Origin of the sequence: Streptomyces sp. NPDC047117 (genome assembly GCF_040643545.1) — a bacterium.
In the GTDB taxonomy this organism is placed as follows: Bacteria; Actinomycetota; Actinomycetes; order Streptomycetales; family Streptomycetaceae; genus Streptomyces.
Genome location: NZ_JBEYUN010000013.1, coordinates 1 through 57,508, shown reverse-complemented (window position 1 = coordinate 57,508; position 57,508 = coordinate 1). Strand labels below are relative to the sequence as shown.

At 71.4% G+C, this 57,508-nt stretch carries 51 protein-coding genes (1 of these 51 cut by a window edge); 5 read left to right on the top strand and 46 right to left on the bottom strand.

Translation table 11 applies throughout. The features are described 5' to 3' along the window. The 14 genes from ABZ840_RS24360 to pyrR all read right to left on the bottom strand — a co-directional run. Window positions 1-1,197, bottom strand: partial view of a primosomal protein N' gene (locus tag ABZ840_RS24360; RefSeq protein ID WP_361562233.1) — the 5' portion only. The gene continues 948 nt to the left of window position 1, outside the view; the window shows 1,197 of its 2,145 coding nt (coding positions 1-1,197); the start codon lies at window positions 1,195-1,197; its stop codon lies beyond the left edge, outside the window. Between the two features lie 162 nt (window positions 1,198-1,359). Further along, the gene (metK, locus tag ABZ840_RS24355) at window positions 1,360-2,568 is read right to left on the bottom strand and encodes a methionine adenosyltransferase (RefSeq protein ID WP_361562232.1); all 1,209 of its coding nucleotides are present in this window, start codon (window positions 2,566-2,568) and stop codon (window positions 1,360-1,362) included. 240 nt (window positions 2,569-2,808) lie between these two features. Beyond that, window positions 2,809-4,017: a bifunctional phosphopantothenoylcysteine decarboxylase/phosphopantothenate--cysteine ligase CoaBC gene (coaBC, locus tag ABZ840_RS24350; RefSeq protein ID WP_361562231.1), complete on the bottom strand. Its 1,209-nt coding sequence runs from the start codon at window positions 4,015-4,017 to the stop codon at window positions 2,809-2,811. Window positions 4,018-4,161: 144 nt separating this feature from the next. Next, window positions 4,162-4,434 carry a DNA-directed RNA polymerase subunit omega gene (gene rpoZ, locus ABZ840_RS24345; protein WP_030610454.1) on the bottom strand — a complete coding sequence of 91 codons (273 nt, stop codon included), beginning with the start codon at window positions 4,432-4,434 and terminating at the stop codon, window positions 4,162-4,164. A gap of 69 nt (window positions 4,435-4,503) precedes the next feature. Beyond that, window positions 4,504-5,109 carry a guanylate kinase gene (gene gmk, locus ABZ840_RS24340; protein WP_361562230.1) on the bottom strand — a complete coding sequence of 202 codons (606 nt, stop codon included), beginning with the start codon at window positions 5,107-5,109 and terminating at the stop codon, window positions 4,504-4,506. 37 nt (window positions 5,110-5,146) lie between these two features. Next, window positions 5,147-5,473, bottom strand: a complete 327-nt coding sequence (locus ABZ840_RS24335) for an integration host factor (RefSeq protein ID WP_052868108.1) — start codon at window positions 5,471-5,473, stop codon at window positions 5,147-5,149. A 225-nt stretch (window positions 5,474-5,698) separates the two neighbouring features. Continuing rightward, window positions 5,699-6,556: an orotidine-5'-phosphate decarboxylase gene (gene pyrF, locus ABZ840_RS24330; protein WP_361562229.1), complete on the bottom strand. Its 858-nt coding sequence runs from the start codon at window positions 6,554-6,556 to the stop codon at window positions 5,699-5,701. Further along, complete coding sequence (locus ABZ840_RS24325; protein WP_361562228.1) at window positions 6,553-7,677, bottom strand: quinone-dependent dihydroorotate dehydrogenase; 1,125 nt, start codon at window positions 7,675-7,677, stop codon at window positions 6,553-6,555. The genes pyrF and ABZ840_RS24325 overlap by 4 nt, the downstream gene beginning before the upstream one ends. Window positions 7,678-7,766: 89 nt before the next feature. Then, window positions 7,767-11,075 (bottom strand): carbamoyl-phosphate synthase large subunit, encoded by a 3,309-nt coding sequence (gene carB / locus ABZ840_RS24320; protein ID WP_361562227.1) that lies wholly within the window; start codon window positions 11,073-11,075, stop codon window positions 7,767-7,769. Further along, entirely contained in the window at window positions 11,068-12,210 is a 1,143-nt protein-coding gene (gene carA, locus ABZ840_RS24315; RefSeq protein WP_361562226.1) for a glutamine-hydrolyzing carbamoyl-phosphate synthase small subunit, read from the bottom strand. Before carA ends, carB begins: the two co-directional genes overlap by 8 nt. Continuing rightward, complete coding sequence (locus ABZ840_RS24310) at window positions 12,207-12,806, bottom strand: hypothetical protein (protein ID WP_361562225.1); 600 nt, start codon at window positions 12,804-12,806, stop codon at window positions 12,207-12,209. Before ABZ840_RS24310 ends, carA begins: the two co-directional genes overlap by 4 nt. Next, on the bottom strand, window positions 12,803-14,089 hold the full coding sequence (locus ABZ840_RS24305) for a dihydroorotase (protein WP_361562224.1): 1,287 nt from the start codon (window positions 14,087-14,089) through the stop codon (window positions 12,803-12,805). The genes ABZ840_RS24310 and ABZ840_RS24305 overlap by 4 nt, the downstream gene beginning before the upstream one ends. Window positions 14,090-14,091: 2 nt before the next feature. Then, entirely contained in the window at window positions 14,092-15,063 is a 972-nt protein-coding gene (locus ABZ840_RS24300) for an aspartate carbamoyltransferase catalytic subunit (RefSeq protein WP_361562223.1), read from the bottom strand. A gap of 93 nt (window positions 15,064-15,156) precedes the next feature. Further along, window positions 15,157-15,747, bottom strand: a complete 591-nt coding sequence (gene pyrR / locus ABZ840_RS24295; RefSeq protein WP_361562222.1) for a bifunctional pyr operon transcriptional regulator/uracil phosphoribosyltransferase PyrR — start codon at window positions 15,745-15,747, stop codon at window positions 15,157-15,159. A gap of 222 nt (window positions 15,748-15,969) precedes the next feature. Between pyrR and bldD the strand changes: the two genes are divergently transcribed. Continuing rightward, window positions 15,970-16,470: a transcriptional regulator BldD gene (bldD, locus tag ABZ840_RS24290; RefSeq protein WP_030610427.1), complete on the top strand. Its 501-nt coding sequence runs from the start codon at window positions 15,970-15,972 to the stop codon at window positions 16,468-16,470. Between the two features lie 85 nt (window positions 16,471-16,555). Here bldD and ABZ840_RS24285 read toward each other — a convergent pair whose 3' ends face one another. The 14 genes from ABZ840_RS24285 to ABZ840_RS24220 all read right to left on the bottom strand — a co-directional run bounded on the left by ABZ840_RS24285 (window position 16,556) and on the right by ABZ840_RS24220 (window position 31,080). Beyond that, window positions 16,556-18,031: an aminotransferase class V-fold PLP-dependent enzyme gene (locus ABZ840_RS24285; protein ID WP_361562221.1), complete on the bottom strand. Its 1,476-nt coding sequence runs from the start codon at window positions 18,029-18,031 to the stop codon at window positions 16,556-16,558. 106 nt (window positions 18,032-18,137) lie between these two features. Beyond that, complete coding sequence (nusB, locus tag ABZ840_RS24280) at window positions 18,138-18,566, bottom strand: transcription antitermination factor NusB (protein WP_361562220.1); 429 nt, start codon at window positions 18,564-18,566, stop codon at window positions 18,138-18,140. A gap of 2 nt (window positions 18,567-18,568) precedes the next feature. Then, the gene (gene efp, locus ABZ840_RS24275) at window positions 18,569-19,135 is read right to left on the bottom strand and encodes an elongation factor P (protein WP_361562219.1); all 567 of its coding nucleotides are present in this window, start codon (window positions 19,133-19,135) and stop codon (window positions 18,569-18,571) included. A 73-nt stretch (window positions 19,136-19,208) separates the two neighbouring features. After that, entirely contained in the window at window positions 19,209-20,336 is a 1,128-nt protein-coding gene (locus ABZ840_RS24270) for an aminopeptidase P family protein (protein WP_361562218.1), read from the bottom strand. A gap of 87 nt (window positions 20,337-20,423) precedes the next feature. Next, a complete protein-coding gene (locus tag ABZ840_RS24265; protein ID WP_361562217.1) occupies window positions 20,424-21,353 on the bottom strand; it encodes an AAA family ATPase in 930 nt (309 codons plus the stop codon). 123 nt (window positions 21,354-21,476) lie between these two features. Beyond that, window positions 21,477-22,568, bottom strand: coding sequence for a 3-dehydroquinate synthase (gene aroB / locus ABZ840_RS24260; protein WP_361562216.1), 1,092 nt, complete (start codon window positions 22,566-22,568; stop codon window positions 21,477-21,479). Continuing rightward, window positions 22,565-23,080: a shikimate kinase gene (locus tag ABZ840_RS24255; protein ID WP_361562517.1), complete on the bottom strand. Its 516-nt coding sequence runs from the start codon at window positions 23,078-23,080 to the stop codon at window positions 22,565-22,567. The genes aroB and ABZ840_RS24255 overlap by 4 nt, the downstream gene beginning before the upstream one ends. An 8-nt stretch (window positions 23,081-23,088) precedes the next feature. Beyond that, window positions 23,089-24,273 carry a chorismate synthase gene (aroC, locus tag ABZ840_RS24250; protein ID WP_361562215.1) on the bottom strand — a complete coding sequence of 395 codons (1,185 nt, stop codon included), beginning with the start codon at window positions 24,271-24,273 and terminating at the stop codon, window positions 23,089-23,091. A gap of 145 nt (window positions 24,274-24,418) precedes the next feature. Further along, window positions 24,419-25,252 (bottom strand): shikimate dehydrogenase, encoded by an 834-nt coding sequence (locus ABZ840_RS24245; RefSeq protein ID WP_361562214.1) that lies wholly within the window; start codon window positions 25,250-25,252, stop codon window positions 24,419-24,421. Window positions 25,253-25,309: 57 nt separating this feature from the next. Continuing rightward, window positions 25,310-27,025, bottom strand: coding sequence for an endolytic transglycosylase MltG (gene mltG / locus ABZ840_RS24240; protein ID WP_361562213.1), 1,716 nt, complete (start codon window positions 27,023-27,025; stop codon window positions 25,310-25,312). A gap of 125 nt (window positions 27,026-27,150) precedes the next feature. Next, on the bottom strand, window positions 27,151-27,615 hold the full coding sequence (gene ruvX, locus ABZ840_RS24235; RefSeq protein WP_361562515.1) for a Holliday junction resolvase RuvX: 465 nt from the start codon (window positions 27,613-27,615) through the stop codon (window positions 27,151-27,153). A 14-nt stretch (window positions 27,616-27,629) separates the two neighbouring features. After that, entirely contained in the window at window positions 27,630-30,299 is a 2,670-nt protein-coding gene (alaS, locus tag ABZ840_RS24230) for an alanine--tRNA ligase (protein WP_361562212.1), read from the bottom strand. Next, window positions 30,299-30,637, bottom strand: a complete 339-nt coding sequence (locus ABZ840_RS24225; RefSeq protein WP_361562211.1) for a DUF6167 family protein — start codon at window positions 30,635-30,637, stop codon at window positions 30,299-30,301. Before ABZ840_RS24225 ends, alaS begins: the two co-directional genes overlap by 1 nt. A gap of 8 nt (window positions 30,638-30,645) precedes the next feature. Next, entirely contained in the window at window positions 30,646-31,080 is a 435-nt protein-coding gene (locus ABZ840_RS24220; protein WP_361562210.1) for a DUF948 domain-containing protein, read from the bottom strand. 211 nt (window positions 31,081-31,291) lie between these two features. On the opposite strand from ABZ840_RS24220, the gene ABZ840_RS24215 reads away from it, so the two are divergent. Further along, on the top strand, window positions 31,292-33,514 hold the full coding sequence (locus tag ABZ840_RS24215; protein WP_361562209.1) for an AAA family ATPase: 2,223 nt from the start codon (window positions 31,292-31,294) through the stop codon (window positions 33,512-33,514). 80 nt (window positions 33,515-33,594) lie between these two features. Here ABZ840_RS24215 and rpsD read toward each other — a convergent pair whose 3' ends face one another. Further along, complete coding sequence (gene rpsD, locus ABZ840_RS24210) at window positions 33,595-34,206, bottom strand: 30S ribosomal protein S4 (protein ID WP_052868130.1); 612 nt, start codon at window positions 34,204-34,206, stop codon at window positions 33,595-33,597. Window positions 34,207-34,394: 188 nt separating this feature from the next. Here rpsD and ABZ840_RS24205 point away from each other — a divergent pair, with 188 nt between their 5' ends. Then, window positions 34,395-35,147: a DUF2470 domain-containing protein gene (locus ABZ840_RS24205; RefSeq protein WP_361562208.1), complete on the top strand. Its 753-nt coding sequence runs from the start codon at window positions 34,395-34,397 to the stop codon at window positions 35,145-35,147. A 132-nt stretch (window positions 35,148-35,279) separates the two neighbouring features. On the opposite strand, the gene ABZ840_RS24200 is transcribed toward ABZ840_RS24205, so the two are convergent. From ABZ840_RS24200 to ABZ840_RS24180, 5 genes are all read right to left on the bottom strand, one after another. Continuing rightward, window positions 35,280-37,502 carry an NADP-dependent isocitrate dehydrogenase gene (locus tag ABZ840_RS24200; RefSeq protein ID WP_361562207.1) on the bottom strand — a complete coding sequence of 741 codons (2,223 nt, stop codon included), beginning with the start codon at window positions 37,500-37,502 and terminating at the stop codon, window positions 35,280-35,282. Between the two features lie 114 nt (window positions 37,503-37,616). Next, on the bottom strand, window positions 37,617-38,984 hold the full coding sequence (locus ABZ840_RS24195; RefSeq protein WP_361562206.1) for a replication-associated recombination protein A: 1,368 nt from the start codon (window positions 38,982-38,984) through the stop codon (window positions 37,617-37,619). A 65-nt stretch (window positions 38,985-39,049) separates the two neighbouring features. Then, the gene (locus ABZ840_RS24190) at window positions 39,050-39,697 is read right to left on the bottom strand and encodes a vitamin K epoxide reductase family protein (protein ID WP_361562205.1); all 648 of its coding nucleotides are present in this window, start codon (window positions 39,695-39,697) and stop codon (window positions 39,050-39,052) included. 181 nt (window positions 39,698-39,878) lie between these two features. After that, window positions 39,879-41,144, bottom strand: a complete 1,266-nt coding sequence (gene hisS, locus ABZ840_RS24185) for a histidine--tRNA ligase (RefSeq protein WP_361562204.1) — start codon at window positions 41,142-41,144, stop codon at window positions 39,879-39,881. Window positions 41,145-41,155: 11 nt separating this feature from the next. Continuing rightward, window positions 41,156-41,872 (bottom strand): MBL fold metallo-hydrolase, encoded by a 717-nt coding sequence (locus ABZ840_RS24180; protein ID WP_361562203.1) that lies wholly within the window; start codon window positions 41,870-41,872, stop codon window positions 41,156-41,158. A gap of 181 nt (window positions 41,873-42,053) precedes the next feature. Here ABZ840_RS24180 and ABZ840_RS24175 point away from each other — a divergent pair, with 181 nt between their 5' ends. Continuing rightward, entirely contained in the window at window positions 42,054-42,875 is an 822-nt protein-coding gene (locus ABZ840_RS24175; protein ID WP_361562202.1) for a peptidylprolyl isomerase, read from the top strand. Window positions 42,876-43,106: 231 nt separating this feature from the next. Further along, window positions 43,107-44,336: a DUF349 domain-containing protein gene (locus ABZ840_RS24170; RefSeq protein WP_361562201.1), complete on the top strand. Its 1,230-nt coding sequence runs from the start codon at window positions 43,107-43,109 to the stop codon at window positions 44,334-44,336. Window positions 44,337-44,406: 70 nt separating this feature from the next. On the opposite strand, the gene ABZ840_RS24165 is transcribed toward ABZ840_RS24170, so the two are convergent. The 12 genes from ABZ840_RS24165 to ABZ840_RS24110 all read right to left on the bottom strand — a co-directional run bounded on the left by ABZ840_RS24165 (window position 44,407) and on the right by ABZ840_RS24110 (window position 57,277). Continuing rightward, window positions 44,407-46,938, bottom strand: a complete 2,532-nt coding sequence (locus tag ABZ840_RS24165; RefSeq protein WP_361562200.1) for a bifunctional (p)ppGpp synthetase/guanosine-3',5'-bis(diphosphate) 3'-pyrophosphohydrolase — start codon at window positions 46,936-46,938, stop codon at window positions 44,407-44,409. A gap of 257 nt (window positions 46,939-47,195) precedes the next feature. Next, window positions 47,196-47,744, bottom strand: a complete 549-nt coding sequence (locus ABZ840_RS24160) for an adenine phosphoribosyltransferase (protein ID WP_361562199.1) — start codon at window positions 47,742-47,744, stop codon at window positions 47,196-47,198. Then, window positions 47,741-48,874: a protein translocase subunit SecF gene (gene secF, locus ABZ840_RS24155; protein ID WP_361562198.1), complete on the bottom strand. Its 1,134-nt coding sequence runs from the start codon at window positions 48,872-48,874 to the stop codon at window positions 47,741-47,743. Before secF ends, ABZ840_RS24160 begins: the two co-directional genes overlap by 4 nt. Window position 48,875: 1 nt before the next feature. Further along, complete coding sequence (secD, locus tag ABZ840_RS24150) at window positions 48,876-50,633, bottom strand: protein translocase subunit SecD (protein ID WP_361562197.1); 1,758 nt, start codon at window positions 50,631-50,633, stop codon at window positions 48,876-48,878. 151 nt (window positions 50,634-50,784) lie between these two features. After that, complete coding sequence (gene yajC / locus ABZ840_RS24145) at window positions 50,785-51,321, bottom strand: preprotein translocase subunit YajC (RefSeq protein ID WP_361562196.1); 537 nt, start codon at window positions 51,319-51,321, stop codon at window positions 50,785-50,787. Between the two features lie 162 nt (window positions 51,322-51,483). Next, on the bottom strand, window positions 51,484-52,536 hold the full coding sequence (gene ruvB / locus ABZ840_RS24140) for a Holliday junction branch migration DNA helicase RuvB (protein ID WP_361562514.1): 1,053 nt from the start codon (window positions 52,534-52,536) through the stop codon (window positions 51,484-51,486). A 115-nt stretch (window positions 52,537-52,651) separates the two neighbouring features. Further along, on the bottom strand, window positions 52,652-53,272 hold the full coding sequence (ruvA, locus tag ABZ840_RS24135; protein ID WP_361562195.1) for a Holliday junction branch migration protein RuvA: 621 nt from the start codon (window positions 53,270-53,272) through the stop codon (window positions 52,652-52,654). After that, a complete protein-coding gene (gene ruvC, locus ABZ840_RS24130) occupies window positions 53,269-53,979 on the bottom strand; it encodes a crossover junction endodeoxyribonuclease RuvC (RefSeq protein ID WP_361562194.1) in 711 nt (236 codons plus the stop codon). Before ruvC ends, ruvA begins: the two co-directional genes overlap by 4 nt. Window positions 53,980-54,210: 231 nt before the next feature. After that, a complete protein-coding gene (locus tag ABZ840_RS24125) occupies window positions 54,211-54,969 on the bottom strand; it encodes a YebC/PmpR family DNA-binding transcriptional regulator (RefSeq protein WP_361562193.1) in 759 nt (252 codons plus the stop codon). 64 nt (window positions 54,970-55,033) lie between these two features. Next, window positions 55,034-55,630, bottom strand: coding sequence for a pyridoxal 5'-phosphate synthase glutaminase subunit PdxT (pdxT, locus tag ABZ840_RS24120; protein ID WP_361562192.1), 597 nt, complete (start codon window positions 55,628-55,630; stop codon window positions 55,034-55,036). A 49-nt stretch (window positions 55,631-55,679) separates the two neighbouring features. Further along, complete coding sequence (pdxS, locus tag ABZ840_RS24115; RefSeq protein WP_361562191.1) at window positions 55,680-56,591, bottom strand: pyridoxal 5'-phosphate synthase lyase subunit PdxS; 912 nt, start codon at window positions 56,589-56,591, stop codon at window positions 55,680-55,682. A 143-nt stretch (window positions 56,592-56,734) separates the two neighbouring features. After that, window positions 56,735-57,277: a hypothetical protein gene (locus tag ABZ840_RS24110; protein WP_361562190.1), complete on the bottom strand. Its 543-nt coding sequence runs from the start codon at window positions 57,275-57,277 to the stop codon at window positions 56,735-56,737. Window positions 57,278-57,508: the final 231 nt, after the last annotated feature.

Genomic DNA, 57,508 nt, shown 5'->3' with positions numbered 1-57,508 from the left:
CAGCCGGGCGGCGCGCGCCGCCTCGTCGCGGGCGGTCTCCGCGTCACCGATCGTGCGGACCAGCGGCGCCGCGGCGCGCACCTGCTCGCGCCCGGCCTCCAGGGACCGCGCCCAGCCGTTCTCCACGAGCTGCGCGGCCTCGACCGTGCGCCCCAGATCGCCGATGAGGCACGCCGCCTTCTCGTGCACGGCGCGCAGCAGCAGCACGTCCCGGGCGTGCGGGTACGGCGCACGGTCGTCGCTGTGGGCGGTGTGCCCGTCGTCCCAGAGCGCGACGAGCCCGAGGTCCGCCACCGGCGCGTACATCGCCGCGCGCGTACCCACGACGGCCCGTACGGCACCGCGGCGTATCGCCAGCCAGCGGCGGTACCGCTCCTCCGGCCCGGAGTCCGCCACCAGGAGGGTGTGCATCCCCCGGCCCACCAGCTCGGTCAGCGCGGCGTCCACCCGGGCCGCCGACCGCCCGTCGGGCAGCACGATCAGCGCGCCGCGCCCCGAGGCCAGCGTCGCCGCCGCCGCGGCGGCCAGCTCCCACGGCCAGTGCGGCCCCGGGAGCGCGGTCCATACGGCCCGGGGCGCCCCACCGCCCGCCAGCGCCTCGATGAACCCGGGCCCGTCGGGGTAGCGCTCCCAGCTGGCCAGTGCGGGCACCGGGGGCGGGGGCGGCGGCGCCGCGAAGCGCTCCGCCTCGGGCTTGGCGTGCCGCGGCGGGATGGCGAGCTGCAGTACGTCGGCGAGCGAGCCGGCGTACCGGTCGGCCACCGCGCGGCACATTGCCAGCAGCTCCGGCGTCAGCACCGGCTCGGGCGAGACGACCTGGGCGAGGGCCGCCAGCGGGCCCCGGTAGTCGGACTCGGCGATGCGCTCGACGATGTACCCGTCGAGGAGGCCGCCGCCCTCCCGCCGGCCCTCGCGCACCCTGCCCGTGCCCGCGCCGAACCGGACCCGGACCCGGACGCCGGGCTGCGCCTCCTCGTCCATGGCGGCGGGCACGGCGTAGTCCCAGAGCTTGTCGAGGTGGACCGGGCCCTTGTCCACCAGGACCCGCGCCACCGGCCGCTCCTTGGCCAGCTCGGCGCCCCGCCAGGTCCGCGGCCTGGCCTTGGGCGCCTTCTTCTTGGCCTCCCGGACGGTCTCCCGGATCAGCGCCAGCTGCTCGCCCTGCTCGCCGGCCCCCGCCCCGTTCTCGCTGCTCACACCCCCAGTCTTAGCAGACCCCACCGACAGTGCCCGCGCGGCGCCGGGTCCGCCGGACGCCCGCACGCGTGCCGCCGTACCCGCCGGGAGCGCGAAACGCCTCCGGGCCCGTACCGCAGGTGCGGTACGGGCCCGGAGGCAGGAAGCTGCGGAGGCGGTGCCTTACAGGCCCGCCGCCTTGCGCAGGGCGTCGACGCGGTCCGTGCGCTCCCAGGTGAAGGCGTCCAGCTCGCGGCCGAAGTGACCGTACGCGGCGGTCTCGGCGTAGATCGGACGGAGCAGGTTCAGGTCGCGGATGATCGCGGCCGGGCGGAGGTCGAAGACCTCGCTGATGGCCTGCTCGATCTTCTCGACGTCGACGGTGGCGGTGCCAAAGGTCTCCACGAAGAGACCGACCGGCTCGGCCTTGCCGATCGCGTAGGCGACCTGGACCTCGCAGCGCTGGGCCAGGCCCGCGGCCACGACGTTCTTCGCGACGTACCGCATGGCGTACGCGGCGGAGCGGTCGACCTTGGACGGGTCCTTGCCGGAGAAGGCGCCGCCGCCGTGCCGGGACATGCCGCCGTAGGTGTCGATGATGATCTTGCGGCCGGTGAGGCCCGCGTCACCCATCGGACCACCGATCTCGAAGCGGCCGGTCGGGTTGACCAGGAGGCGGTAGCCCTCGGTGTCGAGCTTGATGCCGTCCTCGATCAGCTCGTTCAGCACGTGCTCGACGACGAACTCGCGGATGTCGGGAGCGAGCAGCGAGTCCAGGTCGATGTCCGAGGCGTGCTGCGAGGAGACGACCACGGTGTCCAGGCGGACCGCCTTGTGACCGTCGTACTCGATGGTGACCTGGGTCTTGCCGTCGGGGCGGAGGTAGGGGATGGTGCCGTTCTTCCGCACCTCGGACAGCCGCTTGGAGAGGCGGTGCGCGAGGTTGATCGGGAGCGGCATCAGCTCCGGGGTCTCGTCGCAGGCGTACCCGAACATCAGGCCCTGGTCGCCGGCGCCCTGCTTGTCCAGCTCGTCCTCGTCGCCCTCGACCCGCTTCTCGTAGGCGGTGTCGACACCCTGGGCGATGTCCGGGGACTGCGCGCCGATCGATACGGAGACACCGCAGGAAGCGCCGTCGAAGCCCTTCTTGGAGGAGTCGTAACCGATCTCCAGGATCTTGTTCCGCACGAGGGTGGGGATGTCGGCGTAGGCCTTCGTGGTCACCTCGCCGGCGACGTGCACCAGGCCGGTGGTGATCAGCGTCTCGACGGCGACCCGGGAGGAGGGGTCCTCCTTCAGGAGCGCGTCGAGGATGGTGTCGCTGATCTGGTCAGCGATCTTGTCGGGGTGGCCCTCGGTGACGGACTCCGAGGTGAAGAGGCGGCGGGACACATCGCTCCCTGGGGTTGCAGCGGCTGCTGTCTGATCATTGACGGACCGGCCGAGAGCTGCGCTCGGCGCGATCCACGGCCAGTTTATCGGTCGACGGTCCCGTTCGGGCACGCAGTCTCGTTCTGTGGATGCGCCGTGACCAGGGACACCCTGTCCGCCGGCCGCGGGACGCCACCCAACGGCAGGCCACGACAAGGGGTTTTGCCGTGGCGCATGGGCCGGAATGGACTCATCGAGTGATCAGGAAATTCGTTCGGCGACCAGGTCCCAGACCGTGTCGGCCAGCGCTTCCTTGGGCCCGTGGGGCACCGGGGTCTCCGTACCGTCGGCGGCCAGCACCACCGCCTCGTTCTCGGCGGAACCGAAGGTCCTGTGCTCCCCGACCTCGTTGACGACCAGCAGGTCACAGCCCTTGCGGACGAGTTTCCTGCGGCCGTTCTCCAGGACGTCGTCGGTCTCGGCGGCGAAGCCGACGACGATCTGTCCGGGACGCGCCCGGTCGGCGGAGATCTCCGCGAGAATGTCCGGATTGCGGACCAGGTCGAGCGGCGGCTGCTCCACGTCGTCCTGCTTCTTGATCTTGCCGGGGGCGTACTGGGCCGGGCGGAAGTCGGCCACGGCCGCCGCCATGACCACCGCGTCCGCGTCCGCCGCCGCCTTCAGGACCGCCTCGCGCAGCTGCACGGCCGTCCCGATGCGGACGACGTCCACGCCCGCCGGGTCCGGCAGGCCGGTCTCCGCGGCGACCAGCGTGACTCGGGCGCCGCGCGCCACGGCCGTACGGGCGAGCGCGTAGCCCTGCTTCCCCGAGGAACGGTTGCCCAGGTAGCGGACGGGGTCCAGCGGCTCACGGGTGCCGCCCGCGCTGATCACGACATGCCGGCCGGCGAGATCCGCGGTGACCGCCTCGGGGCCGCGGGCCAGCACCCGGCGGCAGACCTCGAAGATCTCGGCCGGGTCGGGGAAACGGCCCTTGCCGGTGTCGACGCCGGTCAGGCGGCCCACGGCGGGCTCGATCACGATCGCGCCGCGGCGGCGCAGCGTCGCGACGTTCTCCTGCGTGGCCGGGTGCTCCCACATCTCGGTGTGCATGGCGGGCGCGAAGACCACCGGGCAGCGGGCGGTGAGCAGCGTGTTCGTCAGGAGGTCGTCGGCGAGGCCGTGCGCGGCCTTGGCCAGCATGTCGGCCGTACAGGGCGCCACCACGACCAGGTCGGCGCCCTGCCCGATGCGGACGTGCGGCACCTCGTGGACCGACTCCCAGACCTCGGTGGAGGCCGGGTTCCCGGAGAGCGCTGCCCAGGTGGCCTCGCCCACGAAGTGCAGCGCGGATTCCGTCGGCACCACGCGGACGTCGTGCCCGGACTCGCTCAGCCGCCGCAGCAGCTCGCAGGCCTTGTACGCGGCGATCCCGCCGCTGACTCCCAGGACGACCTTGGGCTTGTCCATCGTCTTCGCTGCTCCCCGAGCCAGGGCGCCCATGCGCCGAACACTTTCCCGTACACGGCGGTGTACGTACCCATGACACACCAAGGGCCCGGCAGCGCGGCTGCCGGACCCTTGGTCCATGAAACTTTTCGCCGGAGCGGGCCCTTACTGGGCCGGGCCCTCCACGGCCTCGGAGGTCAGCAGACCCGCGTTGATCTCGCGCAGCGCGATGGAGAGCGGCTTCTCGTGGACGTGGGTGTCCACCAGGGGGCCGACGTACTCGAGCAGGCCCTCGCCGAGCTGCGAGTAGTACGCGTTGATCTGGCGCGCACGCTTCGCGGCGTAGATCACGAGGCTGTACTTCGAGTCGGTGGCCTCGAGAAGCTCATCAATCGGCGGGTTGATGATGCCCTCGGGCGTGGTGATGGAAGAGGACACTCTCTGCCTTCCGAAGGTGTGATCAGGGAATTTCCGGAAAACCCGCGGCATCTGAAAAGAGCGCGAAGATCATTCTCCGGAGTTATTCAGCATCAAGGCTAGCAGCTCACGCGAGACGTCCTCGACGGAGGTGTTGACGAGCGTCTCGTCGAACTCCTTCTCCGCCGCCAGCTCGACACGCGCGGCCGCCAGCCGGCGCTCGATCACCTCGGGCGACTCCGTGCCACGGCCGGTGAGCCGGCGGACCAGCTCCTCCCAGCTCGGCGGGGCCAGGAAGACCAGCCGCGCCTCGGGCATGGACTCGCGGACCAGCCGGGCGCCCTGGAGATCGATCTCCAGCAGGACCGGCTCACCCGCCGCCAGGTGGTCCAGGACCGCCTGGCGGGGGGTGCCGTAGCGATTGCCCGCGAATTCGGCCCACTCCAGCAGCTCGCCATTGGCGATCAGCTTGTCGAACTCCTCGTCCTCGACGAAGAAGTACTGGACTCCGTGGCGCTCTCCCGGTCGCGGCTTACGCGTGGTGGCCGAGACCGAGAGCCACACCTCGGGGTGGACCTTGCGCATATGGGCGACGACCGTGCTCTTGCCGACCCCGGAGGGGCCGGAGAGCACGGTCAGCCGCGGTTGTCTGTCCGGGGTTGCCGGGGTCGCCCCCCGGGAGACTGCAGAACTCATGCAGCAATTATTCCAGCTTCCGGGCAGTGCCCCGGCACTAGCTCGCTGCGCTGCTGCCGAACTCACGCTCGAGTGCCGCGATCTGGTTGGAGCCGAGACCGCGCACACGCCGGCTCTCGGAGATGCCCAGCTTCTCCATGAGCTGCTTGGCGCGGACCTTGCCGACGCCGGGCAGGGACTCGAGCAGTGCGGAGACCTTCATCTTGCCGATGACGTCGTTCTCCTGGCCCTGCTTGATGACCTCGTGGAGGGAGGCACCGGAGTGCTTGAGTCGATTCTTGACCTCGGCGCGCTCCCGGCGAGCCGCGGCGGCCTTCTCGAGCGCAGCTGCGCGCTGTTCAGGGGTAAGGGGCGGAAGAGCCACGCCTACGTCACCTCGGATGTAGAACTGTCGGATACGGACCGGTGTGGAACCTAGTCGCCCCGCACCTGCGGAGCAACGAACAACGCGCTTACGTGCGGTGCTCTCGTCGGAGACTAGCGGGCGAGGGCGCCAGAGTCAGCGAGAACAGACGAAAAGTCCTGGTCAGCCTCTGCCGACCAGGACATTTCGGGACCAAAGTACCGGCTGAAGTGCCGGTCGCTGCCATTAACCGACCGCTGCGGCCACATCCTCGGCGATCCGAGCAGCCGCATCGCGCAGACCTGCGACGTCCGGACCGTGACGGAGAACACCCCGGCTGACGCTCGGCACCACATTGCGCACGGCGTCCCCGAACACCTTCGGCAGGTCGGCGGGGGTCGCTCCCTGGGCCCCGATGCCGGGTGCCAGGAGCGGCCCGTTCACGGCGAGGTCGTACGCGGACAGATCGCCCAGCGTCGCGCCCACGACAGCGCCGAAGGAGCCCAGCGGCCCGGCGCCGGCGTTCTCGGCCTTGAGGTGGGCGAGCATGGTGGCCGCCACGGTCGAGCCGTCGGCCCGTACCGCGTGCTGCACCTCCTGGCCCTCGGGGTTGGAGGTGAGCGCCAGCACGAAGAGGCCACAGCCGTTCTCGTCGGCCAGCTCCACGGCGGGTTTCAGGGAGCCGTACCCCAGGTACGGGCTGACGGTGAGCGCGTCGGAGAAGAGCGGGCTGTCCTTGCCGAGGAAGGTCTCGGCGTACGCGGCCATCGTGGAGCCGATGTCGCCGCGCTTGGCGTCCATCAGGACCAGCGCGCCCCGCTCCCGGGCCTCGGCGACGGCCGTCTCCAGGACGGCCAGGCCGCGGGACCCGAAGCGCTCGAAGAACGCGGCCTGCGGCTTGAAGACCGCCACGGTCTCGCCGAGCGCCTCGACGACGGTACGGGTGAACCGGGCCAGGCCCGCCACGTCGTCGTTCAGGCCCCAGTCGGCGAGCAGCGAGGCGTGCGGGTCGATCCCGACGCAGAGCGGCCCGCGCTCGTCCATGGCGCGGCGCAGACGGGCGCCGAAGGGCTCAGCGAGCCCCTGAGTCTGCCGGGAAGTCATGAGGTCACCTTCTTGTGCTCGGCGCCGACGGCCTCGGCGAGCGTGGCGTACGGGCTGTTGCGCAGGCGTGCGGCCAGGCCCTTGTGGATGGTGCGGCACCAGAACGGGCCCTCGTAGATGAAGGCGCTGTAGCCCTGCACGAGGGTGGCACCGGCCAGGATGCGCTGCCAGGCGTCCTCGGCGTTCTCGATGCCGCCCACGCCGATGAGGGTGATGCGGTCGCCGACGCGGGCGTACAGGCGGCGCAGCACCTCCAGGGAGCGCTCCTTCACCGGGCGGCCGGAGAGCCCGCCGGTCTCCTGGACGAGCGCGGGGTCGGACTTCAGGCCCAGGCCGTCGCGCGCGATGGTGGTGTTGGTGGCGATGATGCCGTCCAGGCCCAGCTCCACGGCGAGGTCGGCGACCGCGTCGACGTCCTCGTCGGCCAGGTCGGGGGCGATCTTCACCAGCAGGGGCACGCGGCGCCCGGTGACGGTGCGGTCGGCGGCCTCGCGTACGGCGGAGAGCAGCGGGCGCAGGTGGTCGACGGCCTGGAGGTTGCGCAGGCCGGGGGTGTTCGGCGAGGAGACGTTGACCACGAGGTAGTCGGCGTGGCCGGCCAGCCGCTCGGTGGAGGTGACGTAGTCGCCGACCGCCTCGGCCTCCGGCACGACCTTGGTCTTGCCGATGTTGACGCCCAGCGTCGTCCTGCTGTGCTTGTTACCGAGACCGGCCTTGCGGGCCGCCAGACGGGCCGCCACGGCCGCGGAGCCCTCGTTGTTGAACCCCATGCGGTTGATCAGCGCGCGGTCCTTCACGAGGCGGAAGAGGCGCTTCTTGGGGTTGCCGGGCTGCGGCTGCGCGGTGACGGTGCCGATCTCGACGTGGTCGAAGCCGAGCATGGTCATGCCGTCGATCGCGACGGCGTTCTTGTCGAAGCCTGCGGCGAGTCCGAAGGGGCCGTGCATGCGCCGCCCGAGGGCCTCGACGCGCAGCTCCTTGTGGCGCGGCGCGAGGGCGGCGGCCACGAAGGTCCGCAGCACCGGAATGCGCGCGGCCAGCCGGATCCAGCCGAAGGCCAGGTGGTGCGCCTGCTCGGGGTCCATCCGCTTGAAGACGAGCTGGAAGAAGAACTTGTACATGGTGATGTCCTCGGAAGGGCCTGGTGGGCCGCTTGAGCTCATGAAGAGGGGGACACCGGTCGCGGTGTCCCCCTCGTTCGGCCGGCTGCTTAGTCGCGGGCTGCCGTCAGGTGCTCGGCGTGCTCCTGGAGGGAGCGCACGCCGACCTCGCCGCGGGACACCGCCTCGATGCCCTGCACGGCGGCCGCGAGGGCCTGGACCGTGGTCAGGCAGGGCACGGAGCGGGCCACCGCCGCCGTACGGATGTCGTAGCCGTCCAGGCGGCCACCGGTGCCGTACGGGGTGTTGACGATCAGGTCGACCTGGCCGTCGTGGATGAGCTGGACGATGGTCTTCTCGCCGTTCGGGCCCTCGCCCTCGGACTGCTTGCGCACGACGGTGGCGTTGATGCCGTTACGGCGCAGCACCTCGGCGGTGCCGGAGGTGGCGAGCAGCTCGAAGCCGTGCTGGACCAGCTCACGGGCCGGGAAGATCATCGCGCGCTTGTCGCGGTTGGCGACGGAGACGAACGCACGGCCCTTCGTGGGCAGCGCGCCGTACGCGCCGGCCTGCGACTTGGCGTACGCCGTGCCGAAGACCGAGTCGATGCCCATGACCTCGCCGGTGGAGCGCATCTCCGGGCCGAGGACGGTGTCCACGCCGCGGCCCTGCATGTCGCGGAAGCGCGACCAGGGCATCACGGCCTCCTTGACGGAGATCGGCGCGTCCATGGGGAGCGTGCCGCCGTCGCCGGTCTTCGGGAGCATGCCCTCGGCGCGCAGCTCGGCGACGGTCGCGCCGAGCGAGATGCGCGCGGCGGCCTTGGCGAGCGGTACCGCGGTGGCCTTCGAGGTGAAGGGCACCGTACGGGAGGCGCGCGGGTTGGCCTCCAGGACGTAGAGGATGTCGCCGGCCATGGCGAACTGGATGTTGATCAGTCCGCGGACGCCGACGCCCTTGGCGATGGCCTCGGTGGAGGCGCGCAGCCGCTTGATGTCGAAGCCGCCGAGGGTGATCGGGGGCAGCGCGCAGGCGGAGTCGCCGGAGTGGATGCCGGCCTCCTCGATGTGCTCCATGACGCCGCCGAGGTAGAGCTCCTGGCCGTCGTAGAGCGCGTCGACGTCGATCTCGATGGCGTCGTCGAGGAAGCGGTCGATCAGCACGGGGTGCTGATCGATGAGGCCCGCGTGCCGCTCCAGGTACTCGCCGAGCGACGGCTCGTCGTAGACGATCTCCATGCCGCGGCCGCCGAGGACGTAGGACGGGCGCACCATGACCGGGTAGCCGATCTCGGCGGCGATCTTCTTGGCGTCGTCGTACGAGAAGGCGGTGCCGTACTTCGGCGCGGGCAGCCCGGCCTCGGTGAGCACGCGGCCGAAGGCGCCGCGCTCCTCGGCGAGGTCGATGGCCTCGGGCGAGGTGCCGACGATCGGCACGCCGTTGTCCTTCAGCGCCTGCGCGAGGCCCAGCGGGGTCTGGCCGCCGAGCTGCACGATGACGCCCGCGACCGGCCCGGCCGCCTGCTCGGCGTGCACGATCTCCAGCACGTCTTCGAGCGTCAGCGGCTCGAAGTACAGCCGGTCGGAGGTGTCGTAGTCCGTGGAGACGGTCTCCGGGTTGCAGTTGACCATCACGGTCTCGTAGCCCGCTTCGCTGAGCGCGAAGGAGGCGTGGACGCAGGAGTAGTCGAACTCGATGCCCTGGCCGATGCGGTTCGGGCCGGAGCCCAGGATGATCACCGCGGGCTTCTCGCGGGACGCGACCTCGGTCTCCTCGTCGTAGGAGGAGTAGAAGTACGGCGTCTTCGCGGCGAACTCGGCGGCGCAGGTGTCGACCGTCTTGTAGACCGGGCGGACGCCGAGCGCGTGCCGGACCTCGCGGACGACGTCCTCGCGCAGCTCCCGGATCCCGGCGATCTGGGCGTCGGAGAAGCCGTGCCGCTTCGCCTCGGCGAGGATCTCGGGGCCGAGCTTGTCGGCGGCCGCGATCTCGTCGGCGATCTCCTTGACCAGGAAGAGCTGGTCGACGAACCACGGGTCGATCTTCGTGGCGTCGAAGACCTCCTGCGGGGTGGCCCCGGCGCGGATCGCCTGCATGACGGTGTTGATCCGGCCGTCGGTCGGCGTCTGCGCCGTGGCCAGCAGCTCGGCCTTGTCGCCGGGCTCGCCGGTGAAGGCGAAGGAGCTGCCCTTCTTCTCCGTCGAGCGCAGCGCCTTCTGGAGCGCCTCGGTGAAGTTACGGCCGATGGCCATGGCCTCGCCCACCGACTTCATGGTGGTGGTGAGGGTGGCGTCGGCGGCCGGGAACTTCTCGAAGGCGAAGCGGGGCACCTTGACCACGACGTAGTCGAGCGTGGGCTCGAAGGACGCCGGGGTCTTCTCGGTGATGTCGTTCGGGATCTCGTCCAGCGTGTAGCCGACGGCGAGCCGGGCGGCGATCTTGGCGATCGGGAAGCCGGTGGCCTTCGAGGCGAGCGCGGAGGAGCGGGAGACACGCGGGTTCATCTCGATGACGATGACCCGGCCGTCCTCGGGGTTGACCGCGAACTGGATGTTGCAGCCGCCGGTGTCGACGCCGACCTCGCGGATGATCGCGATGCCCACGTCCCGGAGGATCTGGTACTCGCGGTCGGTCAGCGTCATCGCCGGGGCGACGGTGATCGAGTCGCCGGTGTGCACGCCCATCGGGTCGAAGTTCTCGATGGAGCAGACGACCACGACGTTGTCGTTCTTGTCGCGCATCAGCTCCAGCTCGTACTCCTTCCAGCCGAGGATGGACTCCTCCAGGAGCACCTCGGTGGTCGGGGAGAGTGTGAGGCCCTGGCCGGCGATGCGGCGCAGCTCCTCCTCGTCGTGCGCGAAGCCGGAACCGGCACCGCCCATGGTGAAGGAGGGGCGGACGACGACGGGGTAGCCGCCCAGCTCCTCGACGCCCTTCATGACGTCGTCCATGGAGTGGCAGATGTAGGAGCGCGCGGACTCGCCGTGGCCGATCTTCTTGCGGACCTCCTCCACGACCTCCTTGAAGAGATCGCGGTCCTCGCCCTTGTTGATCGCCTCGACGTTGGCGCCGATCAGCTCGACGCCGTACTTCTCCAGGACGCCCTGGTCGTGCATGGAGATCGCGGTGTTCAGCGCGGTCTGGCCGCCCAGCGTGGGCAGCAGCGCGTCGGGGCGCTCCTTGGCGATGATCTTCTCGACGAACTCGGGGGTGATCGGCTCGACGTAGGTGGCGTCGGCGATCTCCGGGTCGGTCATGATCGTCGCCGGGTTGGAGTTCACCAGGATGACGCGCAGGCCCTCGGCCTTGAGCACGCGGCAGGCCTGGGTGCCGGAGTAGTCGAACTCGGCGGCCTGGCCGATGACGATCGGGCCGGAGCCGATGACCAGGACGGACTGGATATCGGTGCGCTTAGGCACGCTGGCCCTCCATCAGGGATACGAAGCGGTCGAACAGGTACGCGGCGTCGTGGGGACCGGCCGCCGCTTCGGGGTGGTACTGGACGCTGAAGGCCGGCTGGTCGAGCAGCTGGAGGCCCTCCACCACGTTGTCGTTCAGACAGACGTGGGAGACCTCGGCACGGCCGTAGGGGGTGTCGGAGACCTTGTCGAGCGGCGCGTCCACGGCGAAGCCGTGGTTGTGCGCGGTGACCTCCACCTTGCCGGTGGAACGGTCCTGCACGGGCTGGTTGATGCCGCGGTGGCCGTACTTCAGCTTGAAGGTGCCGAAGCCGAGCGCGCGGCCCAGGATCTGGTTGCCGAAGCAGATGCCGAACAGCGGGGTCTTCCGCTCCAGCACGGCCTGCATCAGGGCGACCGGGTGCTCGGCGGTGGCCGGGTCACCGGGGCCGTTCGAGAAGAACACGCCGTCCGGGTTCACCGCGTAGACGTCCTCGGCGGTGGCGGTCGCGGGCAGGACGTGCACCTCGATGCCGCGCTCGGCCATCCGGTGCGGGGTCATGCCCTTGATGCCCAGGTCGATGGCGGCGACGGTGAACTTCTTCGTGCCGATCGCCGGGACGACGTACGTCTCCTGGGTGGCGACCTCGGCGGAGAGGTTCGCGCCCTTCATCTCGGGGGCCTGCCGGACCTTCTCCAGCAGCGTGCCCTCGTCGGGCAGCGCGTCGCCGGAGAAGATGCCGACGCGCATCGCGCCGCGCTCGCGCAGGTGGCGGGTGAGCGCGCGGGTGTCGACGCCGCTGATGCCGACGATGCCCTGGGCGGTCAGCTCGTCGTCCAGGGTGCGGACGGAGCGCCAGTTCGAGGGGGTACGGGCGGGGTCACGGACGACGTAACCGGAGACCCAGATCTGCTTCGACTCGGGGTCCTCGTCGTTGACGCCCGTGTTACCGATGTGCGGGGCGGTCATGACGACCACCTGGCGGTGGTAAGAGGGGTCGGTCAGGGTCTCCTGGTAGCCGGTCATGCCGGTGGAGAACACCGCCTCGCCGAAGGTCTCCCCCACGGCCCCGTAGGCGCGGCCGCGGAAGCTGCGGCCGTCCTCCAGGACGAGTACGGCGGGAACCTTCGCGGCTCCCCGGGTGGAGGTCGTCATCGTGCGCCTTCCGTTTCGGTGGTCGTGCTGACCAGCGCGTCGTTGCGCTGGATGGTCTCGTCGAGGGCGGTCACCCACGCGGAGTGCTCGGCGGCCCGGTCGGAGCGGAAACCGGAGTCGATCTCCTTCTCGCCCAGCCGCCAGGTGAGCACCAGCAGGCCGCCCTCGGGCAGGACCTTGCCGGCGATGCCCTTGTCCAGGCGGGCGCCGAGCAGGTCGGCGGCGGGGATGAAGAAGTCCTGCGCCCCGGGCCGGACGACGTCCACGCCCTGCTCCGTGAGGGTGACCTCGGCGCGGCTGCGGGTGCCGAGCCCGCGGGCCACGATCCGGTCGAGCCACTGCCCGGCGGTGGTGGAGCCGTGGTACCGGCCGCTCATCGTGAGCCGCGGCTCGCCGGGCTCCTCCGGAGTGACAGGCAGCTCGGGCAGGTCGCCCTGGAGCGTGCCGCGCCACTTCCAGCCCTCACGCATCAGCCAGTACAGCAGCGCGATGAAGAGCAGCAGGCCGACGACCCAGCCGATCCGCGCGGGCCAGTTGGTGACCTCGGCCGACTTCTGCGCGGCGGCCAGAGGAATCAAGATCGAATGAGGTGTCACGCCAGCTTCCCGTCCACGACCGTTGCCCGGCCCCGCAGGAACGTGTGGGTGACACGGCCCGGCAGCTCGCGGCCCTCGTACGGGGTGTTGCGGCTGCGGGAGGCGAACCCTGCGGGGTCCACAGCTCCACGGTAAGCGGAATCGACCAGGGTGAGGTTGGCGGGCTCGCCTGCCGAGACAGGACGGCCGTGGCCCTCCAGACGACCGATGACCGCGGGGCGGACGGACATCCGGTCGGCGACCTGCGCCCAGGTCAGCAGTCCGGTGTCGACCATCGTGTGCTGGACCACGGACAGCGCGGTCTCCAGGCCGACCATGCCCATGGCCGCCGCGCCCCACTCGCAGTCCTTGTCCTCGTGCGGGTGCGGGGCGTGGTCGGTGGCGACGATGTCGATCGTGCCGTCGGCCAGCGCCTCGCGCAGCGCCATGACGTCGCGCTCGGTGCGCAGCGGCGGGTTGACCTTGTAGACCGGGTTGTACGTGCGCACCAGCTCGTCGGTGAGGAGCAGGTGGTGCGGGGTGACCTCGGCGGTCACGTCGATGCCGCGGGACTTGGCCCAGCGGATGATCTCGACGGAGCCGGCGGTGGAGAGGTGGCAGATGTGCACGCGGGAGCCGACGTGGTCGGCGAGGAGGACGTCGCGGGCGATGATCGACTCCTCGGCGACGGCCGGCCAGCCGCCCAGCCCCAGCTCGGCGGAGACGATGCCCTCGTTCATCTGGGCGCCCTCGGTGAGGCGGGGCTCCTGGGCGTGCTGGGCCACCACGCCGTCGAAGGCCTTCACGTACTCCAGGGCGCGCCGCATGATCACCGCGTCGTCGACGCACTTGCCGTCGTCGGAGAAGACCCGGACGTTGGCGGCGGAGTCGTGCATGGCGCCCAGCTCGGCGAGCTTCTTGCCCTCCAGGCCGACCGTGACGGCGCCGACCGGCTGCACGTCGCAGTAGCCGGACTCCTTGCCCAGTCGCCAGACCTGCTCGACGACGCCGGCGGTGTCGGCGACCGGGAAGGTGTTGGCCATGGCGTACACGGAGGTGTACCCGCCGACCGCGGCGGCCTTCGTGCCGGTCAGGACCGTCTCGGAGTCCTCGCGGCCCGGCTCGCGCAGGTGGGTGTGGAGGTCGACCAGGCCCGGCAGCAGGATCTTGCCGTCCGCCTCGACGATCTCGGCGCCCTCGGCGCTCAGCCCGGCGCCCACCTCGGCGATGGTCTCGCCGTCGATCAGGACGTCCTGCGCGTCGCCACCGAGGACCTTCGCGCCGCGGATAAGGATCTTGCCCATGGTTACTTGCTCTCCTCGGTGCGAGTGCTGGTGGTGAGGGCCGGCTCGTTGCCGCCCAGCAGGAGGTACATGACCGCCATCCGGATGCTGACGCCGTTGGTGACCTGCTCCACGGCGGTGCAGCGCGGCGAGTCGGCGACCTCGGCGGTGATCTCCATGCCGCGGTTCATCGGGCCGGGGTGCATCACGACGGCGTGCTCGGGCATCCGGGCCATCCGGTCGCCGTCCAGGCCGTACCGACGGGCGTACTCCCGCTCGGTCGGGAAGAACGCGGCGTTCATCCGCTCGCGCTGGACGCGCAGCATCATGACCGCGTCGGACTTGGCGACCACCGCGTCCAGGTCGTACGAGACCTCGCAGGGCCAGGTCTCCACGCCCACCGGGACGAGGGTGGGCGGCGCGACGAGCGTGACCTCGGCGCCCAGCGTCGTCAGCAGGTGGACGTTGGAGCGGGCGACGCGGCTGTGCAGGATGTCGCCGACGATCGTGATGCGGCGGCCGGCCAGGTCGCCCTCGCCGCCCGCCAGCCGGCGGCGCATGGTGAAGGCGTCCAGGAGGGCCTGCGTGGGGTGCTCGTGGGTGCCGTCGCCGGCGTTGATCACCGAGCCGCCGATCCAGCCGGAGGTGGCCAGGCGGTGCGGCGCGCCGGAGTCGTGGTGCCGTATGACGACGGCGTCGGCGCCCATCGCCTCCAGGGTCAGCGCGGTGTCCTTCAGCGACTCGCCCTTGGAGACGGACGAGCCCTTGGCGGAGAAGTTGATGACGTCCGCGGAGAGGCGCTTGGCGGCGGCCTCGAAGGAGATCCGGGTACGGGTGGAGTCCTCGAAGAAGAGGTTGACGACGGTGCGCCCGCGCAGGGTGGGCAGCTTTTTGATCGGCCGGTCGGCGACCCGGGCCATCTCCTCGGCGGTGTCGAGGATCAGGACGGCGTCGTCGCGCGAGAGGTCGGCGGCCGAGATGAGGTGACGCTTCATCCGGTTTCTCCGTGAGTGAGGCAGGTAAGCGGAAATGTCCGTCGAGCGGGCATGGCTGTGCGCGCCCGGGCGCACCCGGGGCGTACGGGAGGCCTAGCGCTCGGCGGCCTGTGCGGTCGGAGCCTGCTTGTCCTGCTTGACGCCGAGCAGTACGGCGTCCCGGCCGTCCTCCTCGGCGAGCTGGACCTTGACCGTCTCGCGCAGCGACGTGGGGAGGTTCTTGCCGACGTAGTCGGCGCGGATCGGCAGCTCGCGGTGGCCGCGGTCGACCAGGACGGCGAGCTGCACGGCGCGCGGCCGCCCGATGTCGTTCAGGGCGTCCAGGGCCGCGCGGATCGTGCGGCCCGAGAAGAGCACGTCGTCGACGAGGAGGACCACCCGGCCCTCGATGCCGTCACCGGGGATGTCGGTGCGCGCGAGCGTGCGGGCAGGGCCCAGGCGCAGGTCGTCGCGGTACATCGTGATGTCGAGCGAGCCGACGGGGACCGCGCGGCCGGTGATCTCTTCGAGCTTGGCGGCGAGCCGGCGGGCGAGGAAGACGCCGCGGGTGGGAATGCCGAGCAGGACCACATCCTCGGCGCCCTTGGCGCGCTCCACGATCTCGTGGGCGATGCGGGTCAGCATGCGCGCGATGTCCGGGCCTTCCAGAACGGGGCGCGCCGGAGTCGCAGGTGTTGCGTCCATACGAAACGGACCTCCTTCTCCGCCTCACGGGACGGACCTTAAAGGACGTCGGATTTACCGCATTCACGGTACCAGGGACCCGAACATCGGCCGTAAGCACCCCCGACGGTCAGCGGTATGCCTCATTCGGCTTGACGAAGCCAAATTACGCTGCGTAACCTCACAGTGAGTTACCAGCCGCGCGGCCGAGCCGCATATCGAGACAGCTGTCTGGGGAGCTTTATGTCCAGCGAATACGCTAAACAGCTCGGGGCCAAGCTCCGCGCCATCCGCACCCAGCAGGGCCTCTCCCTTCACGGTGTCGAGGAGAAGTCCCAGGGCCGCTGGAAGGCCGTGGTGGTGGGTTCGTACGAGCGCGGCGACCGTGCCGTGACCGTGCAGCGCCTGGCCGAGCTGGCGGACTTCTACGGCGTGCCGGTCCAGGAGCTGCTTCCGGGCACGACCCCGGGCGGTGCCGCCGAGCCGCCGCCGAAGCTGGTGCTGGACCTGGAGCGCCTCGCCCACGTCCCGCAGGAGAAGGCCGGACCGCTGCAGCGCTACGCCGCGACGATCCAGAGCCAGCGCGGCGACTACAACGGCAAGGTGCTCTCGATCCGCCAGGACGACCTGCGCACGCTGGCGGTCATCTACGACCAGTCCCCCTCGGTCCTCACCGAGCAGCTGATCAGCTGGGGCGTCCTGGACGCCGACGCGCGCCGCGCGGTCCAGCACGAGGACATCTGAGCCTCGGCCACTGAGCAGAAACGACACGCCTCGGGGCGGGAGCCGCATGCTCCCGCCCCGAGGCGTCTTCGTGCGCGGCCGCCGCTCACCCCGCCGTCCGGTACAGCCGCCCGATGACCTCGGGCAGCAGCCGCTCGGTGAGCCGGGGCGGCATCGCCTGCAGCACCGCGAGCACCGGCGCCATCCTCTCGGGCAACGCCCCTGACCTGCCGATTCCGGCCAATTCCAGGGCCACGTCGACCTCCTCGGGGGTCAGCGCCTCCGGGTCGAGCGCGGCCGCGGCGGCCCGCAGCTCCGGGCTCACCACCGCCGGGCCGCGCTGCCGCGCCCGCGCCACCGCCGCCGCGAGCGCGTCCAGCAGCTCCGCGACGCTCTCCTCCCCCGCCACCGCCGCCGTGACCGTCAGATGGAGGGTCGCGGGCGAGGACCCGTACGCCGGCTGCGGCTGCAGGTACCAGCCCGCCTCCCGGATCTCGTCGGCCACCACGAAGACGTCCAGAGCGGGCTCGTCCGCCGCCACCGCGACCAGCGAGGCGTCCGGCGGCCCGAGCACCCGCAGGCCGTCCAGGGCGCCGATGCCGCGCACCAGGTCGCCGGTCGCCCGGTGCACCCGCCGCGACAGCTCCGTGTAGCCGTCGGTGCCGATGTGCCGCACCACGGCCCAGGCGGCGGCCAGCAGCCCCGCGGACTTGGTGCCCTGGAGCGTGGCGTTGACGACGGGATAGCCCGGCCAGGAGGCGTGCGCGAACCAGCCGTGCCGGCGCAGCTCGGCGTCGCGCAGCAGCAGGACCGACGCGCCCTTGGGCGTGTAGGCGTACTTGTGCAGGTCCACCGAGAGCGAGCTGACGCCCGGTACGGACAGGTCGAAGGACGGCAGCTCCGGCGCGTCGCCGGCCCGCCGCAGGTGGCTCAGGTACCAGCCGCCGATGCAGGCGTCGACGTGGCAGAGGACGCCGCGTGCGGCGGCGACGGCCGCGACCTCGGCCACCGGGTCGATCACCCCGTGTGCGTACGAGGGCGCGGAGACCACCACCAGCGCCGTGCGGTCGGTGAGGGCCGCGGCGACGTCCGCGGCGCGCACCCGGTGGGTGGCGGGGTCGACGGGGACGGTTACTGCGCGCAGTCCGAAGAGGGCCGCCGCCTTGTGGAAGGCGGCGTGCGCCGTCTCGGGGAGGAGCACTTCGGGCGCGTGGACCCCGCGCGTCCGGCGCGCGTGCTCACGCGCCGTGAGCACGGCCAGGAGGCAGCTCTCCGTACCGCCGCTGGTGAAGGTGCCGACGGTGGCGGCGGTCCCGCCCAGCAGCCGGGAGGCGGCGCCCACGAGGTCGTTCTCCAGCGCCACGACGCTCGGGAAGGCCGTCATGTCCAGGCCGTTGACCCCGGCGAAACGGGCGTACGCGGCGGCCGCCAGCTCCTCGGTGCCGGGCAGCCCGGAGTCGTAGACGTACGCCATGGTCCGGCCGCCGTGCACCGGCAGGTCGGCGGCGCGCAGCGCGTCCAGGCGGGCGAGGAGGGTGGCGGGGGCGTCCCCGGCGGCGCGGTGTGCGAGGGATTCGGACATCCGGCCGAACGTAGAGCAGGCCCCGCAACGGCACCAGGCCCGGGCGGAAGAAACCTCTTCCGTCGCCGGGCCCGGTGGACGTGTGCGGAGCCTGGGGTGCCGGGCGTCAGCCCCGGCGCAGGCTCGGCTTCATGTCCTTCAGACGGCCGAGCATGCCGTTCACGAAGGACGGCGAGTCGTCGGTGGAGAACTCCTTGGCCAGCTGCACGGCCTCGTCGATCACGACCGCGTCCGGAGTCTCGTCCACCCAGATCAGCTCGTAGGCGCCGAGCCGCAGGATGTTGCGGTCGACGACCGGCATCCGGTCGAGCGTCCAGCCGACCGCGTACTGCGCGATCAGCTCGTCGATCCGCTCGACGTGGTCCGCGTACCCCTCGACAAGCTCAAGGGTGTACTCGTTGACCGGGGGCTGCCGGGGGTCGGTCCGGGCGTGCCGCATCCAGTCCGCGAGCACGGTCTGCACGTCGGCGCCGCGCTGGTCGGCCTCGAAGAGGATCTGGAAGGCGCGCTTGCGGGCCTTGTTACGGGCAGCCACGGTTAGCTGTTCACCCGACCGAGGTACTCGCCGGAGCGGGTGTCGACCTTGATCTTCTCACCGGTGGTGATGAAGAGCGGGACCTGGATGACGTGGTCGGTCTCCAGCGTGGCGGGCTTGGTGCCGCCGGTGGAGCGGTCGCCCTGGACGCCCGGCTCGGTCTCCTTGATGGACAGCTCGACCGCGGCGGGCAGCTCGACGTAGAGCACCTCGCCGTCGTGCTGCGCGACGACGGCCTCGAAGCCCTCGATGAGGTAGTTCGCGGCGTCACCGACAGCCTTGCGGTCGACCATCAGCTGGTCGTAGGTGTCCATGTCCATGAAGACGAAGTACTCGCCGTCCATGTACGAGAACTGCATCCCGCGCTTGTCGACGTTGGCCGTCTCGACCTTCACGCCGGCGTTGAAGGTCTTGTCCACCACCTTGCCGGAGAGCACGTTCTTCAGCTTGGTACGGACGAAGGCCGGGCCCTTGCCGGGCTTGACGTGCTGGAACTCGACAACGGACCACAGCTGGCCCCCTTCGAGCTTGAGCACCATGCCGTTCTTGAGGTCGTTCGTGGATGCCACGGTTGCGGTATCTCCTGGACTGCAGGTGGTGGGGACCCGGAAGACGCAACGCACGCTCCGGGCCCGTCAAGGCTCAGAGGGCGAGCAGCTCCTTGGTCGTGATCGTGAGTAGCTCTGGCCCGCCGTCCGCCTCGGGGCGGACGACGAGTGTGTCGTCGATCCGGACACCGCCGCGGCCCGGGAGGTGAACCCCGGGATCGACAGTGACCGGCACGCAAGCGTCCAGTTTACCCATGGCCGCAGGTGACAGCTGAGGGTCCTCGGCGATTTCGAGCCCCACGCCGTGTCCGGTCCATGGTCCGAGCCCCTCTTCGTGCCCCCCTGAGGCCAGCACCTGCCGCGCCGCGCGGTCCACTTCGCGGCACTCCACACCGGGCGCGAGCGCCTCCCTGCCTGCCCTCTGGGCTGCGAAGACGAGGTCGTACAGCTCGATCTGCCAGTCCGCCGGCGTGGTGCCGATGACGAACGTACGGCCGATCTCGCAGCGGTAGCCGCGGTAGTCGGCGCCCAGACTCACCGTGAGAAAGTCACCTTCCTCGACCCGTCGGTCGGTGGGCAGATGACCCGGGCGGCCGGAGTTCGGCCCGGTGGCCACGGAGGTGGCGAAGGCCGGGCCGTCCGCCCCGTGATCGACGAGCCGGCGCTCCAGCTCCAGCGCGAGATGGCGTTCGGTGCGGCCCACGAGGATCGACTCCAGCAGCTCGCCGAGCGCCTGGTCGGTGATCTCGGCGGCGATGCGCAGGCAGGCGATCTCGTCCTGGTCCTTCACCAGCCGCTGCGCCTCCACGGCACAGCCCAGGTCCGCCAGGCGCAGGCCGGGCGCCACGGAGCGCAGTGCGCGATGCCGGGCCACGGTGAGGTGGTGCTCCTCCACGGCGAGCGTCTCCGCCCCGGCCTTCGCGGCGAGGTCGGCGGCGGCGACGGTCGGGTCGCCGGTGTGCGCGGGCAGCAGGCTGACCCGGAGGTTCTCGGCCGGCCGCCCCTCCGACGGCTCGCCGGTGGGTGCGGTGGGGCAGAGCAGCGTGTCGTCGCCCTCGTGCAGCAGCAGCGCGGCTCCGCGGGGCGCGCAGCCGGTGAGGTAGCGGATGTTGGCGGGGCTCGAAACGAGCGCCGCAGCGGTGTCGGTCGCGCCCGCGCCGGTGCCGGCCGCGGCATAGCGGTCACGCAACCGGGCGCGTCGGGTTGCGTACATGTCTGGCATGTACCGAGCGTACGAGTACGCCACGAGTCGCGCGCTTTGAGCGCGTCTGTGGGGGTTTCCGGCCCGGTGGGAACCGGGCCGGCCCCTTCACCAGGCCGGCGGGCTGGCCAGGCTGCGGGCCACGACCTCGTCGAGCATCCGGGCGGTGGTGGCGACGTCGTGCTGCGAGTTGTCGATGATCGGCAGGCCGGAGCCGTACCAGCCGGCCATCCGGCCGTGGATACGGGCGACCTCTTCGTCGGTCAGCCGGCGGTTGCCGCTGCGCTGGGCGTTGCGTTCGAGCACGATCTCCAGGCCCGGCAGGAGGACCACGGGCAGCAGCCCCGGGCCCACATGGCGCTTCCAGCCGCCCAGTCCGACCACCGGGCGGTCGGGGAAGACGGCGTCGTCGAGGATGCAGGAGATGCCGTTGGCGAGGAAGTTGCGCGCGGCGAAGCCGCAGGTCCGGCGGGCGAGACGGTACTGCGCCTCGGAGTGGTCGTTCCAGCCCTGCTGCGGGTCGGCGAACCCCGCGCGGACCCATTCGCGTACGTCGTCCAGGCTGATGTGCGCGGTGGGGACGCGGCGGATGTCGGCCCAGTGCCGGGCGACGCTGGTCTTGCCGGCGCCCGCGGGACCGATGAGCAGCACCGCGACGGCGGTGTGCGCGACGTCGGGCGCGGCCGTGCCGGGCGGCGGCGTGGGCAGCGCGACGGGATTGCCGGTGGGCAGCTGGATGTGGCCCGTGGCGGTCTCGGGCCGCGCCGCCTGCCGGTTGCCGCCCCAGCCGGCCGGCGCCCCCTGCTGCGGGGGCGGCGGACCCGTGGGAGCACCCTGCGGCGGCGGGGGCGGACCGGCCGGCGCGCCCTGCGGCGGCGGGGGCGGGCCCGTGGGGGCGCCCTGCGGCGGGGGCGGCGCGGCCGGTGCCGGGGGCCGGTGCGGCCCGGAGGGTATGGAACGGGCCTGGTGCTCGGCCCAGGCGCCGGCACTGCCCGGCAGATGCGGCGGTGGCAGCGGAGCCCCCCCTGGGTGCTGCATCCGGTGGCTCTCCGTCTCGTGGGGTGAGGTGGTGGGTCGTCAGGCCCGGGTTCTACGGAACGGTACTGCCCCCGGCCGTAGTTGTGGCAACGGCCGGGGGCGGTGGGAAGTGCCCGGCGGGTCTCAGGCGGCGATCTCGGCGTGCGCCGCGAGGAGCATCGCCGGGTCCGGGCCCTCCAGCACGGTCGGCTTCGCCAGCCCGTCCAGGACGATGAAGCGCAGCAGGTCGCCCCGGGACTTCTTGTCGACCTTCATCGTCTCCAGCAGCTTGGGCCACTGGTCACCGCGGTAGGTCAGCGGCAGGCCGACGGCGCCGAGGACGGTGCGGTGCCGGTCGGCGGTCGCGTCGTCCAGGCGCCCGGCGATCCGGCCCAGCTCGGCGGCGAAGACCATGCCCACCGAAACGGCCGCGCCGTGCCGCCAGTTGTACCGCTCGTTCTTCTCGATGGCGTGCGCGAGCGTGTGGCCGTAGTTGAGGATCTCCCGCAGGCCCGACTCCTTGAGGTCGGAGGAGACCACCTCGGCCTTGACGCGGATGGCACGTTCGAGCAGCTCGGCGGTGTGCGGCCCGTCGGGGCGCTTCGCGGCCTCCGGGTCGCTCTCGATCAGGTCCAGGATGGCCGGGTCGGAGATGAAGCCCGCCTTGATGACCTCGGCCAGGCCCGAGACGTAGTCGTGCACCGGCAGCGAGTCCAGCGCCGCGAGATCGCACAGCACGCCGGCCGGCGGGTGGAAGGCGCCGACGAGGTTCTTGCCCTCGGCGGTGTTGATGCCCGTCTTGCCGCCCACGGCCGCGTCCACCATGCCCAGCACGGTGGTCGGCACGGCGATCCAGCGCACCCCGCGCAGCCAGGTGGCCGCGACGAAGCCCGCGACATCGGTGGTGGCGCCGCCGCCGACGCCCACCACGACGTCGGTGCGGGTGAAGCCGGTCTGCCCGAGCGCCTTCCAGCAGTACGCCGCGACCTCGGCGGTCTTGGCCTCCTCGGCGTTCGGCAGCTGGATCGCGATGGCCTCGTAGCCCTGGCCCGCGAGGTCCTCGCGCAGCGCTTCACCGGTGGCGGCCAGCGCCTCGGGGTGCAGGACCGCGACCCGCTTGGCCTGATTGCCGATCAGCGAGGGCAGCTCGCCCAGCAGCTGCCGGCCGACGAGCACGTCGTAGGGGTCCGAACCGGCGGAGCCGCCGACGTGGATACGAGTGGGTGCGTCGGTCATGCTTTCCTCAGCTCCAATGCGTCAAGGACGGCCTCGGCGACGTCCTCGGGGGTGCGCCCCTCCGTGGACACCACCGCGCGGGACACCTCCATGTACAGCGGGCGGCGCTCGGCCATCAGCTCGCGCCAGCGCTGCCGGGGGTTGACCGCCAGCAGCGGGCGCGGCGCGTCCAGGCCCACCCGCTTCACGGCCTCGGCGACGCCCATCTCCAGGAAGACGACGGGCAGTCCCGAGAGCAGCTCGCGGGTGGACGCGTCCAGGATCGCGCCGCCGCCGAGCGCCAGTACCCCGGCGTGGTCGCGCACCGCGGCGCTCACGGCCTGCCGCTCCAGCTCCCGGAAGTGCGGCTCGCCCTCGTCGATGAAGATCTCCGAGATCTCCTTGCCGGCCCCGGCGACGATGTCCGCGTCGGTGTCCCGGAAGGTGGTGCCCAGCCGCTCGGCGAGCGCCAGCCCGGTGGTGGTCTTGCCCACCCCCATGGGGCCGACGAGCACGACGGCCGGGCCGGTCACCGGCTCGCTCACCGGATGGCCAGGTTGTCGAGGAACGACTGAACGTTGCGGCGGGTCTCGGCGACGCTGTCGCCGCCGAACTTCTCCGCCACGGCGTCCGCGAGGACCAGCGCCACCATGGCCTCGGCGACGATGCCGGCGGCCGGCACGGCGCACACGTCGGAGCGCTGGTGGTGGGCCTGCGCCGCCTCGCCGGTGGTCACGTCGACGGTGGCCAGGGCGCGCGGCACGGTCGCGATCGGCTTCATCGCGGCGCGGACGCGCAGCAGCTCGCCGGTGGTCAGGCCGCCCTCGGTGCCGCCGGAGCGGCCCGACGCGCGCTTGATCCCGTCGTCGGTGGCCAGGATCTCGTCGTGCGCCTTCGACCCCGGCACACGCGCCAGGTCGAAGCCGTCGCCGACCTCGACGCCCTTGATCGCCTGGATGCCCATCAGGGCACCCGCCAGGCGGGCGTCCAGGCGCCGGTCCCAGTGCACGTGGCTGCCGAGGCCGACCGGCACGCCGTACGCCAGGACCTCGACCACGCCGCCGAGGGTGTCGCCGTCCTTGTGGGCCTGGTCGATCTCCGCGACCATCGCCTTCGACGCGTCCTGGTCCAGGCAGCGCACCGGGTCGGCGTCCAGCTTCTCCACGTCGGAGGGCTTGGGGTACACGCCGTACGGGGCCTTGGCGGCGGCCAGCTCCACGACATGGCTGACGATCTCGATGCCGGCCGTCTCCTTGAGGTAGGAGCGGGCCACCGCCCCCAGCGCGACGCGGGCCGCGGTCTCGCGCGCCGAGGCGCGCTCCAGGATCGGGCGGGCCTCGTCGAAGCCGTACTTCTGCATGCCGGCCAGGTCGGCGTGGCCGGGGCGGGGCCGGGTCAGCGGGGCGTTGCGGGCCAGCTCGGCCAGCTCCGCCTCGTCGACCGGGTCGGCCGCCATGACCTGCTCCCACTTGGGCCACTCGGTGTTGCCCACCATGACCGCGACCGGCGAGCCCAGGGAGAGGCCGTGCCGCACGCCACCGAGGAAGGTGACCTCGTCACGCTCGAATTTCATCCGGGCACCGCGGCCATAGCCGAGCCGGCGACGGGCCAGGGCGTCCGCCACCATCTCCGTGGTAACGGGGACGCCGGCCGGAAGGCCCTCCAGCGTCGCCACCAGTGCGGGGCCGTGCGACTCCCCCGCCGTCAGCCAGCGCAACCTGCTCAACGGTGCTCCTTGTGTACTGCGCGTACGTTGTTCCCCCGATCCTCCCACGACCGGCCCGGCGGCCGGCGCCCAGTCCAGGGAGCGGACCGCCGCGTCCGCGGTCCGGCCGGGCCTCCGGCCGGATCCGGCCCCGGCCGGAGTCGGGTCAGCGAGAGGCCAGCGCCGCCTCGCCGGCCTTGCGCATCGCGGCCAGCGGGGCCCGCTCGCAGCCGGTCATCTGCTCGACCTGGAGGACGGCCTGGTGGACCAGGAGGTCCAGGCCGCCGACGACCGCGCCGCCGCGCTCGGACCAGGCGGCGGCCAGCGCGGTGGGCCACGGCTCGTACAGCACGTCGAAGAGGGTGCCGGGCCGCGCGGGCACGGCGGCGGCCAGCGCGTCCGTGGTCCCGGCCGGGGTCGTGGCGATCACCAGGGGCGCCTCGAAGGCGGCCGCGGCGTCGTCCCAGGGGGCGGTGCGGACGGCGACACCGAGCCGCTCGCCCCAGCCGCGCATCTCGTCGGCGCGCGCCCGACTGCGGACGTACACGGTCACCTCGCCGGTACAGATGCGGGCGAGCGCGGCGAGCGCGGAGGAGGCGGTGGCGCCGGCGCCGAGGATCGCGGCGCCGGCGACGCTCGTCACGCCGCGCTCGCGCAGCGCCTCCTGGATGCCGGGGATGTCGGTGTTGTCGCCGGTGCGGCGGCCGTCCTCGGTGAAGATCACGGTGTTGACGGCCTCGACGGAGGCGGCGGTCTCGCTGATCCCGTCGAGCAGCGGGATGACCGCGCGCTTCAGCGGCATGGTCAGCGACAGGCCCGCCCACTCGGCGTCGTCCAGCCCCGCCAGGAAGCCGGGCAGGGCCGCCTCGTCGATCTCGAAGCGGCCGTACTCCCGGCCGGTCAGCCCCAGTTCGTCGTACGCGGCGCGGTGCAGCACCGGGGACAGCGAATGGGCGATGGGCGATCCGAGGACCGCCGCCTTGTGGTGGGTTCCTGACACGGGTACTGCCCTCAGCCGTTCTCTCACGGGCCCTGATCCTGGCGGGTCGCCGGGGGCCTAACGGGTCTTGTTGAATTCCGCGACGAGCTTCTCGTGCTCGGCGTAGGTCTTGGCGAACTTCGACTTCCCGTTGATGGCGACGAAGTAGTACCAGCCGTCGTCGGTCGGGTTGACCGCCGCCTTCAGCGCGTCATCGCCCGGATTGCCGATCGGCCCCGGCGGCAGCCCCTTGTAGTAATACGTGTTGTAGGGGTTGTCGTAGTTCTTGATGGCACTGATCGGAATGTCGAGTTCGCTCTGGTTCTTGATGTAGTTGTACGTCGAGTCGAATTCGAGCCGGCCCCAGGTCTCGGGATTGCTCCGGTCCAGGCGGTTGTAGACGACCTCGGCCATCTTGCGGAAGTCGTTGTGGCTGGTGCCCTCGGCCTGGGTGAGGCTGGCCACCGTGACGAGCTGCAGCGGCGATTTCAGCCCGTATTTCTTCGCGTTCGCCACCAGGTCGTAGCGGGCGTAATTCTGTTTCGCCCGCGCGACCATCTGCTTGAGGACGTCCGCCGGTTTCGCCTTGGGGCTCACCGCGTATGTCGAGGGGTAGAGGAAGCCCTCCAGCGGGTCCTTGATGTCGGGGTCGTCGTCCGCCCAGGACGGCAGGCCGAGGTTCTTCGCCTCGCTCGCGGCGACGCCCTTGGTCGTGCCGGCCTTCAGGTCGAGCTTCTTGTCGATCCGCTCGTAGACCGAGACCGCCCGCATGCCCTCCGGGATCGTCATGCCGTTGCGGCTCTGCGGGCTGAGCATCAGCTCCACGGCCGACGCCGCCGACATGCCCTTGCGCAGCGTGTAAGCGCCGGGCTGGAGGCCGCTCTCGGCCTTGGGGTTCTCGGTGACCGCTGCGGTGAACGCGTCGGCGCTCTTGACCACGCCCTCCTTCTTGAGGAGCAGCCCCATCTGGAGCACGGGCGAGCCGTCCGGGATCTCCACCTGGACGCTGCCGCTGCCCTCGCCGTCGAAGTCCGGCGGCGGGGCGAAGCGGTCGTACGCCAGGTAACCGCCACCGCCGATCACCGCGAGGGCGACGACCGCGGCGACCGCGCGGCCGCGGCGCTTCGGGCGCTGGTCCCGGTCGCGGCGGTCCCGTGCCGACCGGCGCTTCTCGCGCGGGGCCGCGTCCTCCTCGGGGTCGCCGTCCGCGTCGCCGCCGGAGAAGAAGGCGTGGTCCGGCTCCGGTTCGGGCCGGGCCGGCTCGTCCTGCCAGGGCGCGTCCTGCCCCGCCGGCTGCCAGTCGTCGTCGCCCGGCGGACCGCCGGGGATGACAGGCATGGCCGCCGTCCGGTCGTGCCCCGCCGGCTGCGCCTGATGCGGTGCCGGGTAGCCGCCGGGCGTGCCGTAGTGGTCCGGCGCCGCGCCGCCGTACGGGTCGGGCTGCTGACCGTAGGGATCGCCCTGGCCGTACGGATCGGGCTGCTGCCCGTAGCTGCCGGACTGACCGTAGGGGTCGGACTGGTGGCCGTACGGGTCGTACGGCGCGCCCCCGGTCTGCCCGGCCTGGCCGTACGGGTCGTACTGCTGCTGGCCGTACTGGTGCTGCTGGTGGCCGGGAACGCCGTCCCAGTCCTGCTGCCCCTGTCCCGCGTAGGCGTCCTGACCCGCGTAGGGGTCCTGGCTCCCGTAGGAAGCCTGGCCGCCGTAGGCGCCCTGGTCACCGTAGGACTCTCCGTACAGAGGGTCCTCGGGATGCCAGGGTTCGGAGCCGTAGCCCCGGCCGTACTCAGTCATCGATCCCCTAGAGCCGCGAGGCGGTGCGCTCCGTGGTCGCAGCGCGGCTTGTGTACTGACCGCCTCTTCTTGCGCCCGCCACTGTTCGAACGCGGCCGGTCGCGCGGAACGTTACCGTACTGCGATCAGACGTCCGCCTCGACGCTCTCACCAGGGACCCGACCGGACGTGCGTTCGGTTTCCAGGGCGCTCTGCAGGATGACCACGGCCGCCGCCTGATCGATGGCGGAACGTCCCTTCTTGGCCTTCACACCGGAGGCGCGCATCCCCTGGGCCGCGGTGACCGTTGACATCCGCTCGTCCACCAGCCGCACCGGCACCGGCGCGATGTTCTTCGCCATCTCCTTGGCGAACGCCCGCACCTTGGCCGCGGCCGGCCCCTCTCCCCCGTTCAGGGAGCGGGGCAGGCCGACGACGACCTCCAGCGGTTCGTACTCCTCGATGATCGCCTTCAGCCGCCGGTGGGCGGCCGGGACGTCACGTCCCGGCACGGTCTCCACCGGGGTCGCGAGGACCCCGTCGGGGTCGCACGAGGCGACCCCGATGCGGGCGTCCCCGACGTCGACGGCGATCCGCCTGCCGCGTCGCATACCGCTCACGTGCCTCAGCCGGCCTGGGCGACGAGCCGCTCGACGGCCTCGATGGCCTCGGGCACGGCGGCGGCGTTCTGGCCACCGCCCTGGGCGACGTCCGGCTTGCCGCCGCCACCGCCGCCGAGCGTCTTGGCGGCCGTACGGACCAGCTCGCCGGCCTTGATGCCGCGCTCGCGGGCCGCCTCGTTGGTGGCGATCACGGTCACCGGGCGGCCGTTGGCCACCGAGAACAGCGCCACGACGGCCGGACGGTCGGACGGGATGCGGCCGCGTACGTCCAGGACGAGCTTGCGCAGGTCGTCGGCGGAGGTGCCGTCGGGCACCTGGCCGGAGGCCAGCGCGACGCCGCCCACGTTCTTGGCGCCCTCGGCGAGCCCGGCGGCGGCCTGGAGGACCTTCTCCGCGCGGAACTGCTCGATCTGCTTCTCGGCCTCCTTGAGCTTGGCGAGCACGCCGGAGACCTTCTCCGGCAGCTCCTCGGGCCGGCCCTTGACCAGCTCGGTGAGCTGCGAGACGACCGTGTGCTCACGGGCGAGGAAGTTGTACGCGTCCACGCCCACCAGGGCCTCCACGCGGCGCACGCCGGAGCCGATGGAGGACTCGCCGAGCAGCTTCACCAGGCCCAGCTGGGCGGTGTTGTGGACGTGCGTGCCGCCGCACAGCTCCTTGGAGAAGTCGCCGATGGTGACCACGCGGACCCGGTCGCCGTACTTCTCGCCGAACTCGGCGATGGCGCCCTGCTTCTTCGCGTCGTCCATGCTCATCACCTCGGCGGTGACGTCCAGTTCGCGCGAGAGCACCTCGTTGATCTTCTGCTCGACGTCCGTGAGGACCGTGCCGGGCACGGCGGTCGGCGAGCCGAAGTCGAACCGGAAGCGGCCCGGGGAGTTCTCCGAACCGGCCTGGGCGGCCGTGGGGCCGAGAGCGTCCCGCAGCGCCTGGTGCGTGAGGTGCGTGGCGCTGTGGGCGCGGGCGATGGCCCGGCGGCGCTTGATGTCGATGGTGGCGTACGCGGGCGAGCCCACGGTGATCTCGCCGACCTGCACCGAGCCCTTGTGGACGGTGACGCCCGGGACCGGCTGCTGGACGTCGCGAACCTCGATCACGGCGCCGGTGTCCGTCTTGATGCGGCCGGTGTCGGCGAGCTGGCCGCCGCCCTCGGCGTAGAACGGGGTGCGGTCCAGGACGACCTCGACCTCGTCGCCCTCGTGGGCCGCGGGGGCCGAGGCGCCGTTGACGACCAGGCCCACGACCGTGGACTCACCGTCGGTGTCGGTGTAGCCGGTGAAGACGGTGGAGCCGGACTTGTCGGCGACCTCGCGGTAGGCGGACATGTCGGCGTGGCCGTGCTTCTTGGCCTGGGCGTCGGCCTTGGCGCGCTCCCGCTGCTCCTTCATCAGGCGGCGGAACCCGTCCTCGTCCACCGACAGGCCCTGCTCGGCGGCCATTTCGAGGGTGAGGTCGATCGGGAAGCCCCAGGTGTCGTGGAGCAGGAACGCCTTGTCGCCGGCGAGGACCTTGCCGCCGGCGGCCTTGGTCTCGGTCACGGCGGTGTCGAGGATGTTGGTGCCGGCCTTCAGCGTCTTGAGGAAGGCGGCCTCCTCGGCGAGGGCCACGGTCTCGATGCGCTTGCGGTCCTGGAGGAGCTCCGGGTACTGCTGGCCCATCGTCTTGATGACCACGTCGACGAGGTCGGCGACGACCGGGTCGGTGGCGCCGAGGATGCGCATGTTGCGGATGGCGCGGCGCATGATGCGGCGCAGCACGTAGCCGCGGCCCTCGTTGCCGGGCGTGACGCCGTCGCCGATGAGCATGACGGAGGTGCGCATGTGGTCGGCGACGACGCGCAGCGAGACGTCGGTGTCCTGGCCGGCACCGTAGGCGACGCCGGTGAGGTCCGTGGCCTTGTCGATGACGACGCGCAGGGTGTCGGTCTCGTACATGTTCTGCACGCCCTGCAGGATCATCGCGAGGCGTTCGAGGCCGAGACCGGTGTCGATGTTCTTGCTGGGCAGCTCGCCGAGGATCTCGAAGTCCTCCTTGCCGGTGCCCTCGCCGCGCTCGTACTGCATGAAGACCAGGTTCCAGATCTCCACGTACCGCTCGTCGTTGACGGCCGGGCCGCCCTCGATCCCGAACTCCGGGCCGCGGTCGTAGTTGATCTCGGAGCACGGGCCGCAGGGGCCGGGGACGCCCATGGACCAGTAGTTCTCCGACTTGCCCAGGCGCTGGATGCGCTCCTTGGGCACGCCGACGACCTCGTGCCAGATGCGCTCGGCCTCGTCGTCGTCCAGGTACACGGTGACCCAGAGCTTCTCGGGCTCCAGGCCGTAGCCGCCCTCCGCCACGGGAGTCGTCAGCAGCTCCCAGGCGTACTTGATGGCGCCTTCCTTGAAGTAGTCGCCGAAGGAGAAGTTGCCGCACATCTGGAAGAACGTGCCGTGCCGGGTGGTCTTGCCGACCTCTTCGATGTCCGGCGTGCGCACGCACTTCTGGACGCTGGTGGCGCGCGGCGCCGGCGGCTTGACCTCGCCGAGGAAGTACGGCTTGAAGGGGACCATGCCCGCGGGGACCAGCAGCAGCGTCGGGTCGTCCGCGATGAGCGACGCCGAGGGCACGACGGTGTGCCCGCGCTCCTCGAAGAAGCTCAGCCAGCGGCGGCGGATTTCAGCCGACTCCATCAGTGGTCCTCGTTTCGGTTCGGTCCGGTTGTCCGGGTGATACGTGTCGGGGGGTGGTGCGGTGCGAGGGCGTCGGTCCGGCGGGCGGGCGGCAGTTCGCGCGCCGCTGCGGTCTCCGTCAGACCGAGCGCTTCGTGCAACTGCTCTTCACGGTCCGCCATTCCGTCGCGTACGTCCAATGCAAATCGGCGCAGCCGGTGTCCGGTCTCCACCGCCTTGTCCGCTGCCTGCGCCGCGAGGCTGTCGGGCTGGAGCTTGCGCAGCTTGCGGTGGACCTTGTTGGTGGCCCACACCCCGGCGGCTGCGCCGGTGGTGAACCAGAATGCGCGGCGGAACATCGCGGTGATCAGTCCTTGGAACGGCGGGTGCGGCGCCCGCTGCGGCGGGCGGCTGGCAGGGTGCGGCCGACGACGACGGGGGACTCGGGCGCGGGCGCGCCCTTCCGGCCGATCGCACGGCGGACGCCGTAGCCGAACGCCGCGACCTTGACCAGCGGCCCGCCGAAGGCGGAGGAGACGGTCGAGGAGAGCGCGGAGGCGTTGGCCGTGACCTCTTGCACGTCGGAGGTGATCGCGTCGACGCGGGCGAGCTGGGTGTGCGCGGAGCGGACGGTCTCGGACGCGTCGGCGAGCAGCGGCACGGCCTTCTCGGACACCTCGTCGACCATCTTCGTCGTCGCCTTCAGCGTCTGCGCGAGCCTCACCAGCACGAGGGCGAGGAACGACACGAGGATCGCCCAGAAGACGGCCACGAGGATCCCGGCCACCTCTCCACCGGACACGCTCACACCACTTTCCGACTGGTTCTCTGCTTGTCTCGTCCTGCTCGGTCGGCAGGTGTCGACCCTATCGCGCCGGGGCTCCCCGTCCGCACCGCGTTCCCCCGTGCCACGGCCGGTATTCCGGGGGCCGCGGCACCACCTGCGGCGGTGTACCCCCGTCCACGCGGCGTGATTGTACGGTCCGCACAGGTCCGAGTACGCTCCGTGTGCCATGCGACGCTCCCGGGGACCGGATCCCGCCTTCCGAGACCACCGCGTCCGTCTGCCGGGCCCGGGCAATCTGCCCGCGGAACTGAACCGGTTCATCGGACGTGTGGACGAACTGGCCGCGCTGACCGGAAGCGTGGCCGACGCGCGGCTGGTGGCGCTCACGGGGATGGGCGGGGTCGGCAAGACGCGGCTCGCCGTGCAGGTCGGCCGGGCGCTCCGGGACCGCTTCCGCGACGGGGTGTGGCTGGTCGAGCTGTCCGACGTGCGGGAGCCGCACCTGCTGGACCACGCCGTCGCCGAGGCGCTGGAGCTGGCCGACCACAGCGGCCGCCCGACCCGGGACGCGCTCTGCGACGACCTCGCAGGCCGCGAGCTGCTGCTGATCCTGGACGGCTACGAGCACCTGGTGGACGCGTGCGCGCCGCTGGTGGCGCGGCTGCTGCGCCGGGCCCCCGGCCTCCGGGTGCTGGCCGCGGGGCGGCGCCCGCTGGGCCTGCCCGGGGAACGGAACCTGCCGCTGCTGCCGCTGCCCGACGCGGACGCCGGGGAGCTGTTCGCCGACCGGGCGGGCTGCGTCGTCGCCGGGTTCGCCGTCGACGGGTCGAACAGTGCCGCGGTGGCCGAGCTGTGCCACCGGCTCGACGGCATCCCGCTGGCCCTGGAGCTGGCCGCCGGCCGGCTGCGGGTGCTCTCCGTCCAGCAGGTGGTGCACCGTCTGGACGACCGTTTCCGGCTGCTGGTCGACAGCTACCGGCTCTCCCCCAAGCTCTCGACTCCGCTCGAGCAGGGAGGTGCCCCCCTCCCCCGCCACCAGACGCTGCGCACGGCCATCGGCTGGAGCCACGAGCTGTGCACGCCGGCGGAGCGGCTGCTGTGGGCGCGGCTGTCGGTGTTCGGCGGCCAGTTCGACCTGGAGGCGGCCGAGTACGTGTGCTCGGGGCGCGACCTGCCCGCCGAGGACCTGATGGACGTGCTGTCCGAGCTGGTCGCGCAGTCGGTGGTGGTCCGCGAGGAGACCCGGGCCGGGGTGCGGTACCGGATGCTGGACACCGTACGGGCCTACGGCGCGGACTGGCTGGCGGCGCTGGGCGACACCGAGCGGCTGCGGCGCCGGCACCGCGACTGGTACGTGGGCCTGGCCACCTGGTGCGAGCTGGACTGGTTCGGGCCGCGCCAGGACGAGGTGGCGGCGCGGATCGACGTGGAGCTGCCCAACGTGCGGCTGGCGCTGGAGCACAGCCTGGAGGTGCCGGAGGAGGCGTACCTGGGGCAGTTCCTGGCCGGGACGCTGTGGTTCTTCTGGGTCGGCTGCGGCCGGCTCTCGGAGGGCCGGCACTGGCTGGAGCGGTCCCTGGCCATGCCCGCCGACCATCACGACGCGCGGCTGAAGGCGCTGTGGGTGACCGGTTACGTCGCGGTCCTCCAGGGCGATCCGGCCGGCGCCCGGCGCGCGCTGGAGCAGTGCCGGGCGGAGGCGCGGTACGCGGGCAACGCGCGGGCCGCAGCGTACGCACAGCACCGGCTGGGCTGCCTGGCGCTGACCGGGGACGACGTGCCGCGCGCCGAGACGCTGCTGCGAGCGGCGCTGACCGCCTACCGGGAGGTCGGCGAGCTGAACAGCAACGTGCTGATGGCGCAGGTCGAGCTGGCGATGGCGGTGGCGTTCGGCGGCGACCTGGCGGCGGCGGAGGAGCTGTGCGTCGAGGTGCGTGAGGTGTGCGCCGACCACGGCGAGCGCTGGGCCCGGGCGTACGCGCTGTACGTGCTGGCCTACGCGGCCTGGACGCGGCGGGACCTGGCGGGTGCCCGGCAGCTGCTCACCGAGTGCCTGGTGATCGACCACGCCTTCCACGACCTGCTGGGCGCGGTGCTGGCGGTGGAGCTGCTGGCGCTGGTCACGGTGGACGAGGGGGACGCGACGGAGGCGGCGGTGCTGCAGGGCGTCGCGGCGCGGATCTGGCCCGCGGTCGGGCCGCAGCTGTTCGGTTCCCGGAGCTTCAACCGGCCGCACGAGCTGTGCGCGGGGCTGGCCCGCGAGCAGCTGGGCGACGCGGGGTACGAGGCGGCCGTGCGGCGGGGCGGGGCGCTGGACCTGGACGCGGCCGTCACGCGGGTGCTGGGCGGCCTGCCGCGGCCGCGCGGGTCCGCCGGCGGCGGCACGGCCCCGGGAACGGGCGAGCCCGCCGTCTCACCGGCCGCGAACGGCGGGGAGACGACGGGCTGAGGGGCGGCGCGCCGCGGTGCGGCGCGCTGCCCGTGCACTGCCGGGCGGGATCCGCCCGGCGCGCGGAGTACGGGGCTCGCTCAGCGGGCGTAGTACTCGACGACCAGCTGCTCGTCGCAGATGACCGGGATCTCCTTGCGGTTGGGGTCCCGGTCCAGGCGGAACGCCAGGGCCTGGAGGTTGACCTCCAGGTAGCGGGGGGTCTCGCCCTCGCCGGCGTAGCCACCCTCACGGGCAACCTGGAAGGGGTGCTTCTCGCGGCTGCGCTCGCGGACCATCACCACGTCGCCGGGGCGGACGCGGAAGGACGGCTTGTCGACCTTGCGGTCGTTCACCGAGATGTGGCCGTGGACCACCATCTGGCGGGCCTGGTAGATCGTCCGGGCCAGACCCGAACGCAGGACGAGCGCGTCCAGACGGCGCTCAAGCTCGATGATCAGCGCTTCGCCTGTCTTGCTGTCGACCTTCCGAGCGCGGTCGTAGGCGCGCACCATCTGGCGCTCGCTGATGTCGTACTGCGCACGCAGACGCTGCTTCTCGAGCAGACGGACCTTGTAGTCACTGTTCTGCTTGCGGCCACGGCCGTGCTCGCCGGGCGGGTAGGGACGGGCCTCGAAGTACTTGACGGCCTTCGGCGTCAGGGCGATGCCGAGCGCGCGGGACTTCTTGACCTTGGGACGCGACTGGTTCACGTGGAACGAACCTCCATGTAAGTTAGGTGAGGCTTACCTTAGCAGCGCGAGGAGACCGCATGTTTCGACCTGGGAACCCCCTGCCCAGTGCAGACCAGAGCACCGAGGCGGGGCAGCCGCGTCCCACGGAAGACGCCCAGCAGCCATCCGCCGCCGAGCGTGTGCGAACCCTCGTGGATTCCCATGCTATGGCGTCGCTGACCATTCCCGGAGTCCACGATCTCGACGAAGCCGGCTTCGCCGCGCCCACCTGCAGAACCGTCGACAGCTCAGGAGACGTGCTAATCCTGGTTCCTGGGGACTCGGCGGCCGCTCGCGCCGCCGCGCACGCCCAGGACGACGACGTCACAGCAGTGATGGAACTCACGGATGTCGCACCCGTTTCGGTGCCCCATCGCATCCGCGGACGGGCCTGGGTGGCCGGCTGGCTCACCCCGGTACGGGGCGAGGACCGGGCCCGGGCAGCCCGGCTGCTCGCCGAGCGGCACCCCGTCGGGGAGCTGCTGGGCATCGGTGAGGCGCTGCGCCCCGACCCGGTCCCCGGCACCGTCCAGCGCGCCCCGTGGATGATGCTCCGCCTGGAGGTCGGCGAGGCCACTGTGGACGATCTGTGGGGCGCCGACTCCGTCGAGCCGGAAGAGTTCGCCCAGGCCGCTCCGGACCCCGTGGCGGGCCACGAGGCCGAGCTCCTGCAGCACCTGCACACCGCCCACGGCGAGCAGGTACGCGACCTGTGCGGGCTGCTCGGCGACCGGGCCGAGCAGATCTGCGCGGCGCGCGGCTCCGTCGTCCCCGTGGCGCTGGACCGCTTCGGCCTGCGGGTCCGCTTCTCCGACCCCGACACGCAGACCTTCGACGCCCGCTTCGACTTCCCCACGCCCGTACGGGATCTGATGGAGCTCCGGCGGGCGATGCACCACCTCTTCGACGCCGCGGCGTGAGTGTCCGCGACGGCGACGGAGCCGTCCCGGTCACCGCGTCCGCGCGGCGCCGTACCCCGCAGAAAGAACCGCCCCTCCCGGCACGAAGCCGGGAGGGGCGGTGCGCTTACGGCGGCGGACCGCCGGGGCGCGTCAGGCGCTGAGCGCGGCGAGGGCCTTGTTCAGCGTGCCGGACGGGCGCATGACGGCCGCGGCCTTCGCCGGGTCGGGCTGGTAGTAGCCGCCGATGTCGGCCGGCTTGCCCTGGACGGCGATCAGCTCGTCGACGATCGTCTGCTCCTGCTCGGCCAGCGTCGCGGCGAGGGCCGCGAACGCCTCGGCGAGCGGCGCGTCGTCGGTCTGCTCGGCCAGCTCCTGGGCCCAGTACAGGGCCAGGTAGAAGTGGCTGCCGCGGTTGTCGATACCGCCGAGCTTGCGGCTGGGCGACTTGTTCTCGGCCAGGAACGTGCCGGTGGCGCGGTCCAGCGTGTCGGCGAGGATCTGGGCGCGCGCGTTGTCGGTCTTCTGCGCGAGGTGCTCGAAGCTCACCGCGAGCGCGAGGAACTCACCCAGGCTGTCCCAGCGCAGGTAGTTCTCCTTGACCAGCTGCTGGACGTGCTTGGGCGCGGAGCCGCCGGCACCGGTCTCGAAGAGACCGCCGCCGTTGATGAGCGGCACGACCGAGAGCATCTTGGCGCTGGTGCCCAGCTCCAGGATCGGGAACAGGTCGGTGAGGTAGTCACGCAGCACGTTGCCGGTCACCGAGATGGTGTTCTCGCCGCGGCGGATGCGCTCCACCGAGAACTTCGTGGCCTCGACCGGGGACATGATCTCGATCTGCAGGCCCTCGGTGTCGTGCTCCGGGAGGTACTGCTTGACCTTGGCGATCAGGTTCGCGTCGTGCGCACGGCCCTCGTCCAGCCAGAACACGGCCGGGTCGCCGGTGGCGCGGGCGCGGGTGACGGCCAGCTTGACCCAGTCGCGGATCGGCACGTCCTTGGTCTGGCAGGCGCGGAAGATGTCGCCGGCGCTGACCGTCTGCTCCAGCAGCGCGGTGCCGTTGCCGTCCACGACGCGCACGGTGCCGGTGGCGGGGACCTCGAAGGTCTTGTCGTGGCTGCCGTACTCCTCGGCCTTCTGCGCCATCAGGCCGACGTTCGGCACCGAGCCCATGGTCGAGGGGTCGTACGCGCCGTTCGCCCGGCAGTCGTCGATGACGGCCTGGTAGATGCCGGCGTACGAGCTGTCCGGGATGACCGCGAGCGCGTCCTGCTCCTGGTCGTCCTTGTTCCACATGTGGCCCGAGGTGCGGATCATGGCCGGCATGGAGGCGTCGACGATGACGTCGCTGGGGACGTGCAGGTTGGTGATGCCGCGGTGGGAGTCGACCATGGCCAGGTCCGGGCCCTCGGCGAGCTCGGCGTCGAAGGAGGCCTTGATCTCCTCGCCCTGGGGCAGCGCCTCCAGGCCCTTCCAGATGCCGCCGAGACCGTCGTTCGGGGTCAGGCCCGCACCGGCGAGCACGTCCGCGTACTTCGCGAAGGTCTTCGGGAAGAAGGCGCGCACCACGTGGCCGAAGATGATCGGGTCGGAGACCTTCATCATGGTGGCCTTGAGGTGCACCGAGAACAGCACGCCCTCGGCCTTGGCGCGGGCGACCTGCTCCTTGAGGAACTCGCGCAGCGCACCGACGCGCATGACGGAGGCGTCCACGACCTCGCCGGCCAGCACCGGTACCGACTCGCGCAGCACGGTGGTGGAGCCGTCGTCACCGACCAGCTCGATCTTCAGCGCGCCGTCCTCGGCGATGACGACGGACTTCTCGGTGGAGCGGAAGTCGTCGCCGGTCATGTGCGCGACGTTCGTCTTGGAGTCGGCGGACCAGGCGCCCATGCGGTGCGGGTTGGCCTTGGCGTAGTTCTTGACCGACGCGGGGGCGCGGCGGTCGGAGTTGCCCTCGCGCAGGACCGGGTTGACGGCCGAGCCCTTGACCTTGTCGTAGCGGGCGCGGATGTCGCGCTCCTCGTCGGTCTTCGGGTCGTCCGGGTAGTCCGGCAGCGCGTAACCCTGCTCCTGCAGCTCGGCGACGGCCGCCTTGAGCTGCGGGATCGAGGCCGAGATGTTCGGCAGCTTGATGATGTTCGCCTCGGGCGTCTTCGCCAGCTCGCCGAGCTCGGCCAGCGCGTCGTCGATGCGCTGGTCCTCCCGAAGACGCTCGGGGAAGCTGGCGATGATCCGGCCCGCCAGCGAGATGTCACGGCTCTCCACGGCGACACCGGCCGTCGAGGCGTAGGCCTCGATCACCGGCATGAAGGAATACGTCGCCAGGGCCGGGGCCTCGTCGGTGTGCGTATAGATGATGGTCGAGTCAGTCACCGGTGCTCCGCTCCACGTCTGCAACATTGCTCGACATCAAGATATCTCGTGACGGGCCCCCGCTCGACAGGGCCCTGCCCGTGCGGCGACGGAAGGCCGCCTTCCGCACGCGCCTCACTCCCCCGCCGGCCCCGCCTCCCCCGCCAGCCTGCCGCGCACCCGCTCCACCACGTCGTAGTACCGCGCCTCGGAGCCGTACCGCGTGGGGGTGTAGTACCGCTTGCCGTGCACCTCGTCCGGCGCGTACTGCTGGGCCGCGATGCCGCCGGGGAGGTCGTGCGGGTACTGGTAGCCCTTGCCGTGGCCGAGCTTCTTCGCGCCCTGGTAGTGGCTGTCGCGGAGATGCGGCGGCACCGGCCCCGCGAGTCCGGCCCGCACGTCCGCCAGCGCCGCGTCGATGGCCATGTACGCCGCGTTGGACTTCGGCGCGAGCGCCAGCGCGATCGTCGCCTGGCCGAGCGTGATCCGCGCCTCGGGGAAGCCGATCATGGCCACCGCCTGCGCTGCCGCCACGGCCGTCTGCAGCGCCGAGGGGTCGGCCAGCCCGATGTCCTCGCTCGCGGAGATCATCAGCCGCCGGGCGATGAACCGCGGGTCCTCGCCCGCCTCGATCATCCGGGCCAGATAGTGCAGCGCCGCGTCCACGTCCGAGCCGCGGATGGACTTGATCAGCGCGCTGGCCACGTCGTAGTGCTGGTCACCGGCCCGGTCGTACTTCACGGCCGCCCGGTCGACGGACTCCTCGAGCGTCTGGAGGGAGATCTCCTTCTCTCCCTTGGAGATCGCCGAGCCCGCGCCGGCCTCCAGGGCCGTCAGCGCCCGGCGCGCGTCCCCGCCCGCGATGCGCAGCAGATGCGCCTCGGTGTCCTCGGGCAGCGTCACCGCGCCCGCCAGCCCCCGCGCGTCGGTCAGCGCGCGCTTCAGCAGCCCCCGCAGGTCGTCGTCGGTCAGCGGCTCCAGCGTGAGGAGCAGCGAGCGGGAGAGCAGCGGGGAGATCACCGAGAAGTACGGATTCTCGGTGGTCGCGGCGATGAGCGTGACCCAGCGGTTCTCCACCGCCGGGAGCAGGGAGTCCTGCTGAGCCTTGCTGAAGCGGTGGATCTCGTCCAGGAAGAGGACGGTCTCCTTGCCGTACCCGCCGGAGGCGCGGCGGGCGCCGTCGATGACGGAGCGCACCTCCTTCACCCCCGCGGTGATCGCGGAGAGCTCCACGAAGCGCTTGTTGGTCGCCTGGCTGACGACGTACGCGAGGGTGGTCTTGCCGATGCCGGGCGGGCCCCACAGGAACACCGAGGACGGCCCCGCCGGGCCGCCCTCCCCCTCGCCCACCAGCCGCCGCAGCGGCGATCCGGGCTTCAGCAGATGCTGCTGGCCGACCACCTCGTCCAGGGTGCGCGGGCGCATCCGTACGGCGAGCGGGGACCCCGCGGGGTCCTTCTCCTGGCGGTCTTCGGCAGCGGCGGTGAACAGGTCGGGCTCCACGCTTCCGAGCCTATGTCACCGGACTGACAACGCCTCCGGGCCCCGGCCTCCGGGACGGCCCCGGCTCAGAGCAGCGTGCTCCAGTACTGCGTCCACCAGCGCGTGAGGACGAGCAGCGCGATCACGCCGTACCAGAGCACCGGGACGACCCAGTGGAACTCCAGGACCGCGTTGCGCAGGCCCGCGGGCGCCTTGATGATGCCGTGCTTGATGTTGTGCACGGTCGTGTACCAGAACATCAGGACCGTCACGAGCCAGGTGAGCGTGCACCACAGGCACAGCGAGTTGATGACGTACAGCGACTGGCTCATCAGCCACATGCAGAAGACCGTGCCGAGCAGCGTGCCGACGTTCAGGCCGATCCAGTACCAGGCCTTGAAGCGGGCACCGGCGAGCACGGCCACGCCGATCGCCATGACGACGCCGAAGCCGACGAGCCCCGCCATCGGGTTCGGGAAGCCGAAGACCCCGGCCTGCGCGCTCTTCATGATGTTGCCGCAGGAGATGATCGGGTTGATGCTGCAGGCCGGCTTGAAGGTCGGGTCCTCCAGCAGCTTGAACTTGTCGAGGGTGATGACCCAGGCGGCAAGCAGGCCGAGCGCGCTGGTGATCACCAGGAGCAGCGCGAAGGGGCGACCCGCTCCGATGGTGCCGTCGCCGTCCGTACGGCCGTGGTCGGTGGTGGACACGTCATCAAGCGTAGTCGTCGTCATATCGCCGTTCCGTCGGTCCCTTGGTGAATCCGCCCGTTCGAGCCTCACATTGTGCCCCACCCGGTGCACCGGGCACCGTTCGCTGCGCATAAAACCGAACGCCTGCGAATGCCCTTCCGGCCCATGACGAAGGGCCCGGCGACCATCCGGTCCCGGGCCCTTCGCACAGAAAAACGAGGGGTCAGCCACCCAGCTTCCGCCGGACCTCCTCGACCACCGCGTCCAGCGCGACCGGCGCCTGCTCGCCGCTCTCCAGGTCCTTGAGCTGGACCACGCCCTCGGCGAGATCACGCTCGCCCGCCACGATCGCCAGGCGCGCGCCCGAGCGGTTGGCGGACTTCATGGCGTTCTTCAGGCCCTTGCCGCCGTACGCGAAGTCGGTCGCGAGACCGGCCCGGCGCAGCTCGGTGACCGTGCCGAAGAGCACCCGGCGGGCCTCCTCGCCCAGCGGCACCGCGAAGACGGCGGTGCTGGCCGGGATCTCCAGCTCCACGCCCTCGGCCTCCAGCGCCAGGACCGTACGGTCCACGCCGAGCGCCCAGCCGACGGACGGCAGCGCGGGGCCGCCGATCATCTCCGACAGGCCGTCGTACCGGCCGCCGCCGCCCACCGCGGACTGCGAGCCGAGCCCGTCGTGGACGAACTCGAAGGTGGTACGGGTGTAGTAGTCCAGGCCGCGCACCAGCTTGGGGTCGTCCTCGTAGGCCACGCCCGCCGCGGTCAGCAGCTCGCGCACCTGCTCGTGGTACGCCTTGCAGTTCTCGCAGAGGTGGTCGCGCAGCAGGGGCGCGCCGGTCAGCTGCTTCTGCACGTCCGGGCGCTTGTCGTCCAGGACCCGCAGCGGGTTGATCTCGATCCGGCGGCGGGTGTCCTCGTCCAGGTCCAGGGCGCGCAGGAAGTCCTGCAGCGCGGCCCGGTAGGCGGGGCGGCACTCCGCGTCGCCGAGGCTGTTGAGCAGGATGCGGAAGTTCTTCAGGCCCAGCGAGCGGTACGCGTCGTTCGCCAGGATGATCAGCTCGGCGTCCAGCGCCGGGTCCTCGGCACCGATGGCCTCCGCACCGACCTGCGAGAAGTGCCGGTAGCGGCCCTTCTGCGGGCGCTCGTAGCGGTAGTACGAGCCGCTGTACCAGAGCTTGACGGGGAGGTTGCCGGACTTGTGGAGGTTGGCCTCCAGCGCGGCGCGCAGCACGGAGGCGGTGCCCTCGGGGCGCAGCGCGAGCTTGTCGCCGCCCTTGGTCTCGAAGGCGTACATCTCCTTGGTGACGATGTCGGTGGACTCGCCGACGCCGCGCGCGAACAGCTCGACGTTCTCGAAGCCGGGCGTCTCGATGTAGCCGTAGCCGGACCGCTTGAGCGGGCCGGAGATCGCGTCACGGACCGCCAGGTAGGTCGCGGACTGCGGCGGGATCAGGTCGTAGGTGCCCTTGGGGGCCTTGAAGGTGCTCACGGAAGCTTTCGTCACATTCCTCGTCGCGGAGCCGGGCTCTGGGGGCCCGTTCCGAGGCCGGCGGCCACTTCCCGCAGGAAGGGGTTGGTGGCGCGCTCCTGGCCGATGGTGGTCTGGGGGCCGTGTCCCGACAGCACCACGGTCGAGTCGTCCAGCGGGAGGCATACGCGCTCCAGCGACCGGAGGATCTCGGCGTGGGAGCCGCCGGGCATGTCGGTGCGTCCGATGGAGCCGGCGAAGAGCAGGTCGCCCGAGAAGAAGACCGGCGGGATGTCGGCCTGCTCGGGCATCCTGAAGGTCACCGACCCCTTGGTATGGCCCGGCGCATGGGAGACCCCGAATTCCATTCCGGCCAGCTCCAGCGTGCCGCCGTCCGCCAGCTCCTTGACGTCGTCCGGCTCACCGATGGTCAGCTCGCCCATCAGCTGCTGCCCGATGGAACGGCCCAGCGCCTTCTCCGGGTCGCTCATCATGTAGCGGTCCTCGGGGTGGATCCAGGCGGGGACGTCGTGCGCGCCGCAGACCGGCACCACCGAGGCGACATGGTCGATGTGGCCGTGGGTGAGGACGACGGCGACGGGCTTGAGGCGATGCTTCTTCACCGCTTCCTCGACCCCTCGGGCGGCCTGGTGGCCCGGATCGATGATCACGCACTCCTCACCCGCGGCGGGGGCGACCAAGTAGCAATTGGTGCCCCAGGCCCCGGCGGGGAACCCGGCAATCAGCACGTTCGTCCTTCTATCGTCCGGCGGACAGATCCTGACGGGCCCCGGCATGCGGCCCTGGCGGATCTCACAGAAACATGCTGCAAGATCTCTGCTGTTCAGAGCCTACCGGCGGGACTCCCGCAGGAGCGAACCCGTATACGGTACGGCCACGGCAGAGCACACAGACCAAGGAGACGGCCTGGTGGTCAAGGGGGATCAGCGGCGCAAGCAGCTCGCGCGCCAGAAGTACGAGCGGCAGGCCCAGCGGCGGGTCGAGAACCGGCGCAAGACCAAGCGCCGCAACGTCGTCATCGCGTCGGCACTCGCGGTGGTGCTGGCCGCCGGCGCGACGGTGTACGCGACGGCGGGCCTGGTCGGCGCGGACAACGGGAACGACGCGAACGCGGCGGCCGACCGGCCGAAGGACCCGTGCGCCGCGCCCGCCAAGGGCAAGCCGTCCGAAAAGCAGTGGAAGAAGGAGCCGGAGCTGACGGTGGACACCGCCGCTTCGTACACCGCCGAGCTCGCCACCACCTGCGGTGACATCACCCTGAAGCTGGACGCGAAGAAGGCCCCGCACACGGTCAACTCGTTCGACTTCCTGGCGGGCGAGAAGTACTTCGACCACAGCAAGTGCCACCGCCTGGTGGACGACGGCCTCCACGTCCTGCAGTGCGGCGACCCCACGGGCACCGGCCAGGGCACCCCCGGCTACACCATCCCGGACGAGAACCTGAAGGACTCGCGGCTCAAGGGCAACGTCTACCCGGCCGGCACGGTCGCGATGGCCAACCGGTACGACGGGCAGAGCGAGAAGACCCGGGACACCGGCGGCAGCCAGTTCTTCCTGGTCTTCCAGGACAGCGAGCTGCCGCCCAACTACACGCCGTTCGGCACCATCACCCAGGGGATGGACGTCCTGAAGAAGATCGCGAAGGCCGGCTCCACGCCCGACCCGCAGACCGGCAACACCGCGCCGAACGCCACCGTCGTCATCGACCGCGCCCGCGTCACGAAGACCTGACGTACTCCGGCCATCCTTGCCTGGACCACGGAATTTCGGTCGTGCGGGATGCGGACAGCCGGGCCGCCGGTCGCCTAGATTGGCGTTGGGTAGGGTGCCTGCTCCGACGGCTGCCACCTTCACCCGCAAGAACAGTCCGTCGGACCGGCCGGGGCGCAGTCCCGCCGGACAGAAACTGTGGACGATGCCCGGGGCCTCCGCGTCCCGCCGGCATCATGTGGAGGAGGCGCTGTGAGCAGCGACCCATGGGGCCGCGTCGATGAGACGGGGACCGTGTACGTGCGTACCGCCGACGGCGAGCAGGTCGTCGGATCGTGGCAGGCGGGATCTCCCGAGGAGGCCCTCGCCTACTTCGAGCGCAAGTATGAGGGCCTGGTCGTCGAGATCGGCCTCCTCGAACGACGGGTCAAGACCACCGACCTGTCGGCCAAGGACGCCATGACCGCCATCGACCACCTGCGCCAGCAGGTGGACGAGCACCACGCGGTGGGCGACCTTGATGCCCTGCGCAAGCGCCTGGACGCGCTCGTGCAGACGGTCGAGGCCCGCCGCGAGGAGCGCAAGGTGGCCAAGGCCCGGCAGGCGGACGAGGCCAGGACGGCGAAGGAGAAGCTGGTCGCCGAGGCCGAGGAGCTGGCGGCGAGCGAGCAGTGGCGGGCGGCCGGCGAGCGGCTCCGTGCCCTGGTCGACACCTGGAAGGGGCTGCCGCGGCTGGACCGCAAGTCCGACGACGAGCTGTGGCACCGCTTCTCGCACGCCCGGTCGGCGTTCTCCAAGCGGCGCAAGGCGCATTTCGCGTCGCTGGACGCGCAGCGCGAGCAGGCCCGGCAGACCAAGGAGAAGCTGGTCGCGGACGCCGAGGCGCTGTCGAACTCCACGGACTGGGGCCCCACCGCCGCCCGGTACCGCGAGCTGATGCAGGAGTGGAAGGCCGCGGGCCGCGCCCAGCGCGAGCACGAGGACGACCTGTGGAACCGCTTCCGCGGCGCCCAGGACGTGTTCTTCCAGGCCCGCAGCGAGGTCTTCGCGGAGCGGGACGCCGAGCAGCGGGAGAACCTCACCCGCAAGGAGGAGCTGGCCGTCGAGGCCGAGAAGCTGCTCCCGGTCTCGGATCTCAAGGCCGCGCGGGCCGCGTTCCGTTCGATCAACGAGCGGTGGGAGGCCGTCGGCCACGTGCCGCGGGACGCCCGCCCGAAGATCGAGGGCCGGATGCACGCCGTCGAGCGCGCCATCCAGGAGGCCGAGGAGGCCGAGTGGCGGCGGACCAACCCCGAGGCGCGGGCGCGTGCCGCGGGGCTGACCGGCCAGCTCCAGGACGCCGTCGACAAGCTCCAGAAGCAGATCGACACGGCCCGTGCGGCGGGCAACGACGCCAAGGCCGACAAGCTCGCCCGTGAGCTGGAGGGCCGCCAGGCCCTGCTGGACCAGGCCCAGAAGGGCCTCCAGGAGTTCGGCGGATAGGTCGAAGCGAAACGCACGCGAGGAGGGCCCCGGTACGCGGTACCGGGGCCCTCCTCGTCGTGTACGGCGGCTAGTTGGGCCGGCGGGCCGAGGTGACGCGGTAGACGTCGTAGACGCCCTCCACGCCCCGTACCGCCTTCAGGACGTGCCCGAGGTGCTTGGGGTCGCCCATCTCGAAGGTGAAGCGGGAGGTGGCCACCCGGTCACGGGAGGTCTGCACGGCCGCCGACAGGATGTTGACGTGCTGGTCGGACAGGACCCGCGTGACGTCCGAGAGGAGCCGGGAACGGTCCAGCGCCTCCACCTGGATCGCGACCAGGAAGACCGAGGACTGGGTCGGCGCCCACTCGACCTCCAGGATCCGCTCCGGCTGTTTGGACAGCGAGTCGACGTTGACGCAGTCGGCGCGGTGCACCGAGACGCCGGAGCCGCGGGTGACGAAGCCGATGATCGGGTCGCCCGGCACCGGCGTACAGCAGCGCGCGAGCTTGACCCAGACGTCCTCGACGCCCTTGACGACCACGCCCGGGTCCGCGCTGGAGCGCCGCTTGGAGCGGCGGATCGGCGTGGACTCGGCGATGTCCTCGGTGGCCTCGTCCTGGCCGCCGAGCGCCTGCACCAGCTTCTGCACGACGGACTGCGCGGTGACGTGCCCCTCGCCGATCGCGGCGTACAGCGACGAGATGTCCGGATACCGCATCTCGTGCGCGAGCGTGACCAGGGAGTCGCCGGTCAGGATGCGCTGGATCGGCAGGTTCTGCTTGCGCATGGCCCGCGCGATGGCGTCCTTGCCCTGCTCGATCGCCTCGTCGCGGCGCTCCTTGGAGAACCAGGCGCGGATCTTGTTGCGGGCCCGCGGCGACTTGACGAAGCCGAGCCAGTCCCGGGAGGGGCCGGCGCCCGGCGCCTTGGAGGTGAAGACCTCCACCAGGTCGCCGTTGTCCAGGGTCGATTCCAGCGGCACCAGGCGGCCGTTGACGCGCGCGCCTATCGTGCGGTGGCCGACCTCGGTGTGCACGGCGTATGCGAAGTCCACCGGGGTGGCACCGGCCGGCAGCGCTATGACATCGCCCTTGGGGGTGAAGACGAAGACCTCGTTGCGGGACAGGTCGAAGCGGAGCGACTCCAGGAACTCGCCCGGGTCCTCGGTCTCCTTCTGCCAGTCCAGCAACTGCCGCAGCCACGCCATGTCGTTGACCGCGTCGTCCTTGCCGGCCTTGCCCTTGGGCACGTCCGTACGCACCTTGGAGGCGCCGGCGACGGCCTCCTGCTTGTACTTCCAGTGCGCGGCGATGCCGTACTCGGCGCGGCGGTGCATGTCGAACGTACGGATCTGGAGCTCGACGGGCTTGCCGTTCGGGCCGATGACCGTCGTGTGCAGCGACTGGTACATGTTGAACTTGGGCATCGCGATGTAGTCCTTGAACCGGCCGGGGACCGGATTCCATCGCGCGTGCACGGTACCGAGGGCGGCGTAACAGTCGCGCACGGTGTCGACAAGTACACGAATACCCACCAGGTCGTAGATCTCCGCGAAGTCCCGGCCGCGGACGATCATCTTCTGGTAGACGCTGTAGTAGTGCTTGGGCCGTCCCGTGACGGTGGCCTTGATGCGCGCCGAGCGGAGATCCGCCTGGACCTCGTCGGTGACTATGGCCAGGTACTCGTCGCGCTTGGGCGCCCGCTCGGCGACCAGCCGCACGATCTCGTCGTACATCTTGGGGTAGAGGATCGCGAAGGCGAGGTCCTCCAGCTCCCACTTGATGGTGTTCATGCCCAGCCGGTGCGCCAGCGGGGCGTAGATCTCCAGCGTCTCGCGGGCCTTCTTCTCCTGCTTCTCCCGCTTGAGGTAGCGCATCGTGCGCATGTTGTGCAGCCGGTCGGCGAGCTTGATCACCAGGACCCGGGGGTCCTTGGCCATCGCCACGACCATCTTGCGCACCGTCTCGGCCTGCGCGGCCTCGCCGAACTTGACCTTGTCCAGCTTGGTGACGCCGTCCACCAGCAGCGCGACCTGGTCGCCGAAGTCCCGGCGGAGGGTGTCCAGGCCGTACTCGGTGTCCTCGACCGTGTCGTGCAGCAGGCCCGCCATCAGCGTGGCCGGGTCCATGCCCAGCTCCGCGAGGATGGTCGTGACGGCGAGCGGGTGCGTGATGTACGGGTCGCCGCTCTTGCGCTTCTGGCCGCGGTGCCAGCGCTCGGCGACCTGGTAGGCCCGTTCGACCTGGCGCAGCGTGGCCGTCTCGATCTTGGGGTCGTTGCTCCGCACGATGCGCAGCAGCGGCTCCAGCACCGGGTTGTACGGGCTCTGGCGCTGCACGCCGAGCCGGGCCAGGCGGGCCCTCACCCGGTTGGACGAACCGGACCGGCTGCCGGACTGGCCGGTGTACCCCGGCGGCAGCGGCTTGGGGGCCGAGGGCGGCGGGGTGGGCTTGGGCGCCGGGTCGGCGGGCCGGGCAGCCGTCGGGCCGGGCCCTGCCGGTGCTTCCTTCCCGCCGTTCTTCGACGCGTCCGCGGTGCCGCCCGCGGGCCGGTCGTCCGGATGCGCGGCGGCGCCGCCCCCCGGCGTGCGGGGGGAGAGCGGCTGGGCCTCGTCTGGCAAGAGCAACTCCTCGCTGGGACCTTTTCCACCGGCGAACGGGCGGAAAAGAGCGGTGCCGGACCACCGGTCCACGGAGTGGCCGGGCTGCCATGGTATCCATGCCGGCAGCCGCGGCTCCTCCGCGGGCCGGTGCTCCTGTGGACACAGCAAAAGGGCATCCGCATTTATGCCGGATGCCCTTTTACCTGCACTTTGCTTGGCTTTCGAGCGTCGGACACGGCCGGCGGCCACGTCCCCGGGGCCGCGCGGCCCCCGCCTCAGACCGTGATCAGCGCCTCCAGCGGGGCCCCGTCCAGGCCGGCCGCCAGCCTCTCGCGACCGTCCAGGAAGCCCAGCTCCAGCAGGACCGCCACACCCGCGACCTCGGCGCCGGACCGGCGGATCAGGGTCAGCGAGGCATCGGCCGTACCGCCCGTGGCCAGCACGTCGTCGATCACCAGCACCCGGTCCCCCGGGCCCAGCGCATCGGCCTGGATCTCGACCGTGGCGTGGCCGTACTCCAGCGCGTAGCTCTGGCCGAGGGTCGCCCCGGGGAGCTTGCCGGCCTTGCGTACGGGCACGAAGCCGACGCCCGCCTTCACCGCGACCGGCGCCGCCAGGATGAACCCGCGGGCCTCCAGCGCCACGATCTTCGTCGCGCCGAACTCGTCGCAGACCCCGGCCAGCGCGTCGGTCAGCCGCCCGAAGGCGGCCGGATCGGCCAGCAGCGGGGTGATGTCCTTGAAGACCACGCCCGCCTGCGGGTAGTCCGGCACGTCGGCGATCCTGCTGAGCAGCAGCTCCCGCAGCTCCGTGGGGGCGGTCATCGGCGCTTCCCCGACGGACGGCCACGGCCGCGGCCGCGGGAGTCGGACCGACCGGCCGCCGAGCTGCCGGCCGCCGCCGGGTCACCGGCGCCGTCCTGCGGCTCCTCGCCGGCCTCCGCCGCGCCCTCGGCCGCCCCCTCCTGGGAGTCGGCCTTGGCCGCCACCGCGGAACGCTTGCTGCGGACCCGGCGAGCGAGCGCCTTCATCTGCGGCTCACGGCCCTTGAGGTCGGCGACCAGCGGGGTGGCGATGAAGATCGAGCTGTACGCACCGGCCGCCAGACCCACGAACAGGGCGAGCGAGATGTCGTTCAGCATGCCCGCGCCCAGGAAGCCACCGCCCACGAAGAGCAGACCGGCCACCGGGAGCAGCGCCACGACCGTGGTGTTGATCGACCGGACCAGCGTGGAGTTGATCGAGCGGTTGGCGACCTCGCCGTAGGTGTACCGGGACTGCTTGGTGATGCCCCGCGACGCCTCCTTGAGGCTGTCGAAGACCACCACCGTGTCGTACAGCGAGTAACCGAGGATGGTCAGCAGACCGATGACCGTACCCGGTGTGACCTCGAAGCCGACCAGTGCGTACACACCGACCGTGATCGTGAGGTCGTGGATCAGCGCGATCAGGGCCGCCAGCGCCATCCGCCACTCGAAGGCGATGGCGAGGTAGATGACCACGAGGACCATGAAGATCCCCAGGCCCAGCCAGGCCTTGTTCGCGATCTCCTCGCCCCAGCTCGGGCCGACCAGCTGGGTGTTGACGTCCTTGACCGGGACGTTCAGGTCCTTGGCCAGCTCTTCCTGGACCGGCACGGCCTCCTTGGTGTCCAGCTCGCTGATCTGGATCCGCAGGCCGCCGTTGCCGAGCTTCTGGACCACGGCCTGGTGGCCGTTGGAGGCGGACTCGGCATGGTGCTGGGCCTGGCTCGCCGACACGGTGGTCTTCGGGGTGGTGAAGACCGCGCCGCCGGAGAACTCGATGCCCATGTTCAGGCCGCGCACCGCGAGGCCCACGATCGCCAGGATGGTGATCAGGATCGAGACGGAGTACCAGATCTTGCGCTTGCCGATGAAGTCGTAGCCGACCTCGCCGCGGTACAGCCGGGCGCCGATGTTGCCGAGCTTGGACATCTCACGCCTCCTTCGTCTCGATGGGGGCGGAGGTGCGCCGGCCGCGGCGCAGCGGCGGCTTCGCACCGAGGCGCGTGGGATCCAGACCCGACCACGGGTGCCCGGAGTAGAAGAACTTCCGCCGGGCCAGCAGCGTCATCAGCGGCTTGGTGAAGAAGAAGACCACCACGACGTCCAGCAGGGTCGTCAGGCCGAGGGTGAACGCGAAGCCCTGGACCTTGCCGACCGTGACGATGAAGAGCACCGCCGCGGCCAGGAACGACACGAAGTCCGAGACCAGGATCGTGCGCCGGGCACGCGGCCAGGCCCGCTCGACGGACGGCCGCAGCGTACGGCCCTCCCGGATCTCGTCCCGGATGCGTTCGAAGTACACGATGAAGGAGTCGGCGGTGATACCGATCGCCACGATCGCACCACAGACCGCCGGCAGGTTCAGCGCGAACCCGATGGCTGGGCCGAGCAGGGTCATCAGCGTGTACGTCAGCACCGCCGAGACCACGAGGCTGGCCAGCGCCACCAGGGACAGGCCGCGGTAGTACGCGATGAGGTAGATGATGACCAGCGCGAGGCCGATGGCGCCCGCGATCAGGCCGGCGTTCAGCTGCTCGCCACCGAGCGCCGCGGTCACGGTGGTCTCGTCCGCGATCTTGAAGGAGAGCGGCAGCGCACCGTAGGACAGCATGTTCCCCAGGTCCTCGGCGGACTGCTGGGTGAAGCCGCCGGTGATCTGGGCGTTGCCGCCCGCGATCGCGCTGCTCACCTGCGGGGCCGAGACGACCTCGCCGTCCAGGGTGATCGCGAACTGGTTCTGCGGCGGGGCCTTGGTGGCGATGTCACCGGTCACGTCGGCGAACTTCTTGCCGCCGGCGGAGGTGAAGTTCATCTGGACGAGCCAGCCCTGGCCGCCCTGCTGGTCGAAGGTGGCCTTCGCGTCGTCCACGTCCGTGCCCTCGACCTTGACCGGCCCGAGCACGTACTTGGTCTTGCCGTCGTCCTCACAGGCCACGATCGAGTCGCTGGGCTTGGCCCGCGCGGCCTGCTCGGCTGCCTCCGAACGGCTCGCCTTCGTGGAACAGTCCAGCGCCGCGAGCTTCTTCTGCAGCGCCGCGGGGATGTCCGCACCCTGGGGCTGCTGCTGGGCCGGCGGCGCGCTGGGTGTCTTGGTGGCGGGCGGCGTGGCCGAGCCCGAGGGGGCGTCGTCCTTCTTCAGCGCGTCACTGACGGCCCGGCCCTGGGTGGTGGGCTTGCCGGAGGGGGCGCCCGAAGCGGAGCTGCCGCCGTCGCCCTTCTCCTTCTCGCCGCTGCCGGCCTTGGGGCTCTCGGAGGCACCCGGCGTGGGCGTCTTCGTCCCGGCCGCGGCCGTCAGCACCGTACGGAAGCCGAGCTGGGCGGTGGTGCCCACCTGCTGGCGGGCCTGCTTCGCGTCCGTCCCCTTGGGGATGTTCACGATGATGTGGTTGGTGCCCTGCGTCTGGACCTCGGCCTCGGAGACACCGAGACCGTTGACCCGGCGCTCGATGATTCCCGACGCGGTCTTCATGTTGGTCTCGTTGATCGCGTTGGGCTTGCCCGGCATGTTCTGGGCTTCCAGCGTGAAGCTCGTACCACCCGCGAGGTCGATGCCCAGCCGCGGAGTCATCGTGCCGGAGTAGAACATCCCCCCGACCAGCGCCGCGATGACGACCAGGATCAGGACCAGGGCGCGCCCCGGCCTGCCCTGGGTCGCAGGCGACCTTCGGCCCTTGTTCGGTGCTGCCACCTTCTCGTATCTCCCTGTCCAACCGCCCGAGTCAGGTCAGTGCCGGACGGCCACGAAGTCTTGTGGGGACGTGCCCCCGCCGGAGCCTAGACGGTCCAGGAACCGCGGTGCACCGCGCTCGGCGCGCACCGCGGTTCCCTGAGAGGCGGGCCTACTTCGCGTCGGCGCCGCCGTCCTTCTTGGCGTCCTTGGGCTCGTCGGCCTTGGCGTCGGCGTCCTCGGCCGGGGCCGCGTCGGCCTTCGGCTCGTCGGCGTCGGCCTCGGCGGCCTTCTCCGCGGGAGCTTCCTTGCCCAGGTCGATCTTCTCGCCGGCGTCACCCTTCTCGGTGGTGTCGTCGTCGGCGGCGTTGACGGCGGAGGCGCCGGTCAGGGAAGAAACGTCGTCCGGAACGACGGTGCCCTTCTCGGCGCCGTCGATGATGCGGTTGTACTCGTCGTCGGGCAGCACGGCGCCGACGGCGTTCTTCGCGTACAGCGCGTGCACGCCGGGCGCGACCTCCAGGAGGACCGAGTCGTCGTGGATCTCCTTGACGGTGGCGTACATGCCCCCGATCGTGCGGACGCCGGTGCCGGGCTGCATTTCATTCCGCATCTGCACTGCCGCCTGCTGCTTCTTCTTGGCGGAGCGCGTCATCAGGAACATGGCCCCGATGAGCACGATGAACGGGAGGAGAGTCATGATATTCACGGGACGGACATTCCTTCGCACGACCGCGAGGCGCGGCCTGGTATACGGGGGTTGGTATGCCGGACCGTACGGACGGCATCGGCGGAGTCTAAGCGAGTCCGCACCAGTGGAACAACGCCCAGCATCCCACCGCAGTTCCTGACCCGGCGAGTCCCCGCGCCGTCACGCCCCGAACAGCCCCTGCTGTCCGTTTCCGCCCGTCATCTGCTGCGGTGGCACCAGCCCCATGTGCGTCCATGCGGCGGGGGTGGCGATGCGGCCCCGGGGGGTACGCGCGAGCAGGCCCTCACGGACGAGGAACGGCTCCGCGACCTCCTCGACCGTCTCACGCTCCTCCCCCACGGCCACCGCCAGGGTCGACAGGCCCACCGGTCCGCCGCTGAACAGCTTGAGCAGCGCCGTGAGCACCGCACGGTCCAGCCGGTCCAGGCCGCGCTGGTCGACCTCGTACACGTCCAGGGCCTGCGCCGCGATCTCCCGGGTGATCAGGCCGTCCGCCTTGACCTGCGCGTAGTCCCGTACGCGGCGCAGCAGACGGTTGGCGATACGGGGCGTACCGCGCGACCGCCCGGCGATCTCGGCGGCGCCCTCGGCCTCTATCTCGACATCCAGCAGGCCCGCCGAACGGTGGATGACCCGCTCCAGCTCGACCGGCGCGTAGAACTCCATGTGCCCCGTGAACCCGAAGCGGTCGCGGAGCGGCGGCGGCAGCAGGCCGGCCCGCGTCGTGGCCCCGACCAGCGTGAACGGCGGCAGCTCCAGCGGAATGGCGGTCGCGCCCGGCCCCTTGCCGACGATCACGTCGACCCGGAAGTCCTCCATCGCCATGTACAGCATTTCCTCGGCGGGCCGCGACATCCGGTGGATCTCGTCGAGGAAGAGCACCTCGCCCTCCTGGAGCGAGGAGAGGATGGCGGCCAGGTCGCCGGCGTGCTGGATGGCGGGGCCCGAGGTAATCCGGATCGGGGCGCCCATCTCCGCCGCGATGATCATCGACAGGGTGGTCTTGCCGAGCCCCGGAGCGCCGGAGAGCAGCACGTGGTCGGCGGTGGCGCCGCGCGCCCGGGCCGCCCGCAGCACCAGGTCCAGCTGCTCGCGCACCCGCTCCTGGCCGACGAACTCCTCCAGGTCCTTCGGGCGCAGCGCGGCCTCGACGGCGGTGTCCTCACCGTCGGCGTCCGCGCCCACCAGCCGGTCGGCGCCGCCCGGCTGCAGGCCGGGGTCCTGTCCGTCCGCGGTGTCGGTGCTGTCGTCCCAGTTCACTGCGTACTGCCTCGCGTCGTCGGTGGGTGAAGTGCCGGATCGTAGGGGTACCCGGTCGGGCGGCCGGTCAGCGCGCCCGGTTCAGCGACTGCAGCGCCGCCTTCAGGAGCTGCGAGACCTGCGGGGTACCGCCGTCCGCCACGGCCGCATCGGCCTGCGGGGCGACCGCACCGACCGCCTCGTCGGCCTCGCGGGTGGCGTACCCGAGGCCGATCAGCGCGGCGTGCAGCTGGTCCCGCCAGCCGGCCGTGACCGGGCTGCCGATCGCGGGCCCGGCGCTGCCGAGCGGCTCGCCGAGGCGGTCCTTCAGCTCCAGCAGCAGCTTCTGCGCGCCCTTCTTGCCGATGCCGGGCACGGCGGTGAGCGCCTTCTCGTCGCCCGTGGAGACCGCGCGGCGCAGCGCGTCCGGGGAGTGCACCGCGAGCATGGCCTGGGCCAGCCGCGGCCCGACGCCGCTCGCCGTCTGCAGCAGCTCGAAGGTCTGCCGCTCGTCGTCGTCCGCGAAGCCGTACAGCGTGAGGCTGTCCTCCCGTACGACGAGGGAGGTGGCGAGCCGGGTCTGCTCCCCCATGCGCAGCCCCGACAGGGTGCCGGGGGTGCACTGGACGGCCATGCCGATGCCGCCGACCTCGACGACGGCGGCGTCGGGGGCGAGGGCCGCGACCGGGCCGGAAACGAAGGCGATCATGACGTGCCCTTCGGGATACGGGTGGTGCTGCGTACGGGGGCGGGGGTGCGGGAGGCCCCGGCGGGGCGCTCGGGAGCGGAGGCGCGTGGCGTACCGGCGGCGGGGCGTGCGGGACCGGCGGCGCGCTCCTGGGCCGCGGCGCGGCTCGTGCCCGCGGGGCGTGCGGGGGCCGGGGTGCGCCGGGGCGCGGTCCGGGCCTGCGCCTGGGCCTGGGCCTGCTGAAGCCGGTTGACGGCGGGGGCGCGCCAGATGTGGCAGATGGCCAGCGCCAGCGCGTCCGCGGCGTCGGCCGGCTTCGGGGGCGCCGACAGCCGCAGCAGCCGGGTCACCATGGCGCCGACCTGGGCCTTGTCTGCGCGGCCCGAGCCGGTGACGGCGGCCTTGACCTCGCTGGGGGTGTGCAGCGCGACGGGCAGTCCGCGCCGGGCCGCACACAGCATGGCCACCGCGCTGGCCTGGGCCGTTCCCATGACCGTACGGACGTTGTGCTGACTGAAGACGCGCTCCACGGCGACGTACTCGGGGCGGTGCTCGTCGAGCCACTCGTCGATGCCGCGCTCGATGAGGACGAGGCGGTGCGCGATGTCGGCGTCGGCGGGGGTACGGACCACCCCGACGCCGACCATCGTCAGCGGCCGTCCGGCCACGCCGTCGACCACACCCACACCGCAGCGCGTCAGCCCCGGGTCCACGCCCAGCACCTTCACGAGTGATCCCCTCCCCTCATGCCGCGCTGTCGCCACCGCCGCCGTACCGTTTCGTCCCTCCACCCCCACCACGGGGGAGCGGAGATCCCCTGCTCAGCACAGTATCGGGTGGCACTGACAACGCGTGACGGGCCGGCAGGGCGTGTTCCCTGCCGGCCCGTCACGTCAGCCGATACACAGCCGTCAGTCAGTACCGCGACCGAGCGTGGCTTACGCGGCCGCGTCCGGCGCTTACGCGTCCGCGTCCACCTTGGCCATGACCTCGTCCGAGACGTCGAAGTTGGCGAAGACGTTCTGGACGTCGTCGCTGTCCTCCAGCGCGTCGATCAGCTTGAAGATCTTCTTCGCGCCTTCCTCGTCCAGCTCGACCTGCATGGTCGGGACGAAGTTGGTGTCGGCCGAGTCGTAGTCGATGCCGGCCTCCTGCAGCGCGGTACGGACCGCGACCACGTCGGTGGCCTCGCTGAGCACCTCGAAGGACTCACCGAGGTCGTTGACCTCCTCGGCACCCGCGTCCAGGACCGCGGCCAGCACGTCGTCCTCGGTCAGCTCGGCCTTGGGGACGATGACGACGCCCTTGCGGTTGAACAGGTAGGACACCGAACCCGGGTCGGCCATCGAGCCGCCGTTGCGGGTCATGGCGACGCGCACGTCCGAGGCGGCACGGTTGCGGTTGTCGGTGAGGCACTCGATGAGCACCGCGACACCGTTCGGGCCGTAACCCTCGTACATGATCGTCTCGTAGTCGGCGCCGCCGGCCTCGAGGCCGCCGCCGCGCTTGACCGCGGAGTCGATGTTCTTGTTCGGGACCGACTGCTTCTTCGCCTTCTGGATGGCGTCGTAGAGGGTCGGGTTGCCCTCGATGTCGACGCCGCCCATGCGCGCCGCGACCTCGATGTTCTTGATCAGCTTCGCGAAGAGCTTGCCGCGCTTGGCATCGATCACGGCCTTCTTGTGCTTCGTCGTAGCCCATTTAGAGTGGCCGGACATCCGCCTGTCTCCTTCGCGTAACCAACTTCTGAAAACGAACGCCCTAGATCCTACCCAGACGCCGTCACGCCGCCCGACGCACCATGTCCACGAAGAACGCGTGGACCCGGTGGTCGCCGGTGAGCTCCGGATGGAAGGACGTGGCGAGGACGTTACCGTGCCGGACGGCCACCATGTGACCGCCGTGCTCGGCCAGTACCTCGACCTCGGCGCCGACCGACTCGACCCAGGGCGCGCGGATGAAGACGCCCTCGACCGGTCCGCCGTCGATCCCGGCGACGTCGACGGCCGCCTCGAAGGACTCGTTCTGCCGCCCGAAGGCGTTACGGCGCACGATCATGTCGACGCCGCCGAACGTCTCCTGGTCGTCCCGGCCGTCCAGGATCTTCTCCGCGACCATGATCATGCCCGCGCAGGTGCCGTAGACCGGCTTGCCCGCGCGGATGAAGGCGCGCAGCGGCTCCAGCATGCCGAAGATGCCCGCCAGCTTGGACATGGTGGTGGACTCGCCGCCGGGGATGACCAGGCCGTCGATGCCGTCCAGTTCCTCGGCGCGGCGCACCGGGCGCGCCAGGGCGTCGGCGGTCGCGAGCGCCGTGAGGTGCTCGCGAACGTCGCCCTGGAGCGCCAGCACGCCGATGGTGGGAGTGCGGTCACTCATGCACCGGCCTCGCTTCGCTCGCTCGTGTACGTACTCACCGGCTCCTGGCTCACCAGCCGCGGTTGGCGTACCGCTCCGCCTCGGGGAGGGTGTCGCAGTTGATGCCGACCATGGCCTCGCCCAGGTCACGGGAGGCGTCCGCGATGACCTTCGGGTCGTCGTAGAAGGTGGTGGCCTTCACGATCGCGGCGGCACGCTTGGCGGGGTCGCCGGACTTGAAGATGCCGGAGCCGACGAAGACGCCCTCGGCGCCGAGCTGGCGCATCAGCGCGGCGTCGGCGGGGGTGGCGACGCCACCGGCGGAGAAGAGGACGACGGGCAGCTTGCCCAGCTCCGCGACCTCCTTGACCAGCTCGTACGGGGCGCGCAGCTCCTTGGCGGCGGCGAACAGCTCGTTGTTGTCGCAGCCGCGCAGCTTGGCGATCTCGCCCTTGATCTGGCGGAGGTGGCGGACGGCCTCGACGACGTTGCCGGTGCCGGCCTCGCCCTTGGAGCGGATCATGGCCGCGCCCTCGGCGATGCGGCGCAGGGCCTCACCGAGGTTGGTGGCGCCGCAGACGAAGGGGGTGGTGAAGGCCCACTTGTCGGAGTGGTTGACCTCGTCGGCGGGGGTGAGGACCTCGGACTCGTCGATGTAGTCCACGCCGAGGGACTGGAGGACCTGGGCCTCGACGAAGTGGCCGATGCGGGACTTGGCCATGACGGGGATGGAGACGGCGTTGATGATGCCGTCGATCATGTCCGGGTCGGACATCCGCGCCACGCCGCCGTCCTTGCGGATGTCCGCGGGGACGCGCTCCAGGGCCATGACCGCGACGGCGCCGGCGTCCTCGGCGATCTTCGCCTCTTCCGGCGTGACGACGTCCATGATCACGCCGCCCTTGAGCTGCTCGGCCATGCCGCGCTTGACGCGGGCGGTACCGGTCTCCGGGGTCTGGGGCGTGGTGGGCGTGGTGGACACGATTGACCTCACTAAGTGCGGGTGGTTGCGCTGCTGCACCTAGAGAACCGTTTGTGTACGGCAGGTGAAAAGGGCCAATTGCAGGGCGGTGGCTCTTGGCGGCCCCACCAGGGGTTCCGTACGGACCCGCGCCGGTGCGGCGCTCAGGCCGCCGCGCGTTCCCCCAGTGCCGCCGGGGCCTCGTCGTCCATCTCGAACGCCATCGGGAACGGGGCGTGGCCCGCGAGGCGGAACCAGCGTACGACGCGGTGCCGGCGGACGGCGCGGGCCGCGCGCACGGCGTCGTTGTGGAAGCGGCGGGCCATGGGGACGCGCCGCACGGCCGCGTTCAGTTCCGTGAGCGTCTGCTCGCCGCCGGGGGCCTCCCGTACGGCGTCGGCCTGTTCGGCCTCGTCAAAGACCGCGCGCAGCGCCTGGCTGAGCGCGCTCTCGGCGACCTCCCGCTGGTCCGCCTCGGCCTGCCGTGCCTCGTGCGCGGCCTGGTACAGCACGATCGAGGCGGCGGGGTCGAGGACGCCGGACGTACCGAGCTCCTGCGCGACGGACGCGCGCCGGAGCAGCTGCGCGTCCAGCGCGGCGCGGGCGGCGTCGATGCGCGCGTGCAGTCGGTCCAGCCTGCCGGCTGTCCAGCTGAGGTACACGCCGATGACGACGAGGGCCACGACGACCCAGATGAGTGTGGTCACGGGGCGTCACGTTACCGGGCCTCGCGGGGGCGGCTGTGCCGGCGGGGGCGGGGCACGTACGTTGCCAGGTGCGGCGCGGTTCGCCTGCGGCGGGGTGCCCGTACGTTGCCGGGTGCGGCGCCGTTTCGCCTGCGGCGGGCATTGCCGCTGCGCGGGGCTTGGCGTCACGGGGCCGGGCCTCCGCGGGTGGGGTACCGGACTGCTTCGCTTTACGTCCGGTACCCCACCCGC

Excerpts from the sequence above, each read along its gene's own strand:
- ABZ840_RS24270 (WP_361562218.1), bottom strand. The coding sequence starts at position 20,336 with ATGCCAGACATGTACGCAACCCGACGCGCCCGGTTGCGTGACCGCTAT.
- ABZ840_RS24205 (WP_361562208.1), top strand. The coding sequence starts at position 34,395 with ATGGCGTCGCTGACCATTCCCGGAGTCCACGATCTCGACGAAGCCGGC.
- ABZ840_RS24125 (WP_361562193.1), bottom strand. The coding sequence starts at position 54,969 with ATGTCCGGCCACTCTAAATGGGCTACGACGAAGCACAAGAAGGCCGTG.
- coaBC (WP_361562231.1), bottom strand. The coding sequence starts at position 4,017 with ATGGACAAGCCCAAGGTCGTCCTGGGAGTCAGCGGCGGGATCGCCGCG.
- ABZ840_RS24160 (WP_361562199.1), bottom strand. The coding sequence starts at position 47,744 with ATGACCGCCCCCACGGAGCTGCGGGAGCTGCTGCTCAGCAGGATCGCC.
- ABZ840_RS24265 (WP_361562217.1), bottom strand. The coding sequence starts at position 21,353 with ATGCAGCACCCAGGGGGGGCTCCGCTGCCACCGCCGCATCTGCCGGGC.
- pdxT (WP_361562192.1), bottom strand. The coding sequence starts at position 55,630 with ATGAGTGACCGCACTCCCACCATCGGCGTGCTGGCGCTCCAGGGCGAC.
- ABZ840_RS24215 (WP_361562209.1), top strand. The coding sequence starts at position 31,292 with ATGCGACGCTCCCGGGGACCGGATCCCGCCTTCCGAGACCACCGCGTC.
- ABZ840_RS24225 (WP_361562211.1), bottom strand. The coding sequence starts at position 30,637 with ATGTTCCGCCGCGCATTCTGGTTCACCACCGGCGCAGCCGCCGGGGTG.
- pyrR (WP_361562222.1), bottom strand. The coding sequence starts at position 15,747 with ATGGACGCAACACCTGCGACTCCGGCGCGCCCCGTTCTGGAAGGCCCG.
- mltG (WP_361562213.1), bottom strand. The coding sequence starts at position 27,025 with ATGACTGAGTACGGCCGGGGCTACGGCTCCGAACCCTGGCATCCCGAG.
- aroB (WP_361562216.1), bottom strand. The coding sequence starts at position 22,568 with ATGACCGACGCACCCACTCGTATCCACGTCGGCGGCTCCGCCGGTTCG.
- ABZ840_RS24325 (WP_361562228.1), bottom strand. The coding sequence starts at position 7,677 with ATGTACAAGTTCTTCTTCCAGCTCGTCTTCAAGCGGATGGACCCCGAG.
- gmk (WP_361562230.1), bottom strand. The coding sequence starts at position 5,109 with ATGAGTTCTGCAGTCTCCCGGGGGGCGACCCCGGCAACCCCGGACAGA.
- ABZ840_RS24285 (WP_361562221.1), bottom strand. The coding sequence starts at position 18,031 with ATGTCCGAATCCCTCGCACACCGCGCCGCCGGGGACGCCCCCGCCACC.
- alaS (WP_361562212.1), bottom strand. The coding sequence starts at position 30,299 with ATGGAGTCGGCTGAAATCCGCCGCCGCTGGCTGAGCTTCTTCGAGGAG.
- ruvA (WP_361562195.1), bottom strand. The coding sequence starts at position 53,272 with ATGATCGCCTTCGTTTCCGGCCCGGTCGCGGCCCTCGCCCCCGACGCC.
- ABZ840_RS24300 (WP_361562223.1), bottom strand. The coding sequence starts at position 15,063 with ATGAAGCGTCACCTCATCTCGGCCGCCGACCTCTCGCGCGACGACGCC.
- secF (WP_361562198.1), bottom strand. The coding sequence starts at position 48,874 with ATGTCCAAGCTCGGCAACATCGGCGCCCGGCTGTACCGCGGCGAGGTC.
- bldD (WP_030610427.1), top strand. The coding sequence starts at position 15,970 with ATGTCCAGCGAATACGCTAAACAGCTCGGGGCCAAGCTCCGCGCCATC.
- ABZ840_RS24190 (WP_361562205.1), bottom strand. The coding sequence starts at position 39,697 with ATGACGACGACTACGCTTGATGACGTGTCCACCACCGACCACGGCCGT.
- carA (WP_361562226.1), bottom strand. The coding sequence starts at position 12,210 with ATGACGACCTCCACCCGGGGAGCCGCGAAGGTTCCCGCCGTACTCGTC.
- ABZ840_RS24305 (WP_361562224.1), bottom strand. The coding sequence starts at position 14,089 with ATGGGCAAGATCCTTATCCGCGGCGCGAAGGTCCTCGGTGGCGACGCG.
- ruvX (WP_361562515.1), bottom strand. The coding sequence starts at position 27,615 with ATGCGACGCGGCAGGCGGATCGCCGTCGACGTCGGGGACGCCCGCATC.
- pyrF (WP_361562229.1), bottom strand. The coding sequence starts at position 6,556 with ATGACTTCCCGGCAGACTCAGGGGCTCGCTGAGCCCTTCGGCGCCCGT.